Below are 54,036 nucleotides of genomic sequence, written 5' to 3' on the forward strand. Positions count from 1 at the left end.
GACGTACGCGAGCGCTGCGGGGTTGGTGGTGATGTCGACGGTGGTGTACTCGATGCCCTTCTTCTCGAGCACCCGGTAGGTCATGGTGCACTGCACGCATGACGGTTTCGAGTAGACGGTGAGCATCAGTCGTCCCACCGGTCGCCGCGGTGCGGGTCGTGCTCGTCGTTGACCGGGGACCAGGCGTGCAGCTCGGCCCACTTCTCGGCGGCGTCGGTGTGTCCGGTCTGGGTAAGGATTCTCAATCAGATTTGTCAAGCCAGCGGGGGCGTTCAGGCTCATCTGTTCTTCGTTCTCTCCCAGCGTTTTCTTGCCTGGAAGGCACGTAGTGCCGAGCAGGGTCGAAGGGGGAGCGCAACCCGGAGGGCGGAGGAGGAGAGGTTGTCGGCGCGATGTGAGGGAGCGCAGCGACCGCGTGTCGAGAACCTCGGAGGAGCCGGCCGCGCAGCGGCTTGCGCGGACGCCGGAGGCCCGTACGCTGCCGAAGGCTTCCAGGCAAAATGCGCGCAGCGCACAGCACCGCGTCGACCGGAGGTCGGCGTCCATGTCAGTGCCCGCATCCGAGATCGTCTGCGCACCAGGAACGTGCTGCTCGATCGGGGTGCACGTGCGCTGTCTCTGTATGCAGCGCGTACCGCTGAGAAGCCGCATATCTCCGCGGAACAGGTCGGTTCCGCCGCGCCACGGGTGCGAGCATGACCGTAGGAGGCCGGGATGCGTGACGCGGTGATGGTCGTCGAAGACGACGTCGAGATGGGCGAGCTCATCAAGCGGGGTCTTACCGGCGACGGCTACGACGTCGCCCTGTTCTCGAACGGGGTCGACGCGCTGAACGCGGCGCGCGACGCGGACTACGCCGCCGCAGTTCTCGACGTGATGCTCCCCGGAATGAGCGGCTTCGAGATCTGCCGGCACCTGCGCGCGAGCGGTGCCACGCTCCCGGTGATCATGCTCACCGCCCGCGACGCCCTGCAGGACCGCGTGTTCGGCCTCGACGCGGGCGCCGACGACTACCTCGCGAAACCGTTCCACTTCGAGGAGCTCTCCGCCCGCCTCCGAGCGATGATCCGCAGAGAGCACCTCACGAACCGGGCACCGGTCGTGCTGGGAAATCTGCGCGTCGACCCCTACGCGCACGCCGCGACGGTCGACGGCGCCGTCCTGCCTCTGAGCCCCAAGGAGTTCGGCGTCCTCCGCGCGCTCGCGGCGCGCGCCGGGGACTTCGTGCCGCGGGAGGAGATCCTGCTCGAGGTGTGGGGGTCGGCGGAGTTCGTGGACCACAACATCGCGGAGCAGTACATCAGCTACCTCCGCCGCAAGCTGGCCGCGGGCGGGGCGTCGGTCGAGATCCTCACCCGACGGGGTGCGGGCTATCGCCTCGGGGTGACGCCGTGAGCTGGCGGTCCCTGTCGATCCGGGTGCGGATCACGGTGTCGAGCCTGCTGGTCGCGATGCTGTTCTTCGGGATCGTCGCGGTCGTCGTGCGCGAGCAGCTCGATCACATCCTCGATGCCTCCACGATCGAGCTGGTCCGCTCGGGAGCGTCGCAGGCGCTGATCGAGGAGAGCCGCGACACCGCCGAGGCCGTCGTCGGCGGCGTCAGCACGACGCTCCTGATCGCCCTCGCGATCCTGTTCGTCGCGTTCGCTGTGACGTCCTGGGTCCTGGTCGGCCTCGCGCTGCGCCCCGTCGGCAGGATGCGCGCGATCGCCGACCGGCTGCGCCAGGGACGCTCCACCGAGCTGCTCCCGGTCGGGCCCGCCCGCGACGAGCTCTCCGACCTCGCCTCGACCCTGAACGCGCTGATCGCGGACCTGCGGGAGTCGGCGGACCGGGAGCGGCGGCTCGTCGCCGACGCGAGCCACGAGCTGCGCACCCCGCTCGCCGCGCTGCGCACCCGGCTCGAGCTCGCTGAGCGGGTCCGCGACGATCCGGCGGCTCTCTACGCCGATGTCGTCGACGCGCGCCGCTCGATCGACCGCCTGCAGTCCCTGACGGACGGGCTGCTGATCCTGTCGAGGATCGACGCGGGCATCGCTACCGGCGACGCCTCCTCGGCGGCTCTGCGGGAGGAGGTAGCCGACAGCATCGACCGCGCCCGGATGCTCGCCCGCGAGCGGGACCTCGCGATCGACTTCGTCGCCCCCGCCTCGATCGTCGCCGCCCGGTACCCGATCTCCCCGACCGATTTCGGCCGGATCCTGGACAACCTGCTCGCGAACGCCGTCACTGCGACGCCCGACGGCGGCAGCGTCAGCGCGACCCTCGTCGAGCGCGCCGAAGAGATCGTCCTCTCCGTCGACGACGACGGCCCGGGCGTTCCTGACGCGTTCCTCGCGGTCGCGACTGACCGTTTCACCCGCCCGGATGCCGCCCGCTCCCGCGACGGCGGCGCCGGCCTCGGGCTCGGGCTCGCGATCGTCGCCGGTCTCAGCCGCGCCGCCGGCGGCGAGCTCCGACTCCGCAACCTCGCCCCCCACGGCCTCGGTGTCGACGTCCGCATCCCCGCGACGCAGCCCCACCCGACCTCTCGCAAGGAGCACCGATGATCGACCCCCAATCCCTCCTCGACGGCGCCGGCCCCTGGGCGATCGCCCTGGTCTGCCTGATCGCCTTCGTCGAGACGGGCCTGCTGATCGGGTTCTTCCTCCCCGGTGACACCCTCCTCTTCTTCACCGGTGTCTTCGTCGCGACCGGCGTGATCTCCCTGCCGGTGCCGCTGGTGATCCTGATGGTCGCCGCCGCCGCGTTCCTGGGCGACCAGCTCGGGTTCGTCATCGGCCGCGCGAGCGGGCCGCGGATCTTCGAGCGCAAGGACAGCGGGCTCTTCAGCCGCTCGAGCGTCGCCCGCACCCAGTCGTTCTTCGACCGGTTCGGCGGCTGGGCGGTCACCATCGCCCGCTTCGTGCCGGTCGTGCGCACCTTCGCCCCCGTCGCCGCCGGCGTCGGGAAGATGCACTACGGCCACTTCGTCGGCTTCAACGCACTCGGCGCCGCCGTCTGGTCCACCGGCGTGATCCTCCTCGGCTTCTTCCTCGGGCAGATCCCCGGCGTCGCGGACTTCGTGGGGAAGTACATCGACATCGTCCTCGTCGGCATCGTCGTTCTCAGCCTCGCCGGCATCGCCCTCACCTACTGGCGGCAGAAGAACCGCGCCGGACGCGACGCCTGAGCCCAGCGCTCAGGGGGTCGCCGTGACGGCCGCGCGCGGTCGGCGGAGCGCGATCACCGCGACCAGCAGCAGGAACACCGCGAGGGCCGCGAGCGTGACCGGGCCGGTGCCCAGGCCCAGGCCCTTCTGGGCGACGGGATCCGCGAGCCAGTCGCAGACCGAGGCGCCGAGCGGTCGCGTGACGACGTAGGCGGCCCAGAACGCGAGGACCGCGTTCCGCCCCGTCAACCGGTGTGCGAGAGCGGGGATCGCGATGATCGCCGCGAACAGGACGGCGGAGGGCAGGTAGCCGAAGCCGAGGGTCGACGCGGTCAGGTCGCCCGCTGCGGTGCCGAGTGCGAACGTCCCCGAGACGGCGAGCCAGTAGAACGCGGCGCGGCGCGGCGTCGTTATCGAGTGGATCGACAGCGTCCGCTCCGCCCGCCACCACAGGGCGAAGACCGCGGCGAGCGCCACCGCGAACCCGAGAGTCGAGACGAGGTACGGGACTCCGGCGACCACGTGCAGCACGTCGGCGGCCATCGTGCCGAAGACGCTCACCATCAGCACCGCCGTCCAGTACACCCACGGGATGTACCGGCGGGCCGCGAACTGCAGCGCGAGGGCGGCGAGGAACGCGAGCCCGGTCACTCCGACAACGATCACCGGGTCGAACGCGGTCGCGAGGAAGTCCGACGCCGTCTCGCCCATCCCCGTCGTCAGCACCTTGAGGACCCAGAACAGCGCCGTCGCCTCGGGCACCGTCGAGGCGGCGTAGCGGCCGGCGAGGAGGCGGGAGCGGATCCGAGGGAGCGGAGGGCGGCGCTGATCGGTGAGATGCGTCATGCCGCCATGGTCGGGCAGTCTGCGGCACCCGGGGCTGGGGGCTTCGCCGGGTCCGTTGAACAAGCGCACAGCGACCCGCTCACCGGCAGCGCTGCCCGCTGCCTTCCGCCGTCATCTGGTCGGACGGTGCCCGGAGAAGCGCCGCCAACGGAACGACGGTGATGCAGCACGTTCGGTGTGCAGCCTGACCGCGAGCGGCGCCCAGACGATCAACGCCACCCCGGCGCCCAGGAGCAGCCCGCCGACGGTGTCGGAGATCCAGTGCGCACCGAGGTAGGTGCGGCTGAGCATCATCGCCACCGTGTAGAGGGCACCGGCGATCCGGACCCACCACAGGGGGAAGACGATCGCGAGGACCACCGCGGTCGTGGCCGCGTTCGCGCTGTGTCCGGAGGGGAAGGAGCCGAAGTCGGCGTTCACGAGGATCTCCAGCGGCCGTGGACGCCCGACCGCGTTCTTGAGGATCTGCACCAGCAGCCCGCTGAGCGGCGCGGCGATCGCGAAGTACGTCGCAGCCCAGCGACCGCGCCAGAGCAGCAGCGCCGCGAAGACGACCAGAGGAATCACGATCGTCCCGAGGATCCCGCCGCCGAGGCTGTTCATCACCAGCGACGGGACCAGCCAGAACGTGGACCGGTGCTCGATGATCTCGTTCATCCAGGCGGTGTCGAACCCGAACGGCTTGTCGTGCTCGCGGTAGAAGATCAGCGCGGCCAGAAGTCCCGTGAGCAGCACCGCGAGGCCCGCCGAGATCAGCGGCCAGCGTCGCGCCGCCCGATAGGCGATCGCACCATCGGCCAGGGGTCCGCTGTTCGGCATCAGTGCCGTCCTCCTCGCTCGGCGCGCAGCACGCCGGAGGAGTCCACGCTACGAATGCGCGGGCTCCGGGTGCGGAGGATTCCCCCGCATCCGTTGTGAAAGCACAGAACCTGAGCCCATCGGCTCGGTACCGACCTGGTCGAACCGCGGAGCTTCGGGTCGTTGTGAGCAAACACAACGCAGCACGGCGCATCCCGAGCCGCCGCCCACGTCCCGGCTGGGACTCTGCGGGCATGGACATCTCAACGACGGCAGCACCGTCCCGCGGCCGGCGGCTGCTCAGCAAGGTCCCCGAGGTCACGATCTGGTTCTGGATAATCAAGATCCTCTGCACCACGGTCGGTGAGAGCTTCGCCGACTGGATCAACATGGTCCTCGGCGTCGGCCTCATCGCGACGGCTGTGATCTTCATCATCGTCACCGCGGTCGTGCTCGCCGTGCAGATGCGGCTGCGACGCTACGTGCCCGCCGCGTACTGGCTGACTGTCGTGGTGATGAGCGTCTCCGGCACCCTGCTCACCGACATCCTCACCGACCAGCTCGGAGTGCCTCTCTGGGCCAGCTCCCTCGTCTTCTCGCTGCTGCTCGTGATCGTGTTCGGCGTCTGGTATTCGAAGGAGCGCACCCTCTCGATCCACAGCATCGACACCACCCCGCGGGAGGCGTTCTATTGGGTCACCGTCCTGGTCACCTTCGCGCTCGGCACCGCCCTCGGCGACTGGACTCTCGAGCTCACCGGCTGGGGCCCTGGCGTCTCGATCCTCCTGCCCCTCACGCTGCTCGCGATCGTCACCGGCCTCTGGCGCTACGGCGCGAACCCGGTCCTCGCGTTCTGGATCGCCTACATCCTCACCCGCCCCCTCGGCGCCAATATCGGCGACTGGCTCGGCCTGTCCCCCGACGAGCAGGGCCTCGGGCTCGGCACCTTCGTCACCAGCATCATCTTCCTGCTCGCGATCCTCGCCACCGTCGTCTACCTCTCCCTCAGCAAGGCCGATGTCGACAAGGGCGCATCCGAGCACTACACCACGCCAGTCGCCCGCGAACGCCGTTCACTCGTCGCCTTCGCGGTCCTCGCCGTCGCCGTCGTCGGGCCGCTCGCCTTCACCAACAGCCAGCCGCACACCAGTCCGGCACCGGAAGGCGCAGCCCCGGCCTGCGATGCGTCGGGAACGCTGTCCGCAGCTGACGCGAAGGCATCCGTTCAGACCGACTTCCCCTCCGCCGACGTGCAGAACTTCCAGACGATCACCGCCGACACCCTCGCCCTCGTCACCAGCGGCGATCAGGCCGGCGCGAAAGCCCGCGCCACCGACCTTGAGACCGCCTGGGACGACGCGGAGCCCGCACTGAGCGCCGCGAACTGCCAGACGTGGACCTACGTCGACCAGCAGATCGACCCCGTTCTCTCCTCCGTCCGCGCCGGCAGCCCCGACCCGGTTGTCGAGAAGACGAGCATCTAGGACCTGCTGACCACTCTCGCCGGACGCTGACATGAGGCGTCAAGGTCTTCTTTTGCGACCCGAATCTGGCCTCCTCCGACCAATTGATCACTGCCGCCCTGCCCTGCCGCCGCCGCAACGGCATCGGCGCGACTCAACACATCGATCGGAACCGGTCGGTGACAAATCGGTCCGCTACTGAACCCATGCTCGAGCTCGTAGACGCACTCCGAGCACACGGGGCTGCCGACCAGGCCGGCGTCCGCGAGGTGCTCCACCCAGGGGTGCGAGCACTCACCGCAGACCTCAGCGAGCAGAACCCGGAACCGGGCGCGGCGCGAACGGCGAGCGTCAGCTCGCCGGCGCCACTGCGAGAGGCCGACCATCACGTGAGCGTAGCGAGCGCGCCACCAAGCAATCGCGCGCTTCGCCTCATCCGCATCGCCTCTGGCGTCCCGTTTGGGGATTCCCATACGGACGGTAACTAAGGATCTATCCGGCGGTGATCAGCTCGCCGGGCGCACCGAGAGACGCGAGGTCGACATCGCCCTGTGACGTCAGGAGCTCTCCGCTGATCCCGTCGTAGACGGCGGTGAAGACGTCCACCCGATGGAGGTCGAAGCCATAGGGCACGTCTGTTCTCTCCGCGGGCGCGTGCACGGTCAGCGCCCAGACCGGCTCGTCCTGTGCGACCCAGTAGTGGTCCGCGAGAGCGGGGTCATAAGCGGCGAGCTCCTCGTACGTGGTTCCGACCGCGTAGATCGGGTACTGCTTCTTCTCCTCCGCACTGAGCGTCGAGAGCTGGACTCCGGTGCCGTTGGCCAGGTCGAGCGCCGGGTTCGTCAGCTGCTGGACGTCGATGATCGGCCCCTCAGAGGCGGCGGTGGCGATGGGGGTGCCCGGTGGGCCCTCCGTCGGGACGGTGGGTGTCAGGGACTCCGTCATCTCTGTTGGTTCGGCAGGCGTCTCGGTGGAGATGGGGGTCGTGCTGGCGGTGGCGTCGATGGTGACGGGGCCGGAGCGGATGCGCATCGTCGTGGAGGTTTGGGTGAGGCTGACGTCCTCGGCGCCCAGCACGTCCATGAGCCACTGCTCTCGTTCGTCGGCGGCGTCGAGGCAGCCGACGTACGTCGTCGCGGGGCCTCCGGTGACCACCCATACGGAGGTCTGCAGGCCGGCGGACTGGAGGTCGTAGGTGAGCGTGTTGCAGGGACCGTCGACGCTGAGCTGCGACCGGCCGTCGGTGCCGGTGATGCGAAGGCTGACGGGGTGATCGAGCAGCCATCCGCCTGATCCTTGATCGCCGATGACAGCGGTGGTCTCGTAGACGGGCTTGGTCGCGTCTTCGGCGCTGAGCAGTTCACCCGGCAGCTGCGCCGTCGACGGCGACCCGGGGCTGCTGGCGCTCGTCGCGCATCCACTGGCGAGGAGCGCCGCGGAGAGGCAGAGGATTATGAGGGGGAGGACTCTCGCCCGCCTGACGGTCACTGGTCCACTCCGGTCTGCGTCGCGGGCGGGTTGGTGCAGTCGACCGCGGTGGTCAGTCCCGTGAATATCTCGATCCGGCCGCCCTTTTGGCACACCTGCGTTCCTGCGAGGGAGAACAAGGCGGCGTCCGTCCCGTCTGCGTCGGTCCCAGCGAGCGCAGCACACGCCGCTGCGAGCGACGCAGTGGACTGCTTCGCGGGCGTCTGAATCTCGCCCGACAGGGCGACGCCCTGCCCGTCCTGTTCCCAGCAGGTGACGGGCGCTGCGACCGGAGTGCCGCGCTCCGTCGTCACCGCCGTGAGGACAGCCGCGCTGAGGACGGCGCCGGCGATGCCGGCGAGCGTCACCGCCGCGGCCTGGCGAAGACGTCGGCGGCGGCGGATTCGGTCCGCGAGGCGTGCGCTGATGCGCTCGAGCTGCTCGTCGCTCAGGTCAGGATCGTCCATGGTCTTCTGTCCGTTCCGTCAGGGTTCTCGCCAGTGATGTCCGCACCCGCGAGAGGCGGTTGCGGACAGTCCCGTGGGACAGGCCGAGGGAGCGAGCGGCATCGCTGTAGCTGAGGTCGTCCTCGATGCACGCCGTCCAGATCGCCCGGTCCGTCGCGCTCATCTGCTCGACCAGACGCCGCACGTCGAGCAGCCGGTCGCTCGTCTCCGCGTCGACGCCGCGAGAGGCGGTGTCGACGGAGAGGGGCAGGTGGCGTCGGCGCTGCTCGCGGCGGTTGGTCGAGAAGCTGAGGTTGCGTACCGTGACCAGCAGCCAGGGCAGCACCGACTCCCCCACGATGCGCACGCCCGAGCGGCGCTGCCAGAGCAGGAAGAAGCTCTCCTGCACGACGTCCTCGGCATGACCGGCGTCCGCGAGGAAGCTTCCCGCGGCCCGGTAGACCGCGCGGCCGTGCATCCGGAAGAGAGCATCCAGCGCCGAAGGGTCACCGCCGCGAAGACGATTTACCAGCGTCACCTCAGCAGCACCGACCATCCGACATCACCCCCTCAATAGTGAATGCCCTCAGAGCACGGTTTCGTCTCAGGCGTCATTAACGAACTTTGTCGGTTCGACAGTGCCTCTGTGACCTATCCCCTACCGGACGCCCGCCAGATCATCATCCGCGCGCGACGGTCGGCCTGGCATCGCGCCGCCGTGATCATCGCTCGGGAGTCGAGGGACGGCCTTAAGGCATGTGGGAGGCGATGGCCGCGAGGGCGAAGCCGACGAGTGCGGTCGGCAACGCCAGGATGCACCAGACGATTTGCCACCCGTGGTGAGCATGGGCCCCGCTTGTCGCGCGAATGACGGTGAGGACCCAGACGCTGATAGCGCTGGTGAGGGCGACGATGCCAGCCGCGAGGAGGAAGGCTTTCCCTGCTGCGGCCTCCTCGTCGGTGGGCATCAATCCCATGCCGATTCCTCTCTCGCTGATGGAGAGGTAGGTCAGCATGACGGGCGCGACGATCATCCCGAGGACGGCGATCGCGGCGATCACCGGACTCAGGGATCCCTTCCGAGCGACGTCAACCACGCAGTGCACACTATCCGCGCGTCGCTAAGCCCCCCTGCGAGCGGGCCGCTCGTCGTCCGGCATGGAGACGCCCTGCCGGACGCCCGCTGGACCATCCCCATACGGGACGCGCACAAGGCGCTCGGGTTCGCGAGACTGAACTGATGTCGGGGTTGCTGGTCATCGATCTCGTGTCGCGCGTGATCAGAGCCCGCTGCGGCCGAGCCGCGGCGCACGAGAGGTGACGCGCCCGACGTCGGGAATCAGCACGCCTCATGATTCACGGCGACGGAGGACAGGACATCAACCGGCCGATCTGCGGCGTCGGCTCAGTGCCCAGACGAGCGCGCCCGCAAGGAGCACCGCGCAGGTCAGCCCGGCGACGTGCAGGACGAGCGACGGCATTCCGTTCTCGGGGAGCAGGAAACCGTACGGCACCCACCCGTCGGTCGCTCCGCGGACGAGCACGACGACGACCCAGACGATCGGGTAGGGCAGGACCACCCACAGCCGGCGCCAGGAGAGCGGTCCGCGGTCGGCGACGACGATCCAGTCGAGGAGGACGAGCGCGGGGAGCACCACGTGCAGGACGGCGCTGACCCAGGGCGGAGCCGTCCCGGTACCGAGTACGAGGGTGTTGTAGATCACGGCGACGACGATCGAGTAGGCCGTCGCCGCGCCGCGGACGTAGCTCAGCCACACCGGAGTCGGACGGCGGGCGAGCGCGACCGATCCGGCGACGATGAGCACCGCGCTCGCGAGGAGGCTGGTCTGGTTCGTGAAGTAGCCGAAGTAGTCGAACGGATTCGGGTCGCCGGCCGCGATGCTCAGCGCGTAGGTGTGGAGGATCACCGCGACCGCGGCTGCACCGACGGCGATGCGCGCTACACCCACGAAAGGGCGGGTCGGTGCCGGGGAACTCATCGGGTCAGCCTAGGAGCCGTTGGGCTTCCTGCTGGCCCGCGACAGACGTTCCCCTTTCCGAACCGTGCTGAGCATTTCAGGCCGAGACGCGACCACGAGGAAAGCGGTGACGTCGCTTGGCCTGAGCCGGTGGGGACGTTCTCGGAAGTGCGCAGCACGGTCGCGGTCGCGGCATGCCTGGCGGTCGTGACGGGATGCACCGCGCAGCCTGCACCGTCGGCCCCGCCTCTGGCGACGAACTCGGACGACGGCTTCACCTCCCCGCTGACCGGCGACCTAGGCGTAGCGACGTTCACCGGGAGCGACGGGACCACCGGCGCCGTCCAGTTGAGCGCGGCGGACGGCCGGCTGGCTCTGACATCCGACGAGCTCGTCATCCCCGCCGCGTCTTCCGGTCCCGACGATTCGGCATGACGGCCGACGACCTGTTCTACCTCAACCCGTTCCGGTTCCCCTCGGACGAGATCCTCCGCGTCGGTGAGGACCTGAATCTCACCGTTGCCGCCCGATGACCGCGAGCCACTCGGTTGCCCTCGACGGAGGAGCGTGATGGTCGCCGTATCGGCCGCGGCGCTCTTCCTGCCCCAGCTGCGGATGCTGCCGCGGCCCGTCATCGACCAGGAGCACCCGTGTTTCTAGCGTTCCTCGCTGGCGCCCCGGCCGTCATCGGAATCCTGTGGCTCGTCAACCTCTCAGGCGATGGGTCCCAAGAGAAGGTGCGGCGGGACACCTGCACCGGCGCTCTCGTCGTCAGCCTGCTGTTCATCGTCGGAGCCGTCGTCTACTGGTTCGTGCCGGTGGAGACGAGCAACGATGCTCAGGGATCGTTCGGCGGTTCCGCCTTCGCCGTCGCTGCGCTGGTCGTCAGCGGCATCCTCGGCCTCCTCCTCACCTTCATCCTCTGGCTCACGATGCCAAGAGGGACAGGGGTGGAGCGCGACTGATATCCGGCGCTGCTCGCACGACGATTCGATCGACAGGCGTTCACACCACTGACCCCGCGGAGACCCTTCGACAGGGCGATGAGAATCGCGCCCTGCGTAGGCTGAGCGACAGTTCGGCGGACGGAGCAGCACACACCATGACAGACACGAACGCGATCAGCCGGCTATCCGTCATGGCCGCTGCGACCGCGCTCGTTCTCGCCCTGGCCGGGTGCACGGCACCCCTCGATGGAACCGCCGTCACCAGCCCCTCGACCACCTCCACCGCTGCCAGCCTTCCTACGAACAGCCCCACGGATGACTCTGATGCAACGGACGCTCCCGCCGCCAAGTCGCTTCTGGAGCAGCTGCCCATCCGCACGTCACTCGAGAGCGTGTCCAACGATGCGAGCGGCGATCTCCTGATCGAGGAGCGAGAGGACGGGACGGTGTGGCTGTCCTTCAGCGGGCTGAGCCTGACCGGAGCAGTGGAACCGCGAGTCCTTCTCACGAGCGCACCACTCGAGGACAACGACGGCGAGTTGAGGTTCCCTGCGGACGTCGGAAGCGAGGTCGGCTCGCTGACAGCGGATGCTGATCAGGAATTGCAGATCATCGATCCCGACACGATCGGCAGCATCGAGAGCGTCCTCATCCTGGGTGTCGGTGATCCCGGCACCCGTCAGCTCGCAGCCGCTCGAGTGCCGCCCTCCACCACGGAACAGTGACGCCGCAGCGCCGCGAACGGGCATCGCCAGGCATCGCTGCCAGCACCCGCGTCGCCTCAGGAGCATCACCAACGCCCCGACTCGTCGTGGAACGCGCACGAGCTCTCATGGTGTTCTCCGCGTGAATCACCGGTCATCGATTCGGAAGGAACGCGATCCGCGCACTCCGGTTGCGATGCTCGCTGTGGCCGCCGTCGGCGTGCATCTAGTTCCCGGCTTCCTACTCGTCCACGCGTTCTACATCGGGCTCTTCGGAATCGACATCGGAGCAGGAGCCGCCTACCCGAGCAGTCACGACCTTCCCCGCGCCCGCGTCGAAGCAGACCTGGACCACGTTCTTCGCTGGCCGAGTGAACGCACGCGAAGCGTGGGCCGGCTCGTCGGCGCACTCCGGCAGCCTTTTCGAGAGGAACGCCTGACACGCTGAACGTCCGCACCCGGTAGACCATCCCCTACTGGGACGGCGACTCGCCGCGCGTTGGCGTCCCGACGTCATCGCGGCCGGCGCCGAAGTCGGGGACAGTCAGCGGGTGGGAGGCGAGTTCGATGGCTTGCTCGCGGGTGAGGTGCTGCGGGAAGTTCACATGAGCGAACCGGCCCGTGGGATCGTCCGAAGAGGACGGTATCGAGACACTGCTTCCCTGGAGGAACGTCACGATCGCATCCTGGGTGGGATCGGTGGTGACTCGGCCCAGCCTGTCGCGCAATTCGAGGAGCACCTTCTGGCCTGGCGCCGACACCTCGAGGACGACCTGCTTCGACCGGCCGGTCTCGATCCTCCGTGCCGTGGTGAACGACGCGAAGGGCGTGACCCGCGAGCGCACGCGAACCGTCTCGGCTGACAGGTCGGCGCACGGTGCAGGTTGGCGAATGGCGTGCACGACGAGCGGCAGAACGTTGAACACGACGAGCGCACCGACGAGTACCGCCAGGCGAGCAGCAAGGGGAACGGCGACCGGATCCAGTGCGTCGAAGATGACGTTGCCGCCGATGATCGCCACGACAGTGACTCCGATGAGAACACGCTCCGTCGGCGCTCCTGCGCGACTGAACCAGTTCCATTGAGTGAGTCGCACCTCGGACGCCGAGCGTCCACTTGTGAACCCTGCCGCCATCGCTCACCCCTTCCGTTTCGTTCAGCCTGTCCTACGGCCTGCGGTACTGGCCACTGGACGCTCAACCCCGACCGACGATCCTCAATCGAGACGGCGTTCTCTTGCCATGAAGCTCGAAGGGCCTCGTGACTCGCACCGACGAGCAGGTGCGAGAAGGTCACTCATGAGCACTGACGAGGAGCGGTGGAACCACACGGGGCTGATTCGAGTGTTCACCATCACCGCGTGCGCCTCTCTCGCCGCCGCCATCGCGTTCATGATCCTCGAGCTCACGACGGACCTCGACGCCGCGACGGGCGCGTTCATCTTCCTGACGCTGTTCGTCCTGAATGTCGGGCTGATTCTCGCCCGGCGACGACAGGAGGTTGCAACGGACACACCGGTCGTTCCCTTCTGAAGCGCACTGCTCCGTGTGGGGATCCTTCAGCGGAACGATCAGGCGTTCGGTGCGGGTGCGAGTGTTGCGCTTCCGGAGACGACCATCCAGCGCCCGGCGATTCGTCGCCATGCGCGGACGTAGTGAAGCCGAGCCTCGATCCGTGTGCCGTGGTCGATCACAACGACGTCTACGACGGACGTGGTCTGGGCGCCGCCGGCAGAGGCCAGCGTGCTGCGACTGATTTCATCGATCGACTCGAACTTCGTTGTGCCCGACGAATGTGCTCCGAGATCTTCGTCCCGGCTGATGATCGAGCCTTCGGGTGTCGTGAAGATCAGCTCGGGTGCGAGCAGTCGACCAAGCGCATCGACGTCACTTGCGCGCATCGCGTCCAGCAATCGATCCTCGGCAGCATCGACGGTTTCGTGGAGCATGGATGGGAACGACATCCGGAAAGAGTATCTCTGCTCGTTGCGCGGCCTGCGTCCGTAGGGGGATCGGGTGCCGGGACCCTCTTCTCTCAGGCAGGCGTGTCGGAGTTCGATACTGAGGTCATGGCATCACTGCTCGTCTCCGACGTCGCTCACTCCGGTCTCACCGTGGCCGACCTCGACGACGCGCTGGTGCTGTGGTGCTCCGGTCTCGGGTTCGTGCTCGAGCGCACCTTCACGCTCGACGTGGAGGTCACGGCGGCGACCACCGGCGTCCGTGGAGCCGTGATCCGCGCAGCGACGGTGACCCTCGGCCCCCACCGTGTGGAGCTGCTGCAGTACGACCCGCCCCGACAGCTCGAGTCCGCCGGCTCGCCCGCACAGGTCGGCACGGTGCACATCGCGCTCACGGTCTCGGACCTCGATCGTGTCCTCGAGCTCTGCGCTGGACACGGCTGGAGACCGGTCGGGACACCTCACCGGATGACCGCTGGCGCCCGAGCCGGCACGCGCATCATCTACCTCGAAGGTGCCCTCGGCGGATTCCTCGAACTGATCGCGCCCCCACAGCTCCCGTAGGCCGCGTCGGCCGATCGCGTCGAGGGCCCGATCTCTCAGCCCGCCAACCTCGCCATCCACTCCTCCACCGCGTCGGGCGTGCGCGGCATCGCCGCCGAGAGCAGGATCGACGATGTCTCCGTGACCACGAGGTCGTCCTCGATCCGGATGCCCAGGCCCCGCAGCTCGGCGTGGACCGTCAGGTCGCCCGGCTGGAAGTAGAGGCCCGGTTCCACGGTGAGGGTGTGGCCGGCCGCGAGCACTCCGCCGAGATACGTCTCGTGCGGAGCGTGGTTGCAGTCGTGCACGTCCATCCCGAGCATGTGCCCGGCGCGGGAGATGCTCCACCGGCGGTGGTACGACGCGGACGGGGCCATGGCCTCGTCGACCGAGCAGCGGATCAGGCCGAGGTAGCGTCTACAACCGGGTCGAGCAGCTGACCGCATCCGGCATCATCACCGGGTTCTCGGCCCTGGTCGATCCGGGGAAGGTGGGGCTCGACGTCTGCGCCCTGGTGTTCGTGACTGTGCACCCGCAGTCGTGGCACCGGTTCCGCGAGGGCATCCTCCAGATGCCCGACGTCGAGTACTGCTGCATCACGACCGGCGAGCACGACGCGATGCTCCTGGTCCGCTCGCTCGACATCGGCGGCGTGCACGACTTCGTCACCGGCGTGGTCGCGGCCCGGCCCGAGGTGAAGTCGGTGGTCTCGGTCGTCGTGCTCGACGAGGTGGTGCGCAAGGCCTACCTGCTGCCCTCCGACATCCCCGACCGCTCCGGATCGACGAACCGGCTCGGCATGACGCGGTTCACCACCGCGGGGAACGGCCGCGACGCGGCGCGCTGAGCGTCAGACCTCGACGCAGATGCTGACGTGGTCGTCGCCGTCGATCTCGAACTCCTCGACGAGCCGCAGCAGGCCCTCCCCGTCGAGCTCGACGCGGCTGCCGCCGGTGCCGCTGACCACGGTCCCGCCGTCGATCAGCTGGTGCACGAACGAGACCTGCAGGGCGTCGCCGGTGCGCGTGCCCACGAACCGGCCGAAGGTCACGGTGTCGCCGACGTAGTCGCCCCAGACCACTCCGTCGCGCTCGGAATAGTGGAACCGCGACGGCGACTCCGGGTCGACCGCGCTGTTGGTCGAGGAGGTCATCACGAACTCGCGGCCGTCGAGACTGGGGGCGGTGGTGGCGTCGTTCACGTCATGGAGTATGCCGGAGAGGTCGAGGTGTCCTGGCCGCGGGCCGATTTCGTCTCATCCTTCGGGTGGCGAACCCGTGGAACTGGACGAAAGTGTCGTCACGGCGTCCCTCCACGGTTCATTCGTCTGCGGTCGCGGACCGACCGACGTCGCTCGGATCGCGCCGAAGGCCCTCCGGCGTGGAGCGGGCGACTCCACGGACAGGACGTCGTCCGGTGTCTGCGAGGCGTCCGGACCTCCCCGGCCGCCTCGATACTCCATCGACTCGTCCGTGATCGGAAACTTTCCCGTACTCTCAGAACCCGTACGGGGAATGAACCGGGGGCTCATTCGCATCCGGTTCGAATTCGACATCTTGGGGGCGCAATGGATCCGCAGCAATCGGTGAACAGTGATCGCGCCGTGTGCGCCCACGCGAGGAGCGGCGGATGACCGGGTCGAGTGCGACCGGCGCCGTGGTGAAGCGCCCCGAGTCGCGGGAGTGGATCGACTTCGCCAAGGGCGTCGCGATCAGCCTCGTCGTGCTCTACCACTCGTCGTTGTTCCTCGGATTCTTCGACCTCGCGGGGTACGTCCCGAAGCTCCGGACCGTGCTCCTCTACTTCCCCATGCCCGTGTTCTTCTTCATCGCGGGCCTCACGGCCGCCCGGATGCTGACGTGGACGTTCGCCGAACTGTGGCGCCGCCGAGTTCTCGCGCTGGTGTACCTCTACCTGCTGTGGTCGTTCATCCGGGTCGTCTTCTACCTCATCGTCCCGTTCTCACGGTCGGAGGCCACCTCGCCGACGGACCCGCTCAACGTGCTGGTGCTGCCCATCCTGCCGTCGAGCAGCTACTGGTTCATCTGGGCTCTCGCGATCTTCAGCATCCTCGCCTGGCTGATCCGCAAGGTGCCCCGGTGGATCCAGCTCTCGGTGGCCGGGCTGCTGGCCGTCGCGGCGACGACCACGGGCCTGCTGGACACCGACAACATCGGCTGGGACCGGGTGCTCCAGAACTTCATCTTCTTCCTCGTGGCGATGTTCATCCCCCGCACGTTCTACCGCTTCGCCGCCCGCGTGAAGGTCTGGCAGGCGCTCGCGCTCGCAGTGTCCTACATCGGCATCATCGCGGTGATCGTCGCCTTCGACGCCAACCGCATTCCGGGCGTCATCCTGATCGCCAGTTCGGTCGCGATCGTCCTGGGCATCGCCGGCTCCCAGTACCTCGTCAAGGTCCGCGCACTGAAGATCTTCGTCACCATGGGGCAGCAGAGCTTCCAGATCTATCTCCTGCACCTCTTCGTGATCGCTGTCGTCGTCGCGTTCGTCCCCCTGCTCGGCGAGACGAATGTCCCGACCGGCCCGGCGACGGTCTTCCCGGTCGCCCTGACGGTGTTCTCCCTCTGGGCGTCGCTGTTCATCTTCCAGTCGCTGCGGCGCTTCTCCTGGCTGTGGGTGAGCCCGTTCAGCACCGGCAAGTCCCAGAAGAAGCGCCTCGCCGCCAGGAATGCGAGATCAGCCGAGGTCCAGCCCACCGCGGTCGAGTCCGCAGCTCCTGTCGCCCCGGCCGATGAGCCCGCTGACGCGGGGACTGCGGGCAGACCGGAGAAGGACTGACCGGCGAGCACCTCCCGGGCGACTCCCCGGGCGACCCTTCTGCAGGCCCGAGTCGTCTCGGGCGCTGGTGAGTCCGCCTCAGACCGGGCCGGCCCGCGCTGCTCGGTCTCGGGCGAGCCGAGGGAGCAGTCGGACGAGGACGACCATGCCGACGAGTTCCACGAGGGTCTGCGTGACGACGACGACGGGCGCGAGCGACAGCGGTGCCGGGAGCGCGAGTGCGAGGGGCAGCACGACGAGCGAGTTGCGGGTCGCGCCGCTGAACACGAGGGCGCGCGTCGCGGGCACGTCGAGTCGGAAGACGCGTCCAGCACCCAGCCCCAGAGCGGTCATGACCACGAGGAATCCCGCGTAGAGCGGGACGAGGACGAGAAGCCGGCCGGCCGAGGCGCCCACGGCGCCGGCCTGGGAGGCGACGACGGTGAAGAGCGTGGCCGTCATGAGCGGCACCATGAGCCCGAGCATCGTGGACTCGACGATCCGGCCGGACACGTGTCGGCGCGCCAGGGCCTGCACCAGCCCGGCCGCGGACAGCGGCACCACGATCAGCAGCAGGAACGCCCGCGCGAACGGACCGGCGTCGACCACCGCCACCCCCGCAGGACCGATGAAGAGCACCAGATACACGGGGAGGAGGAGGATCTGCGCGAGCATCAGCAGCGGTGCGGCGGCGAGCAGCCGGTCGGACGCCCCTCCGGCGAGCCCGGCGAACACGATCACGTAGTCGATGCACGGCGTCAGGAGCACCAGGAGGACCCCGAACAGCAGCACCGGAGTGTCGGCGACGAATCGGGACAGCCCGTAGGCGACGAGCGGCACGACGACGAAGTTCAGCACCCCGACCGCGGCGAGGAAGCGGCCGTCGCGCAGAGACCGTCCGATCGCGGCGAACGGGACACCGAGGAACGTGGCGAACAGCAGCAGCGCGAGCACCGGTTCGATCGCGACCTCGAGGTGGTGCGCGGCGGGCAGCAGCAGTCCGAGAGCGGCGCCGGCGGCGATCGCGGCGAGGTAGAGCGGGAGCTGGCGGTGCTCGAGCCAGGCGACGAGCGCTCTCACGACAGCAGGTCGGCGAGAAGGAGGGGCACGGGTGCAACGGTAGAGGCTCGCCGCCCGGCTCACCGCCGTGGCCGAGACCACCCGCGAACTGCCGGCGCTGACCTGATCGCGCGTCGAGCGGAAGCACCGCCGCACAGTGAGTCCGCTGACGACCGCGACCTGGCGCGCCCGGGCGGATGATGGTCGGGTGAACCGCACCGATCGTCTGTACGGGCTCGTCGAGGAGCTGCGGGCGGTCTCGCCCCGGCCGCGGAGCGCGCGCCGTCTCGCCGAGCGGTTCGAGGTGTCGGTGCGGACCATCGAGCGGGACCTGTCCGCGCTGCAGCAGGCGGGTCTGCCGATCTGGGCGGAGCCCGGCCGCACGGGCGGCTACGTCATCGACGCGTCGGCGACCCTCGGTCCGGCCGGGTTCACGGTGGAGGAGGCCGTCGCCGTGCTGATCGGCCTCAGTGCGCTGCGGCGCAGTCCGTTCCGGCAGGCGGCCCGGACCGCCGCCCGGAAGACGCTCGCGGTCCTGCCGGACGACGTGGCCGCCCGCGCCGGCGCGGTCGCCTCACGCGTGCACTTCCTCGAGAGCGAGGAGGAGGCGGTCGTCCCGGCGGAGTTCGCGACGGCCCTCCGAGCGGATCGTGTCGTCCGGCTGCGCTACCGCGACAGCAGCGGCGCGGAGTCGGTCCGCGACGTCGAACCGCTCGTCTCGATCGGGAAGGAGGAGCACTGGTACCTGATCGCGTGGTGCCGACTGCGGGAGGGGGTCCGGGCGTTCCGCGGCGACCGGATGCTGTCGGTCGAGGTGACCGACGAGCGGCCTCCGCAGCGCACCCTGCGAGCCGGGGACCTCGCGCTCCAGTACGGACGGCTGCGGTCCGTCGTCGACGACTGACCCGCTCCGGGGACGGCCGCCGCGGACCTCGCGGAGTCGCGGACGATCTGCGGAAACACCGACAGGACGGTGTCGCGACGACCGGCGAGCCTGGTGCCATCACCTCATCCCGGCCCTGAAGGAGCCCCATGTCGTTCACCTCCCTCCGCATCGTCACCGACGACCTCGACGGCCTCGTCGCCTTCTACGAGCAGGTCGTCGGCCGACCGGCCGAGCGCCCGGCGCCGGTCTTCGCGCAGTTCACGGGAGCGGGTGCGACCCTCGCGATCGCCCGCACCTCGACGGTCGCGATGCTCGACGGCGCCGTCGTCCCCGCGTCGAACCGCTCCGTCCTGCTCGAGTTCGAGGTGGCCGACGTCGACCGCGCCTTCGCCGAGCTCGCACCCCGGAGCGAGGACGTGGTGCTCCCGCCGAGCACCATGCCGTGGGGCAACCGCTCCGCCCTCGTCCGCGACCCGGACGGGAACGTCGTCAATCTGTTCAGCAGGCCCGCGGGCTGATCGGGCGCACTCCGTCGGTCCGAGCACGCTCACGCCTGGCCGGTGGGACCCGACGGGGATCGCGGAGACCACCGGGGATCCTCTCTCGCGACGCGATCCTCCCGAGCCGGCATGGCCTCGGGCCGACCGCGACCGGTCTGCGGTTCGCAGGCGGGAGCACGGCGACTCCGTCCAGCGTGACGTCCCGACCGCACTCCGACCGTCGGGACGGCCACCCGCCGTCGGTGTCCTCGGCGGTACCCTCGCGGCATGACCTTCGTGAACGTCGGCACCCTCGGGGCCGTCCCCGGCAGACGCGACGAGCTCGTCGCCGTCCTCACCGAGCACAACGACGACCTCGTCGACGCCGGCTGCCTGCTCTACGAGGTCGGGGTCGACGACGAGCAGCCCGACACCGTCTTCGTCGTCGAGCTGTGGGAGAGCGCCGAGGCGCATCGGGCCTCCCTCGCCCTCCCCCGGGTCCAGGCCGCGATCGCGACGGCGCGCCCGCTGCTCAGCGGCGCCTTCGGCGGCTACCGCTTCGACGCAGCAGGCTCTCCCCTCCGGAGCTGACTCGCACCGAAGGCGGGCGGGTCGACGGTACAAGCCGACCTGGAGGGAGCGGGCCGTCCGTCAACGGAAGGCGTCTTCGTATCCCGCCACCCCGACGCCTCGAAGCGGAGCACCGTGATCAGCACGTTCCTCGTCGACCACGCCGCGCTCGTCCCGATCGCCTTCTGGATCGCGGTCGCGGTGGTCACGGCGATCGCCTGGCTGCTGCACCGGCGCGGCGCGGAAAGGTCTCTTCTCGTCCTCGCCGCGCTCGCCTTCGTCGTGGGGATCGCGCTGACCGTGTATCCGCCCGACGGGACGCCGCGGGTCTTCTGCACCGTGCAGTTCTCGGTGCCGTTCGACGGCATCGACACCCTCGCGAACATCGCGCTCCTGCTCCCCGGGGCCCTGCTGCTCGCGGTCGCGGTCGGCCGGCCCCTGCTCGTCGCCGCCGCCGTCTCCGGCCTGTCCGCCCTGATCGAGCTGGTCCAGGCGGGCGTTCCGGCGATCGGCCGCTCCTGCGACACGAACGACTGGTTCATGAACACCATCGGCGCACTCCTCGCCGCGTTCCTCGCGGCCCTGATCCTCACAGGGGAGAAGCGGCGCGGGCGTCGGCGAATGGTCCGCTGACACCGCCTGTCACGTCGCCCTGCTCTCGGCCGGGTGTCTCGGCGGCCGACATCAGCACGGGTCCGTCGATCCACGTCCCTGTGACGCGGACCTGCTCAGAGGACGGCCGACGCCACGGGTGCCGTCTCGGCGACGCCGAGGACGATCGGGCGCGACCGGGCGTCACCGGGTGCCGCGGTCGCGTCTGTCGACCGCCCCAGGAGCTGTCAAGTCTCTCCCCCGTCGGCGCCGGCGCTGCGCACGCTGGAGGCATGAAGCATCTCCTCTTCGCGAACAAGACGATGCTGGTCGGAGACGACGCGGCGGACGCTCTGATCGAGTACGGCGTCGCCCTCGCCGTGAGCAGCACGGCGGACCGCGTGGAGTACACCGGCATCGGCGGCGACGGCGGCACCGTGCAGGCGGTGTTCCTGCTCAACGCCGGCGCCGCCCTGGTCGCCGAGACCACTCCCTCCGATCTCCCGGAGCCGGACAACACGGCCGAGGTCGCCCGCATCCGCGAACGCACCAGGACGCTCACGGGAGTGTTCCCCGTGCAGCCGAGCGAGGACGACATCACCTTCGACGTCGAGCTCGAGCACGAGCACGAGCACGGCTTCGGACACTGACCGGCCCGCCCATGCCCTCCCTCCACGCCCCCTGGCCGACGCTCTGACCGGGGACACGGACGACGCCGAGGTCCGTCGCTGGGCGGCGTCCCGCGCCCCGCTCACGCCGGGGACGATCGCCGTGCTGCAGGCCGTCGGCTTCATCAGCGCAGCGCAGCGGGTCCCCGCCGACACGGCCCTCGCTCTCCTGCTGACGGCGGCGGAGGACGACCGGCGCGATCCGCCCGACGTGGCTCGCGATGTCCTCGCGCGCCGCCATCCCCTGGCCGATCCCGGTGACGATCGCGGCGCGTCGGGGACCCCGTGATCACCGCCCTTCGGGAGCCGTGGTCGGTCCGCCGCCGGGGGCGCTGTCTCCCGAGTCCGCGACGTGAAGCGCACCGCGCGCCGCCCGCCCCGCCCGCTGGATGCGCGCCCGCACCAGCCGCTGCAGCAGCGCGGGGTAGAGCTGGACGGCGATCGTCGACCCGAGCAGCCAGGCCGCGCCGCCCGTCGCACCCGTGACCGTCGCGGCGAGGGCGAGCGCGACTCCGACGGCCGTGCACGCGAGGTGCACCGCCTCGGAGCGGCGGGTGTGCTGATCGAGAGCGGTCAGTCCCGCGCGCGTGCCGTCGAAGCCGCGCTCGCGGGTGACGAGGCGGTTCCACCCGACGACGTCGAGCAGCCGGCCCAAGACGCCGACCCCGAGCGCCCGCAGCAGCGCCGGCTCGCGGCGACCCACGTCGAACCAGGACTGCTCGAGCGGACGCGTGCGCGCACCGAAGGTCAGGGCCGCCCAGCTGGTGAGGACCATCTGCGCGACCGCGGCGAAGACCGGATGCGAGGGTCCGATCGCGGTCCAGCCGGCCGCGAGGAGGGCGGCCGCGAGGACGGTGGGAACGAGGGTCCGGATCATCTCCGCTCCCTCCTGCTCGTGCTGCGGTGCTCGAGGCCAGTCCAGCAGATCCGCGGCATCCGTGCGCCGCATCCTCCTCCGGACGCCCCGCGCCGGGCATCCACCGCCTTCTCGGCAGCGCTTCCTTGACACCGCCGCCGGCCGGTCATCATCATGCAGTCACGACCGGCGGCGGCGTGCCACCGGCGACCCGACAGGAACGGTGCACCGATGCCCACCACGATCTTCGTCAACCTGGCCGTCGCCGATCTCGCCCGGGCGAGGGCCTTCTACGAATCGCTCGGCTACTCGATCAACGAGGGCTTCAGCGACGAGAACGCCGTCAGCGTGGTGATCAGCGACACGATCACCGCGATGCTGCTCACGCGGGAGTTCTTCGCCGAGTTCACCAGCAAGCCGATCATCGACGCCACCACCTCGACCGAGGTGCAGCTCGCCCTCAGCGCCGACAGCAGGGAGGAGGTCGACACCCTCCACGGTAAGGCCCTCGCCGCGGGCGCGACCCCGGCCGGCGAGCAGGACCACGGGTTCATGTACTCGAAGAGCTTCGACGACCTCGACGGCCACCACTGGGACTTCGTCTGGATGGACCCGGCGGCCGCGGCAGGCGGTGCGCCGGAGCTGTCCGTCGAGGAGATCCGGGCGAACACGACGCACAGCTGAGTCACGACCCGCGGACTCCGAGCGGTCGACGTCCACGACCCGCGACGGCGCGCCCTCGCAGTCACACTCCGTCACGATACGGCGCGCACTCCCCTCGGCCTGACAGGCTCCCGGCATCCGCCTTCAGGGCGTCTGGACAGGAGCACACCGTGACGATCACTGCACCGGCGACCACCGCGACCACCGCTGCGGCGAGCGCCGCGACCAGGGTCTCCGCGCCCGCACCCCGTGCCTCCGCGGCGGCCGGCTTCTCCACGCGCCAGGTGCACGCCGGTGCCGCGCCCGACGGCGCCCACGGGGCGCGCGTGACTCCCGTGCACCTCAGCGCCGGCTTCGTGTTCGACAGCTTCGAGCACGCCCGCGAGCGGTTCGCCGGCGAGGACGAGGGCTACCTCTACACCCGCAACGGGAACCCGACCACCGAGGAGGTCGAGCGCCGGCTCGCCGATCTCGAGGGCGGCGCCGAGGCGATCCTGGTGGCGAGCGGCCAGGCGGCCACCGCCTCCGCTCTCCTGGGGATCCTGCAGGCCGGCGACCGGGTGCTCTCGTCGCGCCGCCTCTACGAGGGCAACCGCGGGCTGCTGGTGCAGAACTTCGGTCGGCTCGGGATCGGCGTGGACTTCGTCGACGACGCGTCGGACCTCGGCGAGTGGGAGCGGCGGATCGGGCCCGACACCCGGGCCCTCTTCGGCGAGCCGATCCCCAACCCGAAGAACGATCTGCTGGACCTCCCGGCGCTGGCCGCGATCGCGCACCGGCACGGGCTGCCGTTCGTGGTCGACAACACGCTCGCGACCCCGTACCTCCTCCGCCCGATCGAGCACGGGGCCGACGTGGTCGTGCACTCGACCAGCAAGTTCCTCGCCGGGCACGGCTCCGCCCTCGGCGGCGTGATCGTCGACGCCGGCACGTTCGACTGGGCGGCGCGCCCCGCGCTCTTCCCGCACCTCAACCAGGAGGAGCGGTCGTTCGGCGGCCGCAGCTGGACCGAGCAGCGCGGCCGGCGCGCCTTCGTCTCGTACACGCGGGACATCGTGGTCTCCCGCCTCGGACCGACGCCGTCACCGCTGAACTCCTTCCTGCTGCGGCAGGGCGTCGAGACGCTGTCGCTGCGGGTCGAGCGGCACTCGGCGAACGCCCTCGCCGTCGCCCGCTTCCTCGAGGGGCGGCCCGAGGTCGTGTCGGTCGACTACTCCGGCCTGGAGTCGAGCCCGTCGTTCGCCCTCGCGCAGCGGCTGCTCCCCCGCGGGCAGGGCTCCGTCTTCTCCTTCACCGTGGCCGGAGGCGAGGCCGGCGCGGCCGCCTTCATCGACGCCGTCGAGCTGTTCAGCCACATGACCCACCTCGGCGACGTGCGCTCGCTGGTGCTGCACCCCGCGTCGACCACCCACGCCGGACGCACCCCCGCCGAGCGCGCCGCCGCCGGGATCCACCCCGGGCTCCTCCGGCTGTCGATCGGGATCGAGGACGTCGACGACCTCCTCCGCGACCTCGAGCGCGGGCTCGCCGCGGTGCGCGCACACGCCCTCCCCGCGCTCGCGGAGGTGTGAGCGTGGCGCGCCGTCAGCACTTCGGCTGGTTCTTCTCCCGCGGCTTCGGCCCGCAGGGATGGGGGCACCCCTACCGGGAGTGGAACCACGACTGGACGAAGCCCGGCCTCTACCAGCAGTCGGCCCGCGAGCTGGAGCAGGCCGGCTTCGAGCTGATCGTGATGGAGGACGCCGTCTCGCTCGGCTCCCCGGAGACGCTCGACCTGCGGGTGCGGGGGGCGTACGGCGGGCCGAAGCACGATCCGCTCCTCCTGGCGCCGTACCTGTTCGCGGCGACCGAGCGGATCGGGCTGGCCCCGACGATCAACGCCGGCATCACGCCCCCGTACCTCGCCGCCCGGCAGGCGGCGACGCTGCAGCACCTCAGCTCCGACCGCTTCGGGATCAACCTCGTCACCGACGTCGGCAGCGCCCGCCACGTGGGCCTCGAGCCGCTGTCGCACGACGCGGCCTACGACCGGGCCGACGAGTGGATGGCGGTCGTCCGCCGGCTCTGGCACAGCTGGGGCGAGGGCGCGCTGGTCGCCGACCCCGAGTCGGGCCGCTACGCCGACGGCACCCGGATCGACGCGTTCCGCCACCGCGGGGAGCACTTCCGCGTGGACGGACCCCTGAACGCCGTCCCCTTCGCGAACGGCGACCCGATCGTCGTCTCCCCCGGCGGGTCTCCCCGCGGCCTGGCCTTCGCCGGCACGCAGTCGGACGTGCAGCTCGCGCTCGCCCCTCTGGAGGCCCGGGCGGTGCGCGACTACCGGGCGCGCGTGCTCGCCGCGGCCGAGCAGCACGGGCGGACGGCGGACGACCTGCGCGTGCTCTTCGTCGTGAAGCCCGAGATCGTGTCGAGCCCGGAGGAGGCCGCGCGCGTCGTCGAGGCGTCGCGCCACCCCGACGAGGACGCGCTGCGGCGGATCGCGCTCGGCTGGTCGAGCGACCTGGAGACCGACCTCACCGGGCTGGACCTGGACCTCCCCGTCCCGCGGTCGGTGTTCGGCGAGCACGTCTCGCACGGCACCATCGCCGGCCTGTACGGCGGCACGGAGGACGCTCCGCTGCGGGAGCTGCTGACCAGGAAGGCGCGCAAGGGCCGCGTCGCCGAGCGCGCCGGCTTCGTCGGCACCGCGGAGGAGTTCGCCGACTTCGTCGAGGAGCTCGGCGACGACGGCGGCAGCGACGGGCTCCTCCTCTCCGGGGACCTGCACCCGGTCACCCTGCACCGGATGCTCGACGACCTCGTCCCCGTCCTGCGCCGCCGCGGGATCCTCCGCGACGAGCTCGCTCCCGGCGGGACCCGCGCCAACCTCTTCGGGACGTAGGGGGGGGTCCGCCCCGTCTCACTCCGGATCCTGCGCCCGGCCGGGCACCGGGCGGAAGAACCCGTGCTCGATCTCGTGGGCGAGCTGCACAGCCTCGACACGCGAGGCCGCCCGGTCCACCGCTGGCGGCCCGGCCTCATCGGGGGTGCAGAGGGAGCGGAGGCGCTGAAGGACGGCTCCTCGCCACTGTCGTGCGATGCCGCCCGCCTCGGTGCTCCGCCGTCCCACCTCGTCGAGTCCCCGCGAAGGCGCTCCGCCGTTCACACGGCGGCCCGCACGGCTTCGAGCGCCTCGAGGAGGAGGGGACGCGGCATGGCGAAGACGAGACGCACGTGGTCGGCGTAGCCGGCGCCGCACAGGCGTCCGGAGGTGAGCGTCACTCCCGCCTCGCGCTGCAGGTGCTGCGCGGGATCGGCGAGGCCGAGAGCACCCAGGTCGAACCAGGCGAGATACGTCGCCTCCGGGGTGCGGTGCCCGATCCGGGGCAGCTCGGAGGCGAGGAAGTCGGCGATGAGGCGCCGGTTGCCGTCGAGGTAGTCGACGACCTCGTCGAGCCACGCTCCGCCCTCCCGGTAGGCGGCCGTCGAGGCGATCACGCCGAGATTCGAAGCGCCGTGCTGCACCGCGAACCCGAAGCGCGAGTAGACGTCCTCGTCTGCGTCGTTCGTGGTGATCAGCTGCGCGGCCTTCAGGCCGGGGATGTTCCACGCCTTCGAGGCGCTCGTTCCGGTGACGGAATGCCGGGCGGCCTCCTCCGAGACCGAGGCGTAAGGGATGTGGGGGACGCCGTCGAACCGCAGCGGCGCGTGGATCTCGTCGGCGAAGACCCGCCCGCCGTGGCGCTCGACGACAGCGGCGAGACCTTCGAGCTCGGACCGCGGCAGGACCGAGCCCGTCGGGTTGTGCGGATTGCAGAGCACCAGGGTGCCCGCTCCCTGCGCGAAGGCCGCATCGATCCCGTCGAGGTCGTGCTCCCAGCGGCCGTCGACGATCGTTCCCGGGACCTCGATCACCTCGCGTCCGATGGCCGACAGGTAGGTGAGGAACGGCATGTAAGCGGGGGTAGGCACGATCACCGGTGAGCCGGGGCGGGAGAACTCGGTGACGGCCACTCCGAGCGCGGCCATGACATCCGAGACGGAGTGCACGCGGGCGGGGTCGACCGTCCACGCGTACTGCTCAGCGAGGTACTCCGCGGCGGCCTCGCCCAGCTCGCCCGCAGTCGAGGGGGACAGATAGCCCAGCACGTCGCCGGCCACGGCGTCGTGCAGTGCCCTCCGAACGGCCGGCGCCGTACCGAAGTCCATCTCGGCGACCCAGGCTCCGATGGTGCCGGGGCGGAGGCTCCACTTGCGGCTCGTCGGGCGGTCGAGTCGTTCGCGCGTGAGCGAGTCGAACAGGTGCATGGGAGTCCTCGGGGAAGCGGGCGGAGGGCGCCCCGCTGGGCGATCGGGGCGCCCGAGGCGGGGGCGGCTCAGCTGTTGTCGAGCGGGAGCCCGGGCGGGTTCACCAGGGCCTCGTCCACGGCCTCGTCCTGCAGGCCGTAGGCCGACAGCCAGTCCTGGTACTGACCGTTCCCGATGAGGTAGCCGAGGGCCTGGGCGATCGGCTCGGCGAGTCCGGAGTCCTTCTTCACAGTCGCCGCGATCAGCCCGTCGAGCGATTCGCCCGCTCCGGAGAACGTGCCGGCGTTGCGGGTCGGGTCGGCGCCGTCCTCCGAGATCCGGTTCTGGTAGACCGTCGTGGGGTTGGGCCCGAAGTAGGCGTCGATCCGGCCGGAGCCGAGAGCGAGAGTGACGGAGTTGGCATCGGGCAGTCGCGTGATCTCCAGGGACCTGCCCTCGGACTGCAGACGGGCCTGCCACTCGAGCAGGATCTTCTCCTGGTTGGTGCCGCTGCTGACCGCGACGGTGAGTCCGTCGAGGTTCTCGTAGTCGCCGTCGAACTCCCAGTCGTTCGAGGCGAGGACCTGGAACGCGAGGGTGTCGGCGCGGTAGGAGGCGAAGTCGTACTTCTCCTTGCGCTTCTCCGTGACGGTGATGTTCGAGAAGCCGACGTCGCTGCCTCCGGTGTCGATGCCCACGAAGAGGTTGTCCCAGGTGGAGTTCTCCACCTCGGGCTGCAGCCCGAGGACGGCGGCGACGAGGCGGCCGAGATCGGGCTCCGAGCCGGTGAGGGTCTCGGTGTCGGTCCCGGTGAACGCGAGCGGAGGGAAGCCTGCGGGGAGAGCGCCGACGCCGATCGTCAGGGTCCCGCGGTCGAGGATCTCCTGCGGCAGCGTGCCGCGGATCTCGTCGACGACCGGCACGTCGATGTCCGTCTCGGTCGCCGCTCCGTTGGAGAGGGCACCCACGGTGACGGTGGTGGTGCCGGAGGCGGCTCCCGGGGAGGCCGGGTCGGAGGCGGCGGCACCGGAGCAGGCCGCGAGGCCCGTCGTCAGCGCGGCGGCAGCGAGAAGCGCCCCGACTCTGGTCCAACGAGTGATGTGCGGTCTGGTCATGATTCGATTCCTGTGTCTGTCGTGCGGATGGAGAGGAGGAGGAGTGCGGGGGCTCAGCCGAGGACTCGGCCGAGGAAGTCGCGGGTCCGCGGATTCTGCGGGCGGTCGAGGACCTCGCTCGGGCTGCCCTGCTCGACGACGAGGCCGTCGTCGACGAACACCACCCGGTCGGCGACCTCGCGGGCGAAGCCGATCTCGTGGGTCACGACGATGAGGGTGCGGCCGCTCTCGGCCAGCGACCGGATGACCTGCAGCACCTCCCCGACGAGCTCGGGATCGAGAGCCGAGGTCGGCTCGTCGAAGAGGATCACCTCGGGGTCGAGCGCGAGCGCACGCGCGATGGCCACGCGCTGCTGCTGGCCGCCGGAGAGCTGCCTCGGATAGGCCGCCGCCTTGTCGGCGAGACGGACGTGCTCGAGCAGGGCGCGTGCCCGCTCGCGGGCCTCCGCGGGCGGCTGCCCCTGCGAGATCGGCGCCTCGGTGACGTTCTCGAGGATCGTCAGGTGCGGGAAGAGGTTGAAGCTCTGGAAGACGAAGCCGATCCTCGCCCTCTGGCGCAGGATCTCCTTCTCGCGCAGCTCCTTGAGCCGACCGCCGCGCAGCCGCACCCCGATCAGCTCGCCGTTCACGGAGACGAACCCCTCGTCGAGCTTCTCGAGATGGTTGATCGCCCGCAGCAGGGTCGACTTGCCCGAGCCGCTCGGACCGAGGATGACCGTGACGGTGCCCGCCTCGACGCGCAGGTCGACTCCCCGGAGCACGGTCCGGTCGCCGTAGGACTTGGTCGCGTTGTGGATCTCGATGGCGGCGGTCATCGCGCACTCCTCAGGCCGGCGAGCGAGCGCCGCACCCGCTGGAGGGGCGTGGGCGCGAGCTCCCGGTGCGCGCCGCGGGCGTAGAAGCGCTCGATGTAGAACTGCACGACCGAGATCGCCGAGGTCAGCACCAGGTACCAGATCGTCGCGACGACGAGCAGGGGGATGATGTCCGTCGGGTACGTGCTGCCGAGGTTCTGAGCGACCCCGAACAGGTCGAGCAGCGAGACGTAGAACAGCAGCGAGCTCGCCTTCAGCAGGCCGATGATCTGGTTCACGTAGGCGGGCACGATCGAGCGGAGCGCCTGCGGGAGGACGATGCGGGTGAACTGGCGGCGCTGCGGGATCCCGAGCGCCTTCGCCGCTTCGTGCTGCCCCTGATCGACCGCGAGCACCCCGGAACGGACGACCTCGGCGCTGTAGGCGATCTCGGACAGGCTCAGGCCGATCACGCCGAGGGCGAGGGGAGGCAGCAGCGACACCGTCGGCACCGACCACTGCGGACCGAAGGGGATGCCGATGCCGACGGTCGGATACAGGTTGCCGAGATTGAACAGGAAGATGAGGACGAGGATCAGCGGCACCGAGCGGAACAGCCAGATGTAGACCCAGCTGAGCGTCGACAGCACCGGATTGCCCGAGAGCCGGGCTACGGCGACGACGATGCCTCCGACGAAGCTGATCACGGCGCTGATGGCGGTGGCGAGGAGTGTCAGCTGCAGCCCCTTCAGGATCGCCGGACTGAAGAGCCAGGTCCCGACCTTCGGCCACTCCCACGACGGGTTCGTGAAGAGGGTCTGTCCGGCGTTCAGCAGGAGCACGAGGACCAGTGCGGCGACCACCCAGCGCACCGGGTGGCGCAGCGGCAGCACCGGCCGCTCGCCGAGTCGGGCGAGGTCGATGCCTCCGGGAAGGGGGCCGGACGTGTCCCGCGGTCGAGGCGGCGCGATCGTGCCGCTCATGAGGCACGCCCCGTGACGCGACCGCGCAGGCGTGCTCCGCCGTCGGGCAGGGACGCGGTGAGCTGCGCGAAGGAGTCGTCGTGCGCGGTCCGGATCCTCGCGACGTCGAGCGGCCGATCGGTGAGCGTCCGCGCATAGCCGTGCAGGACGACCACCTCCGGAGGCTGGGTCACGTCGTAGAGCGGTGTGTAGCCCGCGGTGAGGTAGAGCCGCTGCGCCTCCGGCTGGAGCGGCCCGGTCGTGAGGTAGACGGTCGAGTAGCCGAGCCGGCGGGCCTCCGCCTCGAGCTCGGCGACCACGCGCAGGGCGAGTCCCTGCCGACGGTGCGCCGAGGATGTCCAGATGCGCTTGAGCTCGGCGGTCGTGTCGTCGAATCTCTTCAGCGCGCCTCCGGCGATCGCGGTGCCGTCGCGCAGAAGCAGGACGAAGGATCCTTCCGGCGGGGCGAACACCTCGCTCGGGTAGCGCGCGAGCTCGGCCGATGCCGGCTCGCCCCAGGCGGTGCCGTAGCGGGTGTCGTACTCGCGCTCGAGCTCGTCGAGCAGGGGCCGGGCCCGCGGGTCATCGGCCCGCACATGGACGAACTCGTCGGCCGCGACGGTGTCAGACGAGGACACGAGCGGCCTCCTCGGCGGCCTGGGCGGCCGCGGCGTCGCGTCGAGCGACCTCCTCGCGCACCAGCGGTATCACGTGGCGACCGAAGTCGAGGGTGTCGTCGACGTAGTCGTAGCCGCGCGCCGAGATGATGTCGACCCCGAGATCGACGTAGTCGAGCAGCGCGGCGGCCACCGTCTCCGGCGTCCCGACGAGGGCGTTCGAGTTGCCGCGCGCTCCCGCGGCGACTCCCGCCCTGGTCCAGAGCGCGCGATCGAAACGGTCGCCTGCGGCGGCGATCGCGAGGAGGCGCTGCGAGCCGGTGTTCTCCGGCGCGGCGAGGCCTCCGGGGGCGGTCTCGCGGGTGCGCGCCTCGATGCGGCGGAGGATCCCCTCCGCCTTCTCCCAGGCCTGCTCCTCGGTGGCCCCGAGGATGGGTCGGAAGGCGACCTGGATGCGCGGCGCGACGTCGCGGCCGGCCGCCGCCGCCGCCTCCCGGATGCTGCGGATCTGCTCGGCGGTGTCCCGCAGCGGCTCGCCCCAGAGCGCGTAGACGTCGCTCTCGGCGGCACCGACGGACAGAGCGGCGGGAGAGGAGCCTCCGAACGAGATCTGCGGCCGAGGCTGCTGCACCGGCCAGACGTCGCTGACGAACCGGGAGAAGCGGTAGTGCTCCCCGGCGTGATCGAACGGCTCACGGGTCGTCCAGACCTGCTTGACGATCCTGATGTACTCGGCGGTGCGCGCGTAGCGCTCGTCCTTGCTCAGGTAGTCGCCCTCCGCGGCCTGGTCCGCGTCCGACCCGCCCGTGATCACGTGGACGCTCAGGCGGCCTCCACTCAGCTGATCGAGGGTCGCGAAGGCTTTCGCCGCGACCGTGGGGTAGGAGACGTTGGGCCGGTGCGCCAGCAGCAGCTGGATGCGCTCGAGCCGCGACGCGATGAAAGCGGCGGCGACGGCGGGGTCGGGGGCTCCGGAGTGGTAGGCGAACAGGATGCGGTCCCACCCGCTGTCCTCATGAGCCGCGGCCAGACGCACCGTGTACTCCGGGTCGAAGCTCGCGCCGCTGCGTGCTCGTGTCTCGCTGCCGTCGTTGAGCGCGGCGATGCCGAGGAATTCGATGGGCACTCGAGGCTCCTGCCTGTCGGGGCGCACCTTTCTGCACGCCGTGGGGGCCGACGCTAGGGTCCGCGGCCACCCGGCTCCAACCCGCCGCTACACACTTCTTCACATCGTCACGAGTCGTCACAGAGCGGCGTCCTCAAGGGGGAAGGGTCATCGTGGACGCATGTCAGCGCCATCGGACGGGACCCGCTCCCTCGTGATCGTCGGGGGAGGTCCCCGCGCGGTCGGGGTCCTCGAGCGCCTCGCCGCGAACGCCGCCGAGGACGCCCTCGGGCCGGCCGCGCTCGTCGTCCACGTCGTCGACCCGTACCCCGTCGGCCCCGGCCGGATCTGGCGCTACGAGCAGTCGACGTTGCTGAAGCTCAACTCGCTCGCAGCCGACGTGACGATGTTCACCGACGCGAGCGCGACGATCGAGGGGCCGGTGCGCCCCGGACCCTCGCTGATCGAGTGGGCGGAGGCGGTGCGGGCCGGCCGGATCGCGCTCGCAGAGGGCGACGAAGCCGTGCGCCGCGAGCTCGACGGGCTCCGCGCCGACAGCTTCCCCACCCGCCGGCTGCAGAGCCTCTATCTGCGCTGGTTCCACCGGGAGGCGCTCGCCGCTCTCCGCCCTGACGTCGAGGTCCGCGAGCACGCGGCGCGCGTCGTCGAGGTGCTCGGCCGCGACAACGGTGCGCAGCGGGTCGTCCTCGACTCCGGCGACGTGATCGAGGCGGACCTGGTCCTGTTCTCGCTCGGGCACAGCGGCGCTCTGCCGACGGTCGACGAGACCCGGCTGGCCGGGTTCGCCGAGCGCCACGGCCTCGCCTACCTGCCGCCGTCGTTCACGGCCGACGCCGACCTCGGATCCCTCCGCGCCGGACACGACGTGATCGTGCGCGGCCTCGGCCTCGTCGCGGTCGACCTCCTGGTGCTGCTCACCGAGGGCCGGGGCGGCCGCTTCGAACGGGACGACGCCGGCGGACTGCGCTACCACCCGTCGGGACGTGAGCCGCGCATCCTGATCGGCAGCCGCCGCGGGGTCCCCTACCACTCGAAGATCGGCTCGACGATCCAGGGAGCCGCGCCCGAGCCCCGCTGGTTCTCGGCGTCCGTCGTCGAGGAGCTGCGCTCGCGACACCGCCCGCTCGACTTCAGCGAGGACGTCTGGCCCCTGATCGCCCAGGAGATGCTCTGGGGCTACTACCGTGAGCTCTTCACCGGGCACCCCGACCGGGTGAGCACCGACTGGACGCACTTCTCGGAGGTGTTCTCGCGGCTCGACCCGCGCGCCTCGGTCCTCGCCGGCTCCCGCGGCCCGCGACCCGAAGCGGGACGGGGGTACGCTCTCCCCGCACTCGGGGCCGACGCCGAGCGGGTCCTCGGAGATGCGCGGACCCTGACCGCGCTCGTCGCGGACACTGTGCCGGACAGCCTCGACAGGCTGCTCCTCCCCGATCTCGACCGCCCGTTCGCCGATGTGCGGTTCGCCGACGGCTCGGCGCTGCAGGAGGCGGTGCGCGCCTACATCCGGGACGACCTGGCTCTGCGCAACCGGCAGGAGCACAGCGCCACGATGGCGCTCTTCCTCGCGCTTCTGCGCAGCCACTTCCTCGTCGCCGATCTCACCGCGTCCGCGAGGTGGACGCCCCGCTCGCGGATCGAGGATCTGCACGGATGGTGGCTCGGCTGGTTCAGCTTCCTCGCGAGCGGGCCGCCCGCGCACCGTCTCGAGGAGCTGCTCGCACTCTCGGACGCGGGCGTCGTCGACTTCCTCGGCCCGGGCATCCGTGTGGAGACCTCCGAAGAGGAGGGCCGCTTCGTCGCGAGCGGCGGGGCGACCGATCAGGTCGTCCTCGCTGACGCTCTCGTCGACGCGCGCCTCCCCCGGACGTCCGTTGCGAGGAGTGACGACGCGCTGATGCGAGCGCTCGTCGCGTCGGGGTCGGCGGTCGAGGACCTCGTCGACGTCGGCGACACTCTCCTGTCGACCGGGAGGCTGCGCGTGCACCAGGACGACACCCTGCTGCGCTCGACGGCGGGAGGCCGCGTCGGCCGCCGGTACGCGATCGGCCCGTACACCGACTCGCCGTTCGTCGGCGCCTTCTCCCGGCCGGGCACGAACGCGGTGTCGTTCCGCGAGAACGACAAGGTCGCGCGCGCGCTGCTGCGCCGCCTCCGCGCACTCGACGACGAGGAGCTCGTCCGAGCCGGCACCCTGATCCGAGGAGCACGATGACCGCCGCCCCACCCCTCAGCCTCGCCGTCGCCCTCGAGGGCGCCGGCTGGCACCCCGCGTCCTGGCGCGAGCCTGGCGCCCGTCCCGACGCGCTCTTCACCGGCGCGTACTGGGCGGACATCGTGCAGCGGGCGGAGCGCGGCGGGATCGACTTCGTGACGATCGAGGACTCCTTCGCCCTGCAATCGGCGGACCCCTTCCTGGCCGACGACCGCACCGACGAGGTCCGCGGCCGGCTCGACGCGCTGCTGATCGCCTCCTACGTCGCCCCCCTCACGAGCCGCATCGGGCTCGTGCCCACGGTCACCGTGACGCACACGGAGCCCTTCCACGTGTCGAAGGCCGTCGCGACGCTCGACCACCTGAGCCGGGGGCGGGGCGGTTGGCAGGTCAGGGTGTCGTCACGCGTCGACGAAGCCTCGCACGTCGGACGACGAATCGCGGCGATCGTGCCGCCGGAGCCGGGCACGCCCCTTCTCGAGGACCCCGCGATCCGCGCCGTCGTCGACGAGCTCTTCGAGGAGGCGGCCGACGCCGTCGAGGTCGCACGGAGACTCTGGGACAGCTGGGAGGACGACGCCGAGATCCGCGACGTCGCCACCGATCGCTTCCTCGACGCCGACAAGGTGCACCGCGTCGACTTCGCAGGACGCTGGTTCTCGGTGCGCGGCCCCGCGATCACTCCCCGGCCGCCGCAGGGGCAGCCCGTCGTCGCCGCGCTCGCACACGCCGACATCCCGTACCGTTTCGCCGCGCGCTCGGCCGACGTCGTGTTCGCGACGCCTCAGAACGCAGCGGACGCCGAGAGGATCCTCCAGGAGATCGCCGAGGCGGAGCGCGGGGCGGGGCGCACGGGCGAGCGCCTGCGGGTCCTCGCCGACCTCGTCGTCGTCCTCGACACCCCGGCGGAGTCCGCCGCGGCCAGACTCTCGCGCCTCGACGCTCTCGGCCGACCGCTCACCGGCGACGCCGCCGTCGCCGCCGGGTCGGCCGCGTCCGTCGCCGACCGCATCGCCGAGCTCTCACGGCTCGGCTACGACGGCGTCCGCCTCCGACCCGCGGTTCTCGCCACCGATCTGCCGCTGATCGCCGACGACCTCGTGCCCGAGCTGCGCCGACGCGGTCTGCTCGTCGGGACGGAGGAGGGCCGCACCCTCCGCTCAGCCCTGGGCCTGCCCACGTCGATCCCGAACCGCTACGCCTCCGAGGAGCAGTCATGACGCGGCGACCGAAGCAGATCGTCCTCGCCGCCTACGTGGGCGGGGTGAACGAGCACACCCTGTGGGAGCACCCCGACGCCGGCAGCCAGGTCGACTTCTCGACGTTCCGCCGCGTCGCAGAGACCGCGGAGCGCGGGCGGTTCGACTACTTCTTCCTCGCCGAGGGTCTGGCCCTGCGGGAGCGCGCGGGGCGCCCGTTCGACCATGACATCGCCGGACGACCGGACACTCTGCCGCTCCTCGCCGCGCTGGCCGCGGTCACGGAGCACATCGGCCTGGTCGGCACGCTCAACGCGACGTTCAACGAGCCCTTCGAGCTCGCCCGTCAGATCGCGACCCTCGACCACCTCTCAGGCGGACGAGCGGGGTGGAACGTGGTCACGTCCTTCGACGCCTTCACGGGCGCGAACTTCCGCCGCGGCGGCTTCCTCGACCGCGCCGACCGCTACGCCCGTGCCGAGGAGGCCGTCCGCGCGGTGACGACGCTCTGGGACACCTGGACCTCCGACGCCGTGCGAGCCGATGCCCCCTCCGGCGAGTTCCTCGCCGACTCGTCGACGGGGTCGTTCGCCGTCTCGAGCAGCCAGTTCGACGTCTCCGGCCGTTTCACCGTGCCGCGCAGCCCGCAGGGCCGCCCGGTGATCGTGCAGGCGGGCGTCTCTCCGCAGGGTCGCGACTTCGCGGCGTCGAGCGCCGACGTGATCTTCTCCCCCTACCACCGGGGACCTGAGGCGCACGAGTTCGCGCGCGACATCGCGGCCCGGGTCGCGGCGGCGGGTCGCCCGGCCGGCTCCGTGCGGATCCTCCCGTCAGCCGCCGTCGTCCTCGGCGGCACCGCTGCGGAGGCGGAGGAGAGAGCGCGGTGGATCCGCGATCAGCAACTCACACCGCGCACGATCCAGGTGCTCTTCGAGCAGGTCTGGAACCGGGACCTGTCGGGCTTCGACGTCGACGGGCCGGTACCCGATCTCGAGCCCGACCTCGAGGCGCCGCCGCTGATCGAGGGCCGCGCACTGATCCACGGTGATCGCGCGGGGACCGTGCGCGCCTGGCGTGCGCTCGCTCAGGAGCGCGACCTCACCCTCCGCGGTCTCGCCGAGACCGTCTTCGACCGCACGGAGTACGTGGGCACGGCTGAGCAGGTCGCCGACCGTCTCGACGAGTTCGTGCAGAGCGGAGGCGGCGACGGGGTCGTCCTCGGATCGCACCTGCACCCGGGTGGTCTGGACGAGTTCGTCGACCGCGTCGTGCCGCTGCTGCAGGAGCGCGGTTCGCTGCGCACCGAGTACGAGGGCACGACCCTGCGGGAGAACCTCGGCCTGGAGATCCCCGCCCGGCCGTGACCTCATCCCCTCCGCCCCCTCTCCGACCTCCGAAGGAAGACCATGACCGACGCCTACTACGACCGCGCAGCCGACCGCCGCTACACCGCCGCCTACAAGAAGGAGACCCCCGACGTCCTTGCGGCGTTCACCGCCTTCGACACCGCCGTCTTCGCTCCGCAGGGTCGCGAGATCCCGCTCAAGTACCGCGAGCTCATCGCCTACGCCGTGGGCATCAGCAAGCAGTGCGTCTACTGCATCGACGGCCACGGCCAGAACGCCGTGCGCGCCGGTGCGACCGAGACCGAGCTCGCCGAATCAGCCTGGGTCGCGGCCGCCATCGGAGCCGGAGCCGCCTTCGCGCACGGCCGACTCGGCTTCAAGCTGACCGAGGACCACCCGCACTGATCGTGCCCCCGCCCCTGTCCCTCCTACCGATCGGCCGATCATGACGAACGAACCCGCCTTCAGCATCACCCTCACCCCCTTCGACGAGGACTACTCGCCGGCCCGGAGCTCCCGGATCACCACCAACTTCGCGAATCTGGCCCGCGGCGAGCGCCGCCGGGAGAACCTCCGGACCGCGCTGCGGATGATCGACGACCGGTTGAACGATCTCGTGCCGGGCGACGATCCGAGCCGCGGCCGCTACACGGTCGGGCTCGACATCGTCTCCGTCGGGCTGCGGCTCACCACGGACGGCGAGGACCGGGAGTTCCCCCTGCTGGAGGTCCTGCGCACCCGGATCCTCGACCGCCGCACCGGCCGATGTCAGCCGGGGACACTGGGGAACAACTTCTCCTCCTACCTCCGCGACCACGACTTCAGCGTGCGGCTGCCGGCGGTCAACGCCGCGCAGGCCGGCTTCACCGTCCCCGACGACTTCGGCGTCCTGCACGGCGCGCTCTTCCAGCACTTCCGGTACTCCGCGCAGTACGCGGAGCTCTCGTCGACGCCGCCCGTCATCTGCATCAGCGTCTCGACGAGCAGGACGTACCGGCGCACCGGGACCCTCCATCCGATCCTCGGCGTCGAGTACCGGCAGGACGAGCTCTCGCTGACCGACCGGTACTTCGCGGAGATGGGCCTCGGGGTCCGCTTCTTCATGCCGCCCGGCAGCACGGCGCCGCTCGCGTTCTACTGCGGCGGCGACCTGCTGGAGGACTACTCGGACCTCCAGCTCATCGCCACGATCAGCACGATGGAGACGTTCCAGAGGATCTACCGGCCCGAGATCTACGGCGCGCGCTCGGCCGCCGCCGACGTCTACCGGCCGGACCTGGAGCAGCAGGACTACGTGCGGCCCGCGGTCTCCTACGACCGCGAGGAGCGCGGCCGGCTCGCGGTCGAGCAGGGGCGGTTCGCAGAGGAGCACCTCATGAAGCCGCACGGGGAGCGGCTGCGGCAGTGGGCCGCCGGGTACGCGGGAGCGGTCCGATGAGCGCCCGCGGATCCTCGACGTCCCTCCCGCTCCTGCCCACCTCGATCGCCGGCAGCCTGCCGAAGCCGTCGTGGCTCGCGCAGCCGGAGACCCTGTGGTCCCCGTGGCGCCTGACCGGCGACGCCCTGGCCGAGGGCAAGCAGGACGCCCTGCGCGCCGCTGTCCACGAGCAGCACCACCGGGGCCTGGACATCGTCAGTGACGGGGAGCAGACCCGCCAGCACTTCGTCACGACGTTCATCGAGCACCTCACGGGCGTCGACTTCGAGCGGCGCGAGACGGTGCGCATCCGCGACCGGTACGACGCGAGCGTGCCGACCGTCGTCGGCGCCGTAGGGCTCGAGAGGCCCGTGTTCGCCGACGACGCCCGGTTCCTGCGCGAGCAGACCGATCAGCCGATCAAGTGGGCGCTGCCCGGCCCGATGACGATGATCGACACCCTCTCCGACCGGCACTACGGGAGCCGCGAGAAGCTGGCGTGGGAGTTCGCGACCATCCTCAACGAGGAGGCGCGAGCCCTCCAGGACGCCGGAGTCGACATCGTCCAGTTCGACGAGCCCGCCTTCACCGTCTTCTTCGACGAGGTGCACGACTGGGGTGTGGCCGCGCTGGAGAGGGCGGCGGAGGGACTCCGCATCGAGACCGCGGTGCACATCTGCTACGGCTACGGGATCAAGGCGAACACCGACTGGAAGGCGACCCTCGGGTCGGAGTGGCGGCAGTACGAGGAGTCGTTGCCGCTCCTCCAGCAGTCCTCGCTCGACATCGTCTCGCTGGAGAGCCACCACTCCCACGTGCCGATGGAGCTGATCGAGCTCGTCCGCGGCAAGAAGGTCATGCTCGGAGCGATCGACGTGGCGAGCGGGACCGTCGAGACGCCCGAGGAGGTCGCCGACACCCTGCGACGCGCCCTCCGGTTCGTCGACGCGGACCTGCTCCTCCCCAGCACGAACTGCGGCATGGCGCCGCTGCCCCGCGACCTCGCCTGGGGGAAGCTCAGCGCGCTGAGCGCGGGAGCCTCGATCGTCCGCGAGGAGCTCGCGCCCTGACCGGCCTCCGGGGAGACGGGTCGCGGCCGGCCCGTCTCCCCGCACGTCCTGTCCGCCTCACCCCTCCGCTCGCGCCTCCTGCGCCGCGATGTCCTTCATCGCCAGGTCCGCCCGGCGGAACTGGTCCGTCTCCGGGAGCGCGAGGTGCAGTCCGGCGACGGTCGTCAGCGAGACCGTCACCTCGGCCACGGTCACGTCGAGGACGTGCCCGCCCTTCTCTCGGGCGTCGTCGACGTAGTGCAGGTGATACCCGGGGACCGACACGGCCTGCTCGAACTGCGGAGTGCGGAAGCCCGCGATCGTGCCGCGGGTGTCGGCGATGCCGGTGACGCTCTGGTGGGCGGTCGCCTCGATCAGGGGCGGGTACGGCTCGGTCTGCGCGCCCACGGTCCGGGTGCGGACCTCGGTGAACCGGCCGTCGATCCGCAGGGCGACGGGGATGTTCCCGCCGTCGACCGCGTCGTCGATCAGCCGGGTGAGTCCGGCGAGACCGGTCGGCTCCTCGACCGTGAACGTCGTGGTCGCGTGGAAGGGCAGCACGGCGGCGAAGGGCGTCCGGTCGTCGCCGTCCGCGACCTGGACGGAGCCGTCGCTGCGCAGGTGGTAGCAGACGCCGTCGACGATCACCATCTCGCCGTCCAGGTGGTTGAAGGTGCCCAGCCCGAGGTCGCCGTGGGTGAGCAGCTCGCGGATCGTCAGGTCCCCGTCGTAGACCCCGGCCAGCAGCGCGGCCATGGTCGAGCTCTGGTAGATCGCGTAGTCGTCGGTCGAGTCGACCGTGTGCGTGCTCATTCGAAGGCGTCCTCGATGAGGTGGGCGGCGATGTCGACGTTGCGGCTGTAGTCCACCGCGACGTCGATGATCGAGACGCCCGGCTCGGCCAGGGAAGCCCGGAACGCCTCCTCGAACTCGGCGAGGCCGCTCACCCGCCTGCCCGTGGCGCCGAACGCCGCCGCGAACTTCTCGATGTCGTAGTCGCCGAGCTGGACCCCGGACTTGCGGCCGTACTTCAGCAGCTGCTGGAAGCCGACCATGTCGTAGGTGTCGTCCCGCATGATCACGTGCGTGAACGAGAGGCCGAGGCGCGTCGCCGTCTCGATCTCCGTCGCGGAGAACAGGAAGCCTCCGTCGCCCGAGACGGAGACCACCGGGGTCCCGGGGCGCAGGAGGCTCGCCGCCATGCCCCACGGGAAGGAGACGCCGAGGGTCTGCTGCCCGTTCGAGAAGAGCAGGTGCTTGGGCTCGTACACCCGGAAGTGCCGGGCCATGAAGATGTAGTTCGAGCCGATGTCGCAGGCCACGGTGGCGTCGTCCGAGAGCAGGTCGCGCATCAGGAGCACGAGGCGGGCGGGATCGACGGTCCCGAGAGCCGCCTCGGCCGTGCGCGCCGCGTCGTCGATCCGCTCCAGCTCGCTCCGGTGCCGGGCGACCCGGTCGGCCGCGTCCTCGTCGAGCTGCAGGCCGGAGACGAGCGGCGTGAGGGCCGCGACGGTCTGCGCGAGGTCGCCCTTCAGCTCCAGCGCGGGCAGGTAGTGGTTGTCCAGCGGTGCGTCGACGGAGTCGATGTGGACGATCCGGCGGTCGACGTCGCTGTTCCAGATCACCGGGTCGTACTCGACGGCGTCGTAGCCGATCGCGACGACGAGGTCGGACTCGGCGAGGGCGAGGTCGGCGGGCTGATTCTTGAACAGGCCGACGCGGCCCAGGTAGTGGTCCTCGAGCTCGCGGGAGACGAGGCCGGCCGCCTGGAACGTCTCGATCACCGGCAGCTCCGTCTCGCTGATCAGGACCCGCAGTGCCGCCACGGTCGCCGGCTCCGACGCGCGGAGTCCCACGAGGAGGACGGGCCGCTCCGCGGTGTTGATCAGGTCGGCGGCGTGGGTGAGGTCCTCGGCTCGCGCCGGACCGCTCATCGGCCCCGTGGCCGCCCGGGTGATGACCTGCGAGGTCGGCGCGGCCATCACGCTGGCCGAGAGGACGACCGCCGCGGCGCCTCGGGGCTCGGTGACCGCGGCGCGGAAGGCGTTGCTGACCGCCTCCGAGACGTCGTCCGGATCCGTCGACTCGACCGTGTACTTCGTCACGGTGGTGAGGAAGGCGGCCGCGTCCATCGACTGATGCGTGCGCTTGAGACGGTCGGAGAGCTGCACGGCTCCGGCGAGCGCGACGACCGGGTCCTGCTCCGTGTTGGCCGTGAGCAGGCCGGTGGCGAGGTTGGTCGTGCCGGGGCCGGAGGTCACGAGGACGACGCCCGGGCTGCCCGTGAGCCGCCCCACCGCGGCGGCCATGAAGGCGGCGTTCTGCTCGTGCCGGCAGACGATCAGCTCCGGCCCCTCGTCGGCGAGGACGTCGAAGACCGCGTCGATCTTCGCTCCCGGGATCCCGAAGACGTACTTCACGCCATTGGCGGTCAGGGTCTCGATCACTCGCCGTGCACTGCGCGTCTCGACGTTCGGCTGCTCCATGGTCCGCTCCGCTCTCTCCTCGGTTGTACCGACGAGCGTAGGAACGGGGGCACCCGGAGCGACCCGGTCAGATGACTCGTTCCCACCCGTGCATCTCCGGCGGCGTACCGATCGCAGTGACGGAGCGCTCGGCCGGGACACGCTCGGCTCCCCCGCCGACGGTCTGCTCCGAGAGTCGTCCGACGCTCGCCGCGACGTCCCCGGTCGTGATGGACTTGCCCGCATGATGATCTCTCCGCGCGAGTCCGCGCACGACACGAAGGCAGGCGTCTGATGGCCGAGGAGCGCGCGATCCTCGCGGGCGGATGCTTCTGGGGGCTCCAGGAGCTCATCCGCGACATGCCGGGCGTCTTCAGCACCCGCGCCGGGTACGCCGGCGGCAGCACGCCGAACGCGACCTACCGCCACCACGGCGACCACGCGGAGGCGGTCGAGATCGAGTTCGATCCCGAGCAGCTCTCCTACCGCGACCTGCTCGAGTTCTTCTTCCAGGTGCACGACCCGACGACGAAGAACCGTCAGGGCAACGACATCGGCACGGCCTACCGCTCCGTGATCCTCTTCCTCTCGCCTGAGCAGGAGATGGTCGCGCGCCAGACGATCACCGAGATCGACGCGTCGGGCCGCTGGCCCGGACCGGTCGTCACCGAGGTCGAGCCCGCCGGCGAGTTCTGGGACGCCGAGGAGGAGCACCAGGACTACCTGCGCAAGCACCCCGGCGGCTACACCTGCCACTGGGTCCGGCCGAAGTGGGCGCTCGACGCCTGATCCCGGTCACGCGGGACGCGGGGCCCCGGGCTCCGCTCCCGCGGGCACGGCTCGCGCGCGGTGCGCGAAGAGAAGCACGACGGCGACCGCCGAGAGCACCAGGGCCGGCGTCGGGGCCCAGGCCGGAGCGAGCGTCACGGTCGCCGCTCCGACGACGGCTCCGACCGCGAGGCTCGCGACGATGAGCGCCTGGAGGGTCCTCGACCCGGACGAGCGCTCGGCGAGCTCCTGCATCAGGCTCGTGAGCGTGCCCGTGACGAACGTGGTCGTCAGGCCGGCGGCGCCGGAGATCCGCTTCGCGAGCACGGTCTGCAGCCCCAGCGCCGCCGCGCTGGTCGCGATGAACGCGCAGTCCACGAGCAGCGACGTGCCGCCCTGCACCGTCGGCCAGGCGACCGCGACGGCGAGCTGCAGGACGACCCCCACGAGTGCGATCGCGCGGAGCGGACGTCTCCCGTCGCCGGTCGACGGCGTGCGCGCCCGGGTCGTGCGGAACCCGGCGTAGACCGCTCCGGCGAAGAAGACGATCGCCGTGACCGCTCCGGCCGCGGTCGTCAGCCAGGCGGAGCGGGGGTACAGCCCCAGCAGCACCAGGTTGCCCGTCATGTTCGCGGTGAAGATGCCGCCGAGCAGGAGGAACGCGAACGCGTCGGTCGCGCCCGAGGCGATGGCCAGCAGCACCAGGGCGAGCCGCAGTCGCGCGGGCCCGGTCACCGCCGTCACGCGAGGCCCTCAGCCATGGAGCTGCCGCCAGGTGACGATCTGCTCTCCGCGGAGCTCGTAGCTCCCGAAGCAGCGGAGCCAGTGGCCCTTCCCCGTGTCCGAGCGGAGGTGCAGGGCGTGCTCGGTGAGGACGACGCTGCCGGCCACGGCGATCGTGACGAGGGCGATCCGGATCTCGGTGAACGCCCGATGGACCTCGTCGCACATCTCGAGGACCCGCGCCCGCCCCGCGATCTCCTGCGAGCTCGACGCGCTGTAGACGACCTCCGGATGCAGGAACGGGACGAGCTGGCGGCTGTCGCGAGCGCTCCACACCTCGAGGAAGTCGCGCACGACCAGCTCGTTCTCGATCATCGCGACGCCCCGCACCGACGCGTCCTGCCAGCTCTCGGCCATGGGTCCTCCCGCCGTCCCCGCACCGACACTCGTCGATGGCGACGAGCCTGCCCGAGAGAGCCCCGGGCGCCTACGCGTCGGATGACCCGATCTCCCCGGCGGCGGGCTCACCGCGCGTGCGCCGTCGCCAGCTCGCCCCAGTGCGTCGTCGCCCGGAGCGAGAGTGCGTCGCGCTTCATCGTCCACACCGGCCCCGTGCGGATGCCTGCCAGCCCGAGGCCGACCGCGGACCGCCCGTGGCGCTTCGTCACCGCGTCGATGGTGGCGCCGAGGCCCTTCGTGTCGAAGGCGGTGTCGAAGATCTCGAGCAGCGCATGGGAGTTCCGCGGCGACAGGTTCGTGAGGATGACGCCGGCCCGCACGTAGCGCGCGCCCTCCCGCAGCCGCGGGCGCAGGGTGCCGATCGCGGCCCTCACCATCGCCACCGGGTCGTCCGTGGGAACGGGGAAGCCGGCCAGGCCGCCGGCGGACTCGTACGGCGCGTCCGCGAACGGCGACGTCGACGCGAACACGCTCATCGTCCTGGTGACCGACTCCTGCGCGCGGAGGCGGTGGGCGGCGCGCTGCGCGTAGACGGAGAGCACCTGCTCCATGTCCGCGATCGTCGTCACGGGAGTGGCGAACGACCGGGAGAAGATCAGCTGGTCACGGACGGTGCGAGCGGCCTCGAGGGGGATGCAGTCGACGCCGCGCAGCTCGTAGACGGAGCGCTGCAGGACGACCGAGAACTTCTTGCGGATCAGCGCGGGGTCCGCGTCGCGGAGGTCGCGGACGGTGTGGATGGACAGCTCCGCGAGGCGCTTCCCTGTGCGGCCGGCGACTCCCCACAGCTCGGTGACGTGCTGCGAGGCCATGAGCGCGTCGAGCTGCTCGGGCGTGTACCAGTCGGTGTCGCAGACGCCCCCCAGGCGCGGGTGCTTCTTCGCTCCGCCCTTGTTGACGAACTTCGCGAGAGTCTTGCTCGGTCCGAAGCCGACGCAGACGGGCAGGCCGACGTTCTTTGCGACGGCCGCCCGCATCGCCCGGCCGATCTTCGCCCGCTCCGCCACGTCGCCGTCGATGCCGAGGAAGGACTCGTCGATCGAGTACACCTCCTGCCAGGCGGAGTAGCGGCCCAGCAGCTCCATGACGCGCGCGGACAGCTCGCCGTAGAGCTCGTAGTTGCTCGATCGGGCGATCACCTCCGGGAGGCGACCGGAGCGGATGAGCGGCTCGATCTGGAACCAGGGCGTGCCGTTCTCGATCCCGAGCCTCTTCACCTCGTCGGAGCGGGCGACCACGCAGCCGTCGTTGTTCGAGAGGACGACGACGGGGCGGCCCGCGAGCCTCGGATCGAACAGCCGCTCGCAGGAGACGTAGAACGAGTTCACGTCGACCAGGGCGATGCGCCGCTCAGAGCGCACGGTGCAGCCGGTGGAGGCAGACGGTGACGACGCCCCACACCTGGAGGTCGCTCAGCTCGGCGACGTGGATCGGCGGGTACTCCGGGTTCTCGGCCCGCAGCACCACTCCCCCGGGGTGCAGCTCGAGGCGCTTCACGGTCAGCTCGCCGTCGAGGATCGCGATGACCACGCTCCCGTGCGTCGGCGTGATCGACCGGTCGACCACGAGCTCGTCGCCGTCGCTGATGCCCGCGCCGACCATGCTCTCGCCCGAGACACGGACGATGAACGTCGACGTCCTATCGCGGATCAGGTGGTCGTTGAGGTCGAGGGACCCGTCGAAGTAGTCCTGCGCCGGCGACGGGAATCCCGCCGCCACGGCCTCGCTGGTGACGAGGAAGGTGACGGCGACGGCGTCCGAGGCCGGAGTCGCGATGCGCTCCACGACGGTCACGCTCATGGTCGACCCCCTCCTCGTGGTATCGAACGTGTGTTCGAACGCGTCCGAGTGTAGGTCGGGGGCACCGACATTCGGGAGGCGCTCGGCGCCGTCCTCGACCGCTCGCGGGGACGATCACCGGGGACGCCGCTGGGCGCCCGGAGGATTGGCGCGTCGGCCGACGCGGGCCCAGCCTCCCTGGAGCCTTCTCCGGCACGATCCGACCTCATCCCCTCGGAAGGAGCCCCTCCCATGCGCGCATCCCGTCCTCTTCCCGGCGACCCCTGGCCGTCGCAGATGGTCATCACGGTCGAGGACAACCCCTCGGCGCTGCTCGAGCTCCTCTGGATCCGCGAAGCGTGGGGCTTCACTCCGGCGGTCGACGGGCCTCCGCCGCTCGAGCGGTCCCCGGAGCGGGTCGGGTCGGCGGAGCCCGGCGCCGACGAGCAGCGCGCCTGGCCTCAGCTGTGGCAGGACTGCGTCGAGCATCTGGCGGTCGAGACCGGCCCGCTCCTCCGGCAGCTCTCCAGCACCGCCGACGGATCCCCCGAGCGCGCACGCCTCCTCGACCTCGCGCGCGGCCCCGGCTGGCGGGAGCGCTTCGGCGACGACTCCCTCGGAGCGCCTTTCAGCGCCTGGCACGACGAGCTGCGATCCACCCGGATGGACGCGCGGGACGTCCCGCTGGACGCCGCCCCCGAGCGGCGCTGCCTCGGCTCCCTCGTCCCCGCCTGGGAGGCCGGACTGAGGACGGTGGTCACCCTCCCCTGCCGCGGCGAGTACACCCGCGCCGTCTCCGGCTCGGTGCTGATCCTGACCGACAGCGACCACCGGGACCCGGACCGCTACGCCGCCGCGCTCCGACGGTTCGCCGACGGCTCGCCGGAGTGACGGGGCACGGATCTCCGGATCGGATGAACGCTCGCGCGCTCCGGACGGTATCCCCCTCCGAGCCGCCGATCTCCGGCGACCGCAAGTCTCGAGGAGTGCACGATGACCAGGAACATCAGAGTCGGTATCGCAGCTGTCGCCGTCGCGGGCGTGATGGCGGTGGCACCCGTGCTCGCCGGTGCGAGCAGCGTCGCTCCCGCCGCGGCGACCAGCGACTCCAGCAGCGCGTCGGACAGGAACCTGATCAACGCGGTCCGCTCCGTGGCGGCGAAGCTGCGGGTCGTCGGACTCTCCGACGGCGGCACGAAGCTCGTGCAGTTCAACCCGACCAAGCCCGGCAAGGTCACGAACCGCGTCGCCGTCACCGGCCTCACCGGCGGCGACACCGCGCTCATCGGCATCGACTACCGGGTCCAGGACGGCGCCCTCTACGGCGTCGGCGACAACGCGGCGAGCGCCGGCGTCTACTCCATCAACCCGTCCACCGGCGTGGCCACCCAGGTGACCCGTCTCACCGTGGCGCTGAGCGGCACCTCCTTCGGCGTCGACTTCAACCCCGCCGCGAACGCGCTCCGCGTGGTCAGCGACACAGGCCAGAACCTCCGTCAGCCGTTCGCCACCGCGGGCGCCGCGACGGTCGCCGACGGCACGCTCAGCTACGCCGCGCCCGCCGTGGCCACCGGTGTCGCCGGGGCCGCGTACACGAACAACGACCTCGACGCGAACAGCGCGACCACCCTGTTCGTCCTCGACACGGCCCTCGACCAGATCGCCATCCAGTCCCCGGCCAACGCCGGCACCCTGGCGCCGACCGGGAAGCTCGGCCTCGACGCAGCGGGTGCGACCGGCTTCGACATCTACTCCGTCCTCCGCAACGGCAGCTCCATCGGCTCGGTCGGCCTCGCCGCCGTCAACGGGTCGCTCTACGAGATCGGACTGCTGAACGGCACGGCGACTCCGCTCGGCGCCATCGGCGCGGACGTCACGGACATCGCCGTCCCGCTCGTCCAGCGCTGACCCGAAAGGCTCCCGGCGACCGCGCCCCTGCCGACCGACGCTCCCGGTGAGCGCCGGTCGGCAGGACGCCGGTCGGCAGGACGCTCCGGCGGGCCGCCGGGGCCGAGAGCCCTCGTCGGAAAGTTCACTCAGCTATGCATCACCGTTCACCCACCGATGCGGCGATGAGGAGTGAGATGAGCGTGCCCCTTTCCGGGGTCTCACCTCTCAAGGAGTCCACGACGTGACACGACTGTTCCGCTCCGCGAACCGCGGACGCTCCGCTCTGGCCCTCTCGGCCGCTGCTCTGGTCTGCGCCGCCGCCCTGGCCGCACCCGGCGCCGCCACTGCCGTCGGTGCCGCCGACCTCTCCGCCACCGGCGGAGCCGCCCGCATCTCCCCGGTCGACGCCGACCTCTCCGACTCGCTGCGCGCAGCGGTGAAGGAGCAGGACGCGAAGAACGTCATCCTCCTCATCGGGGACGGCATGGGCGATTCGGAGATCACCGTCGCCCGCAACTACCAGTACGGAGCGGCCGGCCGCTTCCCCGGGATCGACGCCCTGCCGATCACCGGCCAGTACACGACCTACTCGCTCTACCGCGCGGACGACCCGGCGACGGGCGCCGTCAAGGGCGCCCCGGACTACGTGCCCGACTCCGCCGCCACCGGCAGCGCCTGGGCCACCGGCACCAAGACCTACGACAACGCCATCTCGGTCGACATCGACCAGCAGCGCAAGGACACCCTCCTCGAGATCGCGAAGGCGAACGGCCTGAAGACCGGCAACGTCACCACCGCCGAGATCCAGGACGCCACCCCGGCCGTGCAGGCCGCCCACGTCGACGCCCGCAGCTGCTACGGACCCGACAGCGCGAGCTGCGGCGACGACGCGCTGGAGAACGGCGGACTCGGCTCGATCAGCGAGCAGATCCTCGACACCCGCGCCGACCTGACCCTCGGCGGAGGGTCGGCCAGCTTCGCGCAGGTCGCCCGCGCCGGCGACTGGAGCGGCGAGCCGCTGTTCCAGCAGGCCGCGGAGCGCGGCTTCCAGGTGCTCGGGGACGCCACGACTCCCGCCACCGCCGCGCAGCTCGACGCGCTGACCGTCGCCGACCAGGACGCGCCCGTGCTCGGACTGTTCAACTCCGGCAACCTGCCCGTCCGCTACGCGCCCACCCCGGCGACGGTCGGCGGAGCGGACGCCGCCCCGCAGACCTGCGTCGCGAACCCCGACCGTCCGGCCGAGCAGCCGACGCTCCGCTCCATGACCGAGAAGGCGATCGACCTCCTCGACACCGGCGACCAGGGCTTCTTCCTCCAGGTCGAGGGCGCGAGCATCGACAAGCAGGACCACGCCGCGAACGCGTGCGGCCAGATCGGCGAGACCGTCGACCTCGACGAGGCCGTCCAGGCCGCGCTCGCGTTCGCCGAGGCGGACGGCAACACCCTCGTCATCGTCACCGCCGACCACGCCCACTCCAGCCAGATCGTCGACTCCACCCCGCCGACCTCGCTCAGCACCGCGCTGAAGACCGCCGACGGCAGCACCATGAAGGTGTCGTACGGCACCGCCGCCGAGGGCGGATCGCAGCAGCACACCGGAACGCAGCTGCGCATCGCCGCCTACGGGCCGGGCGCGGCGAACGTCGCCGGGCTCACCGACCAGACCGACACGTTCTTCACCATCACGAACGCGCTCGGAGTGGACCGCGACATCCGCTCGATGAGCTTCGGAGCCACCGCCGAGCTCTCCGGCTCGTCGTTCGCCCCCGGAGCCGACGTCACTCTCACCGCGAGGGGCTTCAACGGAGACACGCAGCTGATCGGCTCCGCGCCCCTCTTCACGGACCGCACCGCGACCCGCGACCTCGCCGGCGGCGGCCTCACCGTCACGGCGAAGGCGCCCGCCACGCCCGGCGACTACAGCGTCACGGTGACCGGCGACCAGACCGGCAAGGCGATCACCCTGCCGTTCACCGTCACCGAGCGCCCGAAGTCGAGCACCCCCATCACCGACAAGGTCAAGGACATCGGCGGGAAGCTGATCGACAAGATCCGCCAGCACTGAGCACTCGTCGGCCCGGCTCCTCTGGAGGAGCGCGGGCCGACGGAGTCGCGGGAAGGGCCGTCCCTCGGGGCGGCCCTTCCTCGCGTCCGGGGGGGGTCGGCACGACCGGACCGGTGAGCCCGCCTCCGATCAGGACGCGCCGACTCCCGGCGACCGGTCGCGATGCGGCACGGCCCCCGCGCGCTGCACGATCGAGCGGATCAGCGCTTCGAGCAGCAGCGCCGCCCGGCTCGCTGTCAGCGGGGTGGGCTGCCGATCCGACGAACCACTGCGACTCCCCTCGGAGGAACAGCCCGCTGCTCGAAAAGGTCCGGCTCATCAGAGGGAAGCGCGACTCGGCGGTCGGTGCGGTTGATGTAGAAATCGAACCCGCTGCCGTCGATCGTCCGCCGCGAGTGGAAGACGGCGCCGACCATCTCCGACGGGAGCTCGGAGGCCACTCCGGCGGCCTCGAGAAGTTCGGCGACGACATCGAGGAGGTCACCCCCTCGGAGACGGGTCGAGACGTAGGAGGCGCTGCCCGCTCCGGCCGCGCGCCGCGTCACCGCCGGCTCGCCCGCGTGCGGTCCTGTCGCGTAGCGGCGGACCACCCGCGTCTCAGGACTGCGGAGCTGGATCCCCTCGGTCCACAGGGATCCGTGCAGGTCACCCTCCAGCAGGACGTGCTCCTCCTCGAGGAGCGGGTGGAACTCCTCCACTCGGATGCCGAGGAGGTCGCGCAGAGCACCCGGGTAGCCGCTGGCGACGACGTGGTCGTTCTCGTCGGCGATCCCCGAGAAGTACGTGGTGATCAGGTTCCCGCCGCCCTCGACGTAGCCGGTCAGCTCGCGACCTGTCCGCCCGGAGACGAGGTAGAGCATCGGAGCGACGACGACGTCGTACGGGGTCAGGTCGGTGCCCGGGGTGATCACGTCCGCGCGGACGCCCGCGTCGGCGAGCGCGCGCCACCAGTCCAGCGCCTCGCGTCGGTAGCGCAGCAGCGTGCTGGGGTGCGATTCCAGCTCGCTCGCCCACCAGGAGTCCCAGTCGAACAGGACGGCGACCGGGGCCGCCTCGCGCCGGCTCCCCGCCACATCGTCCAGCCGGCGCAGCCGCTCCCCCAGCTGGACGACGTCGCGGAACAGCTGGCTGTCCTCGCCGGCGTGGGGCAGCATCGCGGAGTGGAACTTCTCCGCTCCGGCGACGGACTGCCGCCACTGGAAGTAGCAGACGGCGTCGGCGCCGTAGGCGACGTGGGTGAGGGCGTCGCGCGCCATCTCCCCCGGCTGCTTGGGCTGGTTGACCGGCTGCCAGTTCACCGCGCTGGTCGAGTGCTCCATCAGGAACCAGGGCGATCCCTGCGCGACGCCTGAGGTCAGCGCCGCTGAGAAGGCCAGCTCGTCGAAGGACTGCTCCCCGGCGAAGCGGTAGTGGTCGTTGGAGACGAAGTCGACCTCCCGCGCCCAGTCGTCGTAGGCGGCGTGGTTCTTGCCCTCCATGATCATGAAGTTGGTCGTGACCGGGATGTCGGGGGTGATCCGCCGCAGCACCTCGCGCTCGGCGACGAGGTACTCCTTCAGGGCGTCGGAGGAGAAACGGAGGAAGTCCAGGCGCTGGGTCGGGTTCGGCAGGGCCGCCACCAGACGCGGAGTGAGCACCTCCTCGAACGAGCTGTAGCGCTGCGACCAGAACGCTGTCCCCCACGCCGCGTTGAGGCCGTCGATGCCGGTGTAGCGGTGCTCGAGCCAGGTGCGGAACGCCCGCGTGGCGTCCTCGGAGTGGTCCCAGGCGTTGTGGCAGCCGAGCTCGTTGCTGACATGCCAGGCGACGATCGCGGGGTGGTCCCGGTAGCGCTCGGCGATGCGCTCGACGAGCTCGAGGGCGTGCGCTCGGAAGACCGCCGAGGTGGGACGCCAGTGCTGCCGGCCCCCGGGCGAGAGGATCCTGCCGTCGGCGGTGACGGGGAGGATCTCCGGGTGGGCCAGCGTGAGCCAGGGCGGCGGGGAGGCGGTCGCCGTCGCCAGATCGACTCCGATGCCTCCGGCGTGCAGCAGGTCGAGGACCTCGTCGAGCCAGGCGAAGTCCCACTGGTCGGGGGCGGGCTGGATCTTCGCCCAGGAGAAGATGGCGACGGAGACGACGTCGACCCCGGCCTCCTGCATCAGCCGGACGTCCTCGGCCCAGACCTCGCGCGGCCACTGATCCGGGTTGTAGTCGGCGCCGAAGGAGATGCGCGGGGTGCGCTCCTCGCCGGTGCGGAGCCATCGGTGGTTCATGGGAGCCTCTCGTCGGTGTCCGGGCGCCGTGAAGACGGCGACCGCGGGTCGTGTGGGGTCGGGTCGGGTCGAGCGCGGGTCGAGCGCGATCAGGCGGAGCGCTGGGAGAGCGGGGAGATGACGAGCTCGTCGATCCGCACGTGGCGGGGTGCGTCGACCACGAACATCGCCGAGCGGGCGATATCGGCGGGCGCGAGCATCACCGATCGGGCCGCCGCGCCGGGGACCTCGGGCCGTTGGCGCAGGAAGTCGCTGTCGATGTCCCCGGGGCAGAGGAGTGTCGCGCGGACGCCCGAGTCCGCCTCCTGGTCGTTGAGGGTGCGGACGACCGGCGCGAGCGCCGTCTTCCCGGCGCTGTAGGCGACTCCGGCGCCGGGCGAGGGGCGCCAGCCCGCGATCGAGGAGACCACGACGATCACGCCGGATGCGGCGCGCAGTCCCGGAAGTGCGGCGTCGGCACTGCGGACGACGCCGAGGAGGTTGGTCTGCACGACGCTCGCGAACTCCGCCATCGACTGGTCCGCCCACGCCCGCCGCGGGGTGTTGGCACCGGCGGAGAGAATGACGGCGTCCAGGCGGTCGGTGCCGGTCGCGGCGGCGATCGCCTCGACGCGCTCACGGGCGTCGTCCGCGGCGACGTCGAACGGCAGCTCGAGGGCGGTGCCGCCTGCGGCGCGGACGAGTCCCGCCGTCTCGGACAGCTCGGGCGCCCTGCGCCCCGAGAGGGCGACGGTCCACCCCCGCTCCCCCAGGGCCGTCGCGCAGGCGCGCCCCACTCCGCTTCCGGCTCCTGTCACCCAGGCGACTCGCATCTCCGCGTCCATGAGATCTATAATAAGCAGACTTTTCAGAACGACGGGGGTAGGACATGCTGATGGATCTCACGGATCGGGTCGTCCTGGTGACGGGTGGCGGCCGGGGCATCGGGCGGGCGCTCGCTGAGCGGTTCGCCCTCGAGGGTGCGAAGGTGGCGGCGTTCGACGTCGCCTTCCCGGAGGGCGCGCCCGAGGGCGTCCTCCAGATCGAGGGCGACGTGACCGAGCCCGACTCCGTGGCGAGCGGCGTCGCTCGCGTCGCCGAGGAGTTCGGCGGTATCGATGTCCTGGTCAACAACGCGGGCATCAACGTCGAGGGCCGGGTGGAGGATCTCGATCTGGCCGCCTGGCGCCGCTGCTTCGACGTGAACGTCGGCGGCGTGTTCCTGATGTCGCAGGCGGTGCTTCCGCATGTGAAGGCCTCCGGTCATGGACGCATCCTCAACGCGGCCTCGTTCGCGGCGATCGTCCCCTCGGTGGGCGCGGCCGCCTACGGCGCATCGAAGGCGGCCGTCGTGCAGTTCAGCCGGGTGCTCGCCGGCGAGCTGGGGCCGTGGGGCGTCACGGTCAACGCCTACGCTCCCGGTATGATCCCGAGCGCCATGAACGGTTTCGAGACGATGCCCCAGGCGGCTCAGGACCGGCTGCTCGACACGCTGACCCTCCGCCGCTGGGGCACCGCCGACAGCATCGCCGATCTGCTCGTGTTCCTCGCGAGCGACGCCGCCGACTACATCACGGGCACGCTCATCGACGTGAGCGGCGGAAAGCTCGCCACGCAGCTCCCGCAGCGCGCCTACGAGGGAGTGGTCCCACCCGTCTCATGACTCATCAACGCTCCCTCGTCGACACCATCGGCACCGCCATCGTCGGTGGAGATCCGCCGACGGGCACGGTGCTGAACATCGAGACGCTCACCCGCGAGCACGGCGTCTCGCGGTCGGTGATCCGAGAGGCTCTGCGCATCCTCGAGACGCTCGGGATGATAGTCGCCCGCCAGCGGGTGGGGATCACCGTCCTCGGCCGCGAGCACTGGCAGCTCCTGGATCCGCGGGTCATCGCCTGGCGGTCGCACACGGACGACGCGCAGATCCAGCTCCGCGAGCTCATGCAGCTGCGCACCATCATCGAGCCGGCGGCGGCGGAGCTCGCCGCGGTCCAAGGCACGGAGGAGCAGCTGACCGCGATCGTCCGGGCCGCCGAGGAGATGACCGCGACCTACCGCGACCGGCGCGTCGCCGCGTTCACGCGGGCCGACCTCGACTTCCACTCGGCGATCGTCGTCGCGGCCTCGAGCTCCGTCCTCGCGCAGCTCTCCGACACCGTCCTCGCCGCCCTCCGGCTGCGCTACTCCGGCAGCGTGCCGGTGTTCGACGAGGAGGGCGAGCGGGCCCTGGCCATCCACGTCCGGCTCGCCGACGCGCTCACCGCACGCGACGCCGGAGCAGCGGTCGGCCTCACCCGTGCGCTCGTCGATCAGACCCGGGGCCGCCTGGAGGAGCCCGTGGAGCACCCGGACGACGCGGTCGCGGCGACGCCGGGAGGCGGCGCATGAGCTCCGCCGTCCCCGCCTACTGGGAGGCCGCGGTGTGCATCCCGCCCGTGTCGCATCACGCCGAGGGCCCGCTCTGGGACCCGCGCGGCGACACGCTGATATGGGTCGACCAGTACGCGGGACTCGTCCGCTCCGCGACCCCGGAGGGTACGAGCTTCCTGCTCCGCCCCCCGATCGCCTTCGACGGTCCCGTGGGCGCCGTCGTCGGAGACGTGCGCGGCGGCTGGCTCGTCGCGGCTGCGGACGGCCTGTGGTCCCTCTCCCCAGAGGGCACCGTCTCCCCCGTCGTCGACGT

At 70.9% G+C, this 54,036-nt stretch carries 61 protein-coding genes (1 of these 61 only partly in view); 33 read left to right on the forward strand and 28 right to left on the reverse strand.

What is annotated here, in order from left to right; translation table 11 throughout:
• The coding region (locus tag C5C55_RS11240) for a glutaredoxin family protein (protein ID WP_146080940.1) at window positions 1–129 on the reverse strand (129 nt) is incomplete at its 3' end.
• 585 nt (window positions 130–714) lie between these two features.
• On the opposite strand from C5C55_RS11240, the gene C5C55_RS11245 reads away from it, so the two are divergent.
• From C5C55_RS11245 to C5C55_RS11255, 3 genes are read left to right on the forward strand one after another with little or no spacing between them, the layout of a single operon-like run.
• Entirely contained in the window at window positions 715–1,395 is a 681-nt protein-coding gene (locus C5C55_RS11245) for a response regulator transcription factor (RefSeq protein WP_104233953.1), read from the forward strand.
• On the forward strand, window positions 1,392–2,549 hold the full coding sequence (locus tag C5C55_RS11250) for a cell wall metabolism sensor histidine kinase WalK (protein ID WP_258072543.1): 1,158 nt from the start codon (window positions 1,392–1,394) through the stop codon (window positions 2,547–2,549). Before C5C55_RS11245 ends, C5C55_RS11250 begins: the two co-directional genes overlap by 4 nt.
• Window positions 2,546–3,172, forward strand: a complete 627-nt coding sequence (locus tag C5C55_RS11255) for a DedA family protein (RefSeq protein WP_104226507.1) — start codon at window positions 2,546–2,548, stop codon at window positions 3,170–3,172. Before C5C55_RS11250 ends, C5C55_RS11255 begins: the two co-directional genes overlap by 4 nt.
• A 9-nt stretch (window positions 3,173–3,181) precedes the next feature.
• Here C5C55_RS11255 and C5C55_RS11260 read toward each other — a convergent pair whose 3' ends face one another.
• Window positions 3,182–3,997, reverse strand: a complete 816-nt coding sequence (locus C5C55_RS11260; protein WP_104233954.1) for a hypothetical protein — start codon at window positions 3,995–3,997, stop codon at window positions 3,182–3,184.
• 111 nt (window positions 3,998–4,108) lie between these two features.
• Entirely contained in the window at window positions 4,109–4,816 is a 708-nt protein-coding gene (locus C5C55_RS11265; RefSeq protein ID WP_104233955.1) for a phosphatase PAP2 family protein, read from the reverse strand.
• Between the two features lie 233 nt (window positions 4,817–5,049).
• Here C5C55_RS11265 and C5C55_RS11270 point away from each other — a divergent pair, with 233 nt between their 5' ends.
• A complete protein-coding gene (locus C5C55_RS11270; protein ID WP_104233956.1) occupies window positions 5,050–6,279 on the forward strand; it encodes a hypothetical protein in 1,230 nt (409 codons plus the stop codon).
• Window positions 6,280–6,750: 471 nt separating this feature from the next.
• Here the strand turns inward: C5C55_RS11270 and C5C55_RS11275 are convergent, their stop codons facing one another.
• The 5 genes from C5C55_RS11275 to C5C55_RS11295 form a co-directional block, all read right to left on the reverse strand.
• Window positions 6,751–7,746, reverse strand: coding sequence for a hypothetical protein (locus C5C55_RS11275; protein WP_104233957.1), 996 nt, complete (start codon window positions 7,744–7,746; stop codon window positions 6,751–6,753).
• The gene (locus tag C5C55_RS11280; RefSeq protein ID WP_104233958.1) at window positions 7,743–8,192 is read right to left on the reverse strand and encodes a hypothetical protein; all 450 of its coding nucleotides are present in this window, start codon (window positions 8,190–8,192) and stop codon (window positions 7,743–7,745) included. The genes C5C55_RS11275 and C5C55_RS11280 overlap by 4 nt, the downstream gene beginning before the upstream one ends.
• On the reverse strand, window positions 8,179–8,727 hold the full coding sequence (locus C5C55_RS11285) for an RNA polymerase sigma factor (RefSeq protein ID WP_104233959.1): 549 nt from the start codon (window positions 8,725–8,727) through the stop codon (window positions 8,179–8,181). The genes C5C55_RS11280 and C5C55_RS11285 overlap by 14 nt, the downstream gene beginning before the upstream one ends.
• Before the next feature lie 193 nt (window positions 8,728–8,920).
• A complete protein-coding gene (locus tag C5C55_RS11290) occupies window positions 8,921–9,268 on the reverse strand; it encodes a hypothetical protein (RefSeq protein ID WP_146080935.1) in 348 nt (115 codons plus the stop codon).
• Window positions 9,269–9,550: 282 nt separating this feature from the next.
• Window positions 9,551–10,171 (reverse strand): Pr6Pr family membrane protein, encoded by a 621-nt coding sequence (locus tag C5C55_RS11295; RefSeq protein ID WP_104233961.1) that lies wholly within the window; start codon window positions 10,169–10,171, stop codon window positions 9,551–9,553.
• 129 nt (window positions 10,172–10,300) lie between these two features.
• On the opposite strand from C5C55_RS11295, the gene C5C55_RS11300 reads away from it, so the two are divergent.
• The 3 genes from C5C55_RS11300 to C5C55_RS11310 all read left to right on the forward strand — a co-directional run bounded on the left by C5C55_RS11300 (window position 10,301) and on the right by C5C55_RS11310 (window position 11,822).
• Window positions 10,301–10,585 (forward strand): hypothetical protein, encoded by a 285-nt coding sequence (locus C5C55_RS11300; RefSeq protein ID WP_104233962.1) that lies wholly within the window; start codon window positions 10,301–10,303, stop codon window positions 10,583–10,585.
• A 302-nt stretch (window positions 10,586–10,887) separates the two neighbouring features.
• Window positions 10,888–11,115, forward strand: coding sequence for a hypothetical protein (locus C5C55_RS11305; RefSeq protein WP_146080936.1), 228 nt, complete (start codon window positions 10,888–10,890; stop codon window positions 11,113–11,115).
• A 137-nt stretch (window positions 11,116–11,252) separates the two neighbouring features.
• Entirely contained in the window at window positions 11,253–11,822 is a 570-nt protein-coding gene (locus C5C55_RS11310) for a hypothetical protein (RefSeq protein WP_104233964.1), read from the forward strand.
• A gap of 452 nt (window positions 11,823–12,274) precedes the next feature.
• On the opposite strand, the gene C5C55_RS11315 is transcribed toward C5C55_RS11310, so the two are convergent.
• A complete protein-coding gene (locus C5C55_RS11315) occupies window positions 12,275–12,823 on the reverse strand; it encodes a hypothetical protein (protein ID WP_104233965.1) in 549 nt (182 codons plus the stop codon).
• A 277-nt stretch (window positions 12,824–13,100) separates the two neighbouring features.
• On the opposite strand from C5C55_RS11315, the gene C5C55_RS11320 reads away from it, so the two are divergent.
• On the forward strand, window positions 13,101–13,334 hold the full coding sequence (locus C5C55_RS11320) for a hypothetical protein (protein ID WP_104233966.1): 234 nt from the start codon (window positions 13,101–13,103) through the stop codon (window positions 13,332–13,334).
• Window positions 13,335–13,372: 38 nt separating this feature from the next.
• Here C5C55_RS11320 and C5C55_RS11325 read toward each other — a convergent pair whose 3' ends face one another.
• Entirely contained in the window at window positions 13,373–13,765 is a 393-nt protein-coding gene (locus tag C5C55_RS11325; protein WP_104233967.1) for a nuclear transport factor 2 family protein, read from the reverse strand.
• 105 nt (window positions 13,766–13,870) lie between these two features.
• On the opposite strand from C5C55_RS11325, the gene C5C55_RS11330 reads away from it, so the two are divergent.
• Complete coding sequence (locus tag C5C55_RS11330; RefSeq protein ID WP_104233968.1) at window positions 13,871–14,326, forward strand: VOC family protein; 456 nt, start codon at window positions 13,871–13,873, stop codon at window positions 14,324–14,326.
• Window positions 14,327–14,361: 35 nt separating this feature from the next.
• Here the strand turns inward: C5C55_RS11330 and C5C55_RS11335 are convergent, their stop codons facing one another.
• A complete protein-coding gene (locus C5C55_RS11335; RefSeq protein ID WP_104233969.1) occupies window positions 14,362–14,751 on the reverse strand; it encodes a M24 family metallopeptidase in 390 nt (129 codons plus the stop codon).
• A 44-nt stretch (window positions 14,752–14,795) separates the two neighbouring features.
• On the opposite strand from C5C55_RS11335, the gene C5C55_RS11340 reads away from it, so the two are divergent.
• Window positions 14,796–15,152 carry an Lrp/AsnC family transcriptional regulator gene (locus tag C5C55_RS11340; protein ID WP_258072544.1) on the forward strand — a complete coding sequence of 119 codons (357 nt, stop codon included), beginning with the start codon at window positions 14,796–14,798 and terminating at the stop codon, window positions 15,150–15,152.
• Between the two features lie 3 nt (window positions 15,153–15,155).
• On the opposite strand, the gene C5C55_RS11345 is transcribed toward C5C55_RS11340, so the two are convergent.
• Window positions 15,156–15,506, reverse strand: coding sequence for a hypothetical protein (locus C5C55_RS11345; protein ID WP_258060307.1), 351 nt, complete (start codon window positions 15,504–15,506; stop codon window positions 15,156–15,158).
• Between the two features lie 428 nt (window positions 15,507–15,934).
• Here C5C55_RS11345 and C5C55_RS11350 point away from each other — a divergent pair, with 428 nt between their 5' ends.
• Window positions 15,935–17,104, forward strand: coding sequence for an acyltransferase (locus C5C55_RS11350; RefSeq protein WP_104233971.1), 1,170 nt, complete (start codon window positions 15,935–15,937; stop codon window positions 17,102–17,104).
• A 78-nt stretch (window positions 17,105–17,182) separates the two neighbouring features.
• On the opposite strand, the gene C5C55_RS11355 is transcribed toward C5C55_RS11350, so the two are convergent.
• On the reverse strand, window positions 17,183–18,163 hold the full coding sequence (locus C5C55_RS11355; protein WP_258072545.1) for an arsenic resistance protein: 981 nt from the start codon (window positions 18,161–18,163) through the stop codon (window positions 17,183–17,185).
• Between the two features lie 187 nt (window positions 18,164–18,350).
• Between C5C55_RS11355 and C5C55_RS11360 the strand changes: the two genes are divergently transcribed.
• The 6 genes from C5C55_RS11360 to C5C55_RS11385 all read left to right on the forward strand — a co-directional run bounded on the left by C5C55_RS11360 (window position 18,351) and on the right by C5C55_RS11385 (window position 21,625).
• Window positions 18,351–19,046, forward strand: a complete 696-nt coding sequence (locus C5C55_RS11360; RefSeq protein ID WP_104233973.1) for a YafY family protein — start codon at window positions 18,351–18,353, stop codon at window positions 19,044–19,046.
• 128 nt (window positions 19,047–19,174) lie between these two features.
• On the forward strand, window positions 19,175–19,546 hold the full coding sequence (locus C5C55_RS11365; protein WP_104233974.1) for a VOC family protein: 372 nt from the start codon (window positions 19,175–19,177) through the stop codon (window positions 19,544–19,546).
• Window positions 19,547–19,795: 249 nt separating this feature from the next.
• Window positions 19,796–20,098 carry a putative quinol monooxygenase gene (locus C5C55_RS11370; RefSeq protein WP_104226533.1) on the forward strand — a complete coding sequence of 101 codons (303 nt, stop codon included), beginning with the start codon at window positions 19,796–19,798 and terminating at the stop codon, window positions 20,096–20,098.
• 114 nt (window positions 20,099–20,212) lie between these two features.
• On the forward strand, window positions 20,213–20,710 hold the full coding sequence (locus C5C55_RS11375) for a VanZ family protein (protein WP_181067842.1): 498 nt from the start codon (window positions 20,213–20,215) through the stop codon (window positions 20,708–20,710).
• Between the two features lie 251 nt (window positions 20,711–20,961).
• Window positions 20,962–21,318 carry a hypothetical protein gene (locus tag C5C55_RS11380; protein WP_104233976.1) on the forward strand — a complete coding sequence of 119 codons (357 nt, stop codon included), beginning with the start codon at window positions 20,962–20,964 and terminating at the stop codon, window positions 21,316–21,318.
• Window positions 21,319–21,439: 121 nt separating this feature from the next.
• Complete coding sequence (locus C5C55_RS11385; protein WP_104233977.1) at window positions 21,440–21,625, forward strand: hypothetical protein; 186 nt, start codon at window positions 21,440–21,442, stop codon at window positions 21,623–21,625.
• Here C5C55_RS11385 and C5C55_RS11390 read toward each other — a convergent pair whose 3' ends face one another.
• Window positions 21,626–22,213: a hypothetical protein gene (locus C5C55_RS11390; RefSeq protein WP_146080937.1), complete on the reverse strand. Its 588-nt coding sequence runs from the start codon at window positions 22,211–22,213 to the stop codon at window positions 21,626–21,628.
• 210 nt (window positions 22,214–22,423) lie between these two features.
• Here C5C55_RS11390 and C5C55_RS11395 point away from each other — a divergent pair, with 210 nt between their 5' ends.
• The 3 genes from C5C55_RS11395 to C5C55_RS11405 all read left to right on the forward strand — a co-directional run bounded on the left by C5C55_RS11395 (window position 22,424) and on the right by C5C55_RS11405 (window position 25,739).
• A complete protein-coding gene (locus C5C55_RS11395) occupies window positions 22,424–22,876 on the forward strand; it encodes a VOC family protein (protein WP_104233979.1) in 453 nt (150 codons plus the stop codon).
• Between the two features lie 149 nt (window positions 22,877–23,025).
• Complete coding sequence (locus tag C5C55_RS11400; protein WP_258072546.1) at window positions 23,026–24,426, forward strand: O-acetylhomoserine aminocarboxypropyltransferase/cysteine synthase family protein; 1,401 nt, start codon at window positions 23,026–23,028, stop codon at window positions 24,424–24,426.
• Window positions 24,427–24,428: 2 nt separating this feature from the next.
• Window positions 24,429–25,739: an LLM class flavin-dependent oxidoreductase gene (locus C5C55_RS11405; RefSeq protein WP_104233980.1), complete on the forward strand. Its 1,311-nt coding sequence runs from the start codon at window positions 24,429–24,431 to the stop codon at window positions 25,737–25,739.
• 260 nt (window positions 25,740–25,999) lie between these two features.
• On the opposite strand, the gene C5C55_RS11410 is transcribed toward C5C55_RS11405, so the two are convergent.
• The 6 genes from C5C55_RS11410 to C5C55_RS11435 form a co-directional block, all read right to left on the reverse strand.
• A complete protein-coding gene (locus C5C55_RS11410) occupies window positions 26,000–27,145 on the reverse strand; it encodes a MalY/PatB family protein (RefSeq protein ID WP_104233981.1) in 1,146 nt (381 codons plus the stop codon).
• A gap of 68 nt (window positions 27,146–27,213) precedes the next feature.
• Window positions 27,214–28,239 carry a transporter substrate-binding domain-containing protein gene (locus C5C55_RS11415; protein ID WP_104223286.1) on the reverse strand — a complete coding sequence of 342 codons (1,026 nt, stop codon included), beginning with the start codon at window positions 28,237–28,239 and terminating at the stop codon, window positions 27,214–27,216.
• Window positions 28,240–28,292: 53 nt separating this feature from the next.
• Window positions 28,293–29,054, reverse strand: a complete 762-nt coding sequence (locus C5C55_RS11420) for an amino acid ABC transporter ATP-binding protein (protein WP_104223287.1) — start codon at window positions 29,052–29,054, stop codon at window positions 28,293–28,295.
• Entirely contained in the window at window positions 29,051–30,016 is a 966-nt protein-coding gene (locus C5C55_RS11425; RefSeq protein ID WP_104233982.1) for an amino acid ABC transporter permease, read from the reverse strand. The genes C5C55_RS11420 and C5C55_RS11425 overlap by 4 nt, the downstream gene beginning before the upstream one ends.
• A complete protein-coding gene (locus C5C55_RS11430) occupies window positions 30,013–30,633 on the reverse strand; it encodes a GNAT family N-acetyltransferase (RefSeq protein WP_219812350.1) in 621 nt (206 codons plus the stop codon). The genes C5C55_RS11425 and C5C55_RS11430 overlap by 4 nt, the downstream gene beginning before the upstream one ends.
• A complete protein-coding gene (locus tag C5C55_RS11435) occupies window positions 30,620–31,738 on the reverse strand; it encodes an LLM class flavin-dependent oxidoreductase (protein ID WP_104233983.1) in 1,119 nt (372 codons plus the stop codon). Before C5C55_RS11435 ends, C5C55_RS11430 begins: the two co-directional genes overlap by 14 nt.
• Window positions 31,739–31,898: 160 nt before the next feature.
• On the opposite strand from C5C55_RS11435, the gene C5C55_RS11440 reads away from it, so the two are divergent.
• From C5C55_RS11440 to C5C55_RS11465, 6 genes are read left to right on the forward strand one after another with little or no spacing between them, the layout of a single operon-like run.
• Complete coding sequence (locus C5C55_RS11440) at window positions 31,899–33,953, forward strand: FAD/NAD(P)-binding domain-containing protein (protein ID WP_104233984.1); 2,055 nt, start codon at window positions 31,899–31,901, stop codon at window positions 33,951–33,953.
• Window positions 33,950–35,173, forward strand: coding sequence for an LLM class flavin-dependent oxidoreductase (locus C5C55_RS11445; protein ID WP_104226542.1), 1,224 nt, complete (start codon window positions 33,950–33,952; stop codon window positions 35,171–35,173). The genes C5C55_RS11440 and C5C55_RS11445 overlap by 4 nt, the downstream gene beginning before the upstream one ends.
• A complete protein-coding gene (locus tag C5C55_RS11450) occupies window positions 35,170–36,516 on the forward strand; it encodes an NtaA/DmoA family FMN-dependent monooxygenase (RefSeq protein WP_104223292.1) in 1,347 nt (448 codons plus the stop codon). Before C5C55_RS11445 ends, C5C55_RS11450 begins: the two co-directional genes overlap by 4 nt.
• 42 nt (window positions 36,517–36,558) lie before the next feature.
• The gene (locus C5C55_RS11455) at window positions 36,559–36,903 is read left to right on the forward strand and encodes a carboxymuconolactone decarboxylase family protein (protein ID WP_104223293.1); all 345 of its coding nucleotides are present in this window, start codon (window positions 36,559–36,561) and stop codon (window positions 36,901–36,903) included.
• Window positions 36,904–36,943: 40 nt separating this feature from the next.
• Window positions 36,944–37,936, forward strand: coding sequence for a putative oxygenase MesX (locus tag C5C55_RS11460; protein WP_104233985.1), 993 nt, complete (start codon window positions 36,944–36,946; stop codon window positions 37,934–37,936).
• On the forward strand, window positions 37,933–38,985 hold the full coding sequence (locus tag C5C55_RS11465) for a methionine synthase (RefSeq protein WP_104233986.1): 1,053 nt from the start codon (window positions 37,933–37,935) through the stop codon (window positions 38,983–38,985). Before C5C55_RS11460 ends, C5C55_RS11465 begins: the two co-directional genes overlap by 4 nt.
• Window positions 38,986–39,042: 57 nt before the next feature.
• Here C5C55_RS11465 and budA read toward each other — a convergent pair whose 3' ends face one another.
• Window positions 39,043–39,777 (reverse strand): acetolactate decarboxylase, encoded by a 735-nt coding sequence (gene budA, locus C5C55_RS11470; protein WP_104223295.1) that lies wholly within the window; start codon window positions 39,775–39,777, stop codon window positions 39,043–39,045.
• Window positions 39,774–41,450, reverse strand: coding sequence for an acetolactate synthase AlsS (gene alsS / locus C5C55_RS11475; RefSeq protein ID WP_104233987.1), 1,677 nt, complete (start codon window positions 41,448–41,450; stop codon window positions 39,774–39,776). Before alsS ends, budA begins: the two co-directional genes overlap by 4 nt.
• A 273-nt stretch (window positions 41,451–41,723) precedes the next feature.
• Between alsS and msrA the strand changes: the two genes are divergently transcribed.
• Window positions 41,724–42,218, forward strand: coding sequence for a peptide-methionine (S)-S-oxide reductase MsrA (msrA, locus tag C5C55_RS11480; protein ID WP_104233988.1), 495 nt, complete (start codon window positions 41,724–41,726; stop codon window positions 42,216–42,218).
• A 6-nt stretch (window positions 42,219–42,224) separates the two neighbouring features.
• Here the strand turns inward: msrA and C5C55_RS11485 are convergent, their stop codons facing one another.
• The 4 genes from C5C55_RS11485 to C5C55_RS11500 all read right to left on the reverse strand — a co-directional run bounded on the left by C5C55_RS11485 (window position 42,225) and on the right by C5C55_RS11500 (window position 45,179).
• Window positions 42,225–42,941 carry a YoaK family protein gene (locus tag C5C55_RS11485; protein ID WP_104226548.1) on the reverse strand — a complete coding sequence of 239 codons (717 nt, stop codon included), beginning with the start codon at window positions 42,939–42,941 and terminating at the stop codon, window positions 42,225–42,227.
• Window positions 42,942–42,950: 9 nt separating this feature from the next.
• A complete protein-coding gene (locus tag C5C55_RS11490; RefSeq protein ID WP_104233989.1) occupies window positions 42,951–43,337 on the reverse strand; it encodes a nuclear transport factor 2 family protein in 387 nt (128 codons plus the stop codon).
• Between the two features lie 107 nt (window positions 43,338–43,444).
• Window positions 43,445–44,740 (reverse strand): Y-family DNA polymerase, encoded by a 1,296-nt coding sequence (locus C5C55_RS11495; RefSeq protein ID WP_104233990.1) that lies wholly within the window; start codon window positions 44,738–44,740, stop codon window positions 43,445–43,447.
• Window positions 44,730–45,179 (reverse strand): LexA family transcriptional regulator, encoded by a 450-nt coding sequence (locus tag C5C55_RS11500; RefSeq protein WP_104233991.1) that lies wholly within the window; start codon window positions 45,177–45,179, stop codon window positions 44,730–44,732. Before C5C55_RS11500 ends, C5C55_RS11495 begins: the two co-directional genes overlap by 11 nt.
• Window positions 45,180–45,410: 231 nt before the next feature.
• Here C5C55_RS11500 and C5C55_RS11505 point away from each other — a divergent pair, with 231 nt between their 5' ends.
• From C5C55_RS11505 to phoA, 3 genes are all read left to right on the forward strand, one after another.
• Complete coding sequence (locus C5C55_RS11505; RefSeq protein WP_104233992.1) at window positions 45,411–46,049, forward strand: hypothetical protein; 639 nt, start codon at window positions 45,411–45,413, stop codon at window positions 46,047–46,049.
• A 102-nt stretch (window positions 46,050–46,151) separates the two neighbouring features.
• Window positions 46,152–47,066 carry a DUF4394 domain-containing protein gene (locus C5C55_RS11510; RefSeq protein WP_219812590.1) on the forward strand — a complete coding sequence of 305 codons (915 nt, stop codon included), beginning with the start codon at window positions 46,152–46,154 and terminating at the stop codon, window positions 47,064–47,066.
• Window positions 47,067–47,289: 223 nt separating this feature from the next.
• Window positions 47,290–49,116: an alkaline phosphatase gene (gene phoA, locus C5C55_RS11515; protein ID WP_308471545.1), complete on the forward strand. Its 1,827-nt coding sequence runs from the start codon at window positions 47,290–47,292 to the stop codon at window positions 49,114–49,116.
• A 236-nt stretch (window positions 49,117–49,352) separates the two neighbouring features.
• Here phoA and C5C55_RS11520 read toward each other — a convergent pair whose 3' ends face one another.
• Window positions 49,353–51,371 carry a beta-galactosidase gene (locus tag C5C55_RS11520; protein WP_104233993.1) on the reverse strand — a complete coding sequence of 673 codons (2,019 nt, stop codon included), beginning with the start codon at window positions 51,369–51,371 and terminating at the stop codon, window positions 49,353–49,355.
• 89 nt (window positions 51,372–51,460) lie between these two features.
• The gene (locus C5C55_RS11525) at window positions 51,461–52,195 is read right to left on the reverse strand and encodes an SDR family oxidoreductase (RefSeq protein ID WP_104223304.1); all 735 of its coding nucleotides are present in this window, start codon (window positions 52,193–52,195) and stop codon (window positions 51,461–51,463) included.
• Window positions 52,196–52,245: 50 nt separating this feature from the next.
• Here C5C55_RS11525 and C5C55_RS11530 point away from each other — a divergent pair, with 50 nt between their 5' ends.
• The 3 genes in view from C5C55_RS11530 to C5C55_RS11540 are tightly spaced (each overlapping or abutting the next) and all read left to right on the forward strand, a layout consistent with a single transcriptional unit that may run on beyond the window.
• Window positions 52,246–53,013, forward strand: coding sequence for an SDR family NAD(P)-dependent oxidoreductase (locus tag C5C55_RS11530; protein WP_308470860.1), 768 nt, complete (start codon window positions 52,246–52,248; stop codon window positions 53,011–53,013).
• Entirely contained in the window at window positions 53,010–53,741 is a 732-nt protein-coding gene (locus C5C55_RS11535; protein ID WP_104223306.1) for a FadR/GntR family transcriptional regulator, read from the forward strand. The genes C5C55_RS11530 and C5C55_RS11535 overlap by 4 nt, the downstream gene beginning before the upstream one ends.
• Window positions 53,738–54,036, forward strand: the 5' end (the start) of a protein-coding gene (locus tag C5C55_RS11540; protein ID WP_104233994.1) for an SMP-30/gluconolactonase/LRE family protein. The gene runs 592 nt beyond the window's last position; 299 of the gene's 891 nt are visible here — the first part of the coding sequence; it begins with the start codon at window positions 53,738–53,740; its stop codon lies beyond the right edge, outside the window. The genes C5C55_RS11535 and C5C55_RS11540 overlap by 4 nt, the downstream gene beginning before the upstream one ends.

Source organism: Rathayibacter sp. AY1C2 (assembly GCF_002931195.1).
Lineage (GTDB): Bacteria > Actinomycetota > Actinomycetes > Actinomycetales > Microbacteriaceae > Rathayibacter.

Bases quoted from the DNA above. Each gene is read 5' to 3' on its own strand.
- C5C55_RS11245 (WP_104233953.1), top strand. From the start codon at position 715: ATGCGTGACGCGGTGATGGTCGTCGAAGACGACGTCGAGATGGGCGAG.
- C5C55_RS11255 (WP_104226507.1), top strand. From the start codon at position 2,546: ATGATCGACCCCCAATCCCTCCTCGACGGCGCCGGCCCCTGGGCGATC.
- C5C55_RS11260 (WP_104233954.1), bottom strand. From the start codon at position 3,997: ATGACGCATCTCACCGATCAGCGCCGCCCTCCGCTCCCTCGGATCCGC.
- C5C55_RS11265 (WP_104233955.1), bottom strand. From the start codon at position 4,816: ATGCCGAACAGCGGACCCCTGGCCGATGGTGCGATCGCCTATCGGGCG.
- C5C55_RS11270 (WP_104233956.1), top strand. From the start codon at position 5,050: ATGGACATCTCAACGACGGCAGCACCGTCCCGCGGCCGGCGGCTGCTC.
- C5C55_RS11280 (WP_104233958.1), bottom strand. From the start codon at position 8,192: ATGGACGATCCTGACCTGAGCGACGAGCAGCTCGAGCGCATCAGCGCA.
- C5C55_RS11285 (WP_104233959.1), bottom strand. From the start codon at position 8,727: ATGGTCGGTGCTGCTGAGGTGACGCTGGTAAATCGTCTTCGCGGCGGT.
- C5C55_RS11295 (WP_104233961.1), bottom strand. From the start codon at position 10,171: ATGAGTTCCCCGGCACCGACCCGCCCTTTCGTGGGTGTAGCGCGCATC.
- C5C55_RS11310 (WP_104233964.1), top strand. From the start codon at position 11,253: ATGACAGACACGAACGCGATCAGCCGGCTATCCGTCATGGCCGCTGCG.
- C5C55_RS11320 (WP_104233966.1), top strand. From the start codon at position 13,101: ATGAGCACTGACGAGGAGCGGTGGAACCACACGGGGCTGATTCGAGTG.
- C5C55_RS11325 (WP_104233967.1), bottom strand. From the start codon at position 13,765: ATGTCGTTCCCATCCATGCTCCACGAAACCGTCGATGCTGCCGAGGAT.
- C5C55_RS11330 (WP_104233968.1), top strand. From the start codon at position 13,871: ATGGCATCACTGCTCGTCTCCGACGTCGCTCACTCCGGTCTCACCGTG.
- C5C55_RS11335 (WP_104233969.1), bottom strand. From the start codon at position 14,751: ATGCGGTCAGCTGCTCGACCCGGTTGTAGACGCTACCTCGGCCTGATC.
- C5C55_RS11350 (WP_104233971.1), top strand. From the start codon at position 15,935: ATGACCGGGTCGAGTGCGACCGGCGCCGTGGTGAAGCGCCCCGAGTCG.
- C5C55_RS11365 (WP_104233974.1), top strand. From the start codon at position 19,175: ATGTCGTTCACCTCCCTCCGCATCGTCACCGACGACCTCGACGGCCTC.
- C5C55_RS11370 (WP_104226533.1), top strand. From the start codon at position 19,796: ATGACCTTCGTGAACGTCGGCACCCTCGGGGCCGTCCCCGGCAGACGC.
- C5C55_RS11380 (WP_104233976.1), top strand. From the start codon at position 20,962: ATGAAGCATCTCCTCTTCGCGAACAAGACGATGCTGGTCGGAGACGAC.
- C5C55_RS11390 (WP_146080937.1), bottom strand. From the start codon at position 22,213: ATGATCCGGACCCTCGTTCCCACCGTCCTCGCGGCCGCCCTCCTCGCG.
- C5C55_RS11395 (WP_104233979.1), top strand. From the start codon at position 22,424: ATGCCCACCACGATCTTCGTCAACCTGGCCGTCGCCGATCTCGCCCGG.
- C5C55_RS11410 (WP_104233981.1), bottom strand. From the start codon at position 27,145: ATGCACCTGTTCGACTCGCTCACGCGCGAACGACTCGACCGCCCGACG.
- C5C55_RS11415 (WP_104223286.1), bottom strand. From the start codon at position 28,239: ATGACCAGACCGCACATCACTCGTTGGACCAGAGTCGGGGCGCTTCTC.
- C5C55_RS11420 (WP_104223287.1), bottom strand. From the start codon at position 29,054: ATGACCGCCGCCATCGAGATCCACAACGCGACCAAGTCCTACGGCGAC.
- C5C55_RS11425 (WP_104233982.1), bottom strand. From the start codon at position 30,016: ATGAGCGGCACGATCGCGCCGCCTCGACCGCGGGACACGTCCGGCCCC.
- C5C55_RS11440 (WP_104233984.1), top strand. From the start codon at position 31,899: ATGTCAGCGCCATCGGACGGGACCCGCTCCCTCGTGATCGTCGGGGGA.
- C5C55_RS11445 (WP_104226542.1), top strand. From the start codon at position 33,950: ATGACCGCCGCCCCACCCCTCAGCCTCGCCGTCGCCCTCGAGGGCGCC.
- C5C55_RS11450 (WP_104223292.1), top strand. From the start codon at position 35,170: ATGACGCGGCGACCGAAGCAGATCGTCCTCGCCGCCTACGTGGGCGGG.
- C5C55_RS11455 (WP_104223293.1), top strand. From the start codon at position 36,559: ATGACCGACGCCTACTACGACCGCGCAGCCGACCGCCGCTACACCGCC.
- C5C55_RS11460 (WP_104233985.1), top strand. From the start codon at position 36,944: ATGACGAACGAACCCGCCTTCAGCATCACCCTCACCCCCTTCGACGAG.
- C5C55_RS11465 (WP_104233986.1), top strand. From the start codon at position 37,933: ATGAGCGCCCGCGGATCCTCGACGTCCCTCCCGCTCCTGCCCACCTCG.
- budA (WP_104223295.1), bottom strand. From the start codon at position 39,777: ATGAGCACGCACACGGTCGACTCGACCGACGACTACGCGATCTACCAG.
- alsS (WP_104233987.1), bottom strand. From the start codon at position 41,450: ATGGAGCAGCCGAACGTCGAGACGCGCAGTGCACGGCGAGTGATCGAG.
- msrA (WP_104233988.1), top strand. From the start codon at position 41,724: ATGGCCGAGGAGCGCGCGATCCTCGCGGGCGGATGCTTCTGGGGGCTC.
- C5C55_RS11490 (WP_104233989.1), bottom strand. From the start codon at position 43,337: ATGGCCGAGAGCTGGCAGGACGCGTCGGTGCGGGGCGTCGCGATGATC.
- C5C55_RS11500 (WP_104233991.1), bottom strand. From the start codon at position 45,179: ATGAGCGTGACCGTCGTGGAGCGCATCGCGACTCCGGCCTCGGACGCC.
- C5C55_RS11505 (WP_104233992.1), top strand. From the start codon at position 45,411: ATGCGCGCATCCCGTCCTCTTCCCGGCGACCCCTGGCCGTCGCAGATG.
- C5C55_RS11510 (WP_219812590.1), top strand. From the start codon at position 46,152: ATGACCAGGAACATCAGAGTCGGTATCGCAGCTGTCGCCGTCGCGGGC.
- C5C55_RS11520 (WP_104233993.1), bottom strand. From the start codon at position 51,371: ATGAACCACCGATGGCTCCGCACCGGCGAGGAGCGCACCCCGCGCATC.
- C5C55_RS11525 (WP_104223304.1), bottom strand. From the start codon at position 52,195: ATGGACGCGGAGATGCGAGTCGCCTGGGTGACAGGAGCCGGAAGCGGA.
- C5C55_RS11530 (WP_308470860.1), top strand. From the start codon at position 52,246: ATGGATCTCACGGATCGGGTCGTCCTGGTGACGGGTGGCGGCCGGGGC.
- C5C55_RS11535 (WP_104223306.1), top strand. From the start codon at position 53,010: ATGACTCATCAACGCTCCCTCGTCGACACCATCGGCACCGCCATCGTC.